Genomic DNA, 57,671 nt, shown 5'->3' on the forward strand with positions numbered 1-57,671 from the left:
ATCCCTCATGCACGAGGCCGCCTTTCGCGAGCTCGCGTATCACGGCCGGCACGCCGCCCGCGCGGTGGAAGCTCTCGCCGAGATATTCGCCCGCAGGCATGCAGTTGACGATCAGTGGCACCTGTTCGCCGACGCGCTGCCAGTCCTCGAGACTCAATTCGACACCCATGTGCCGCGCAATCGCGATCAGATGCGGCGGGCAGTTGGTCGACGCACCGAGCGCCGACGCGACGACGATCGCGTTTTCGAACGCCTGCTTCGTCATGATCTTCGACGGCCGCACGTCTTCGCGCACGAGATCGACGACGCGCTTGCCGGTTGCGTACGCCATCTGGCCGCGCTCGCGATAGGCTGCCGGAATGCTCGCGCAGCCGGGCAGCGACATGCCGAGCGCCTCGGCGAGGCTGTTCATCGACAGCGCGGTGCCCATCGTGTTGCAGTGACCGATCGACGGCGACGACGCGGTGGTCAGCTCCATGAAACCTTCGTAGTCGATCTCGCCTGTTGCGAGCAGATTGCGCGCATGCCAGATCACGGTGCCCGACCCCACGCGCTTGCCCTCGTGCCAACCGTCGAGCATGGGTCCACCCGACAGCACGATCGCCGGCATGTCGACGGTCGCGGCCGCCATCAGGCACGCGGGCGTGGTCTTGTCGCAGCCGGTTGTCAGCACGACGCCGTCGAGCGGAAAGCCGTGCAGAATTTCGACGAGACCGAGATACGCGAGATTGCGGTCGAGCGCGGCGGTCGGCCGGCGGCTCTGCTCGGCGAGCGGATGCACGGGAAACTCCATCGGAATGCCGCCCGCGTCGCGAATGCCGGCCTTCGTGCGCGCCGCGAGTTCGATGTGATGGCGGTTGCACGGTGCGAGATCACTGCCGGTCTGCGCGATGCCGATGATCGGCCTGCCCGATTGCAGTTCTTCGCGCGTGAGACCGTAGTTCATGAAACGCTCGACGTACAGCGCCGTCATATCCGCATGCGAGGGATCGTCGAACCATTCCAGGCTGCGCAGCCGGCGCGGGGGGGATGCTGACATGATGCTTGTCTCTCTGTCATGGTGGGGGTTGCTTCGACCGGTAACGCCGGACATCGCGCGGCTTTGGCGCTGCGCCGCAAACCAGTCGTTCAGATACAGAACATGATACCCGGCGGGCGACGTACGGGTGGCGTACAGGTGACATACAGGCGGCGTTGTCCGCAGCCGTGAGCGCGCCGGTCTGATGAATGTCGCGGCTCGAGCCGGAAGCGGCGCGGTGGACGATTCGCTGTGAACGATTCGCTGTAAACGATTCGCGCGCCCCATCAGCCGTGATCCATGCCTGCGCCGCAAAGAATATGGCCCGCAGCAGCGCGTGCGGGCCATATAAGGAAACTCATGTAGGGAAACTGCGATCGGAAAGCTGACGGCAGCTCGCCGCCAGCTCGCGTCAAAACATCAACGCCTCAAGGCTCGTCGGAGCCGACCTCCTCGAGCGCGTTCAGATCATGCTCGAAATCGTCGGGCTGTCCGGCTGCGGTTTCATGGGTGCGCTTCGGCGATTTGACGACCGGCGGCGGCATCTTGCCGATGCCTTCGTCGATACGTTGCAGCAGATAGGGGAAGAATGGATTCGACGCGATGCGGAACATCGAATCGAGCGTCAGAATCAACGTGCCGCGTTCGCCACGTGGGGCAAGCGTTCCCAGGTTCTCGTTGAAATTTTCCGAGTCGTCCGGCGCGATGCCGTACAGCGCATCAGTAATCGGGAACGGAATCGCGACGTGCGACAACGAGAAAATATCCTGCGGATAATCGATATCCAGCGGCTTCACGCGTGTTTGCACTTCGCCTGCGTAGACGCTGCGCTCCACCATATGCGCCGAGTCCGGCGACGCGTTGGCGATGACCGTGGTGCGATAGTTCTGCGGACCGATGCGCAGCAGCCGCGCAAGCGCCGTATAAGACGCGACGCGCAGGAAGGTCCTGAAGCGCACGCTGCGGTTCACATCGAACAGCACGACTTCGCTGCCGTTCTCGGAAAGCTTGTCGTATAGCGACGACATCACTGCGGGCGTACTGACCGTGAAATCGGTCACCGACTGGAACGTCAGGATCGGCGGCAACTGATCGAGCCGGTTCTCACGCTCGAGCCTCGCAATCTGTTCCTGGATGACACTCGTCAGCAGATACGACTGCCGCGCGCCGTTCACCGGGAACGAGTTGTATTTGAAAGGATTGAACTCCGGCACGATGCCAAGCCAGGCGGCCCGCGCGAACGCCGGCAACACCGCGGGCAAGCCGGCGAGGCCCGCAAAGCGGGCGTAACGCGTCACGCCGATCATCGGCGAAATCAGAATGACGCGCGTCGGGCGCGTCAGAGCGGGATTCTCGATCGCGTCCAGCGCATATTGCAACGCGAGTGCGCCGCCGTTCGAGAAGCCAACCAGTTCGAGCGGCTTGTCCGGACCGATACGCCGACGCGCTTCGCGCACCGCGAGCCGCGTGGCCGCCGCCCACTCCTGCCAGTGAACATCGGTCAGCCCCGCCGGCACCGTGCCGTGTCCCGGCAACCGCAGGCCGATCGCCACGAAACCGCGATCGCGATAGTTGCGCGCGATATGCCGCAGACTGTATGGCGCATCCGTCATGCCATGCAGCAGCACGACCGCGCCGACGGGCGGCCCCGACGGTTCAAGTACGTATGAGCGGTTCCAGTTCTCGGCGAAGTGCCCCGGATAGATCGGCGAGCCTTCGTAATACCGGTTCGACGGAACGCGCTCGGACGGCTTCAGTTTTTCGACGACATTGACGCGCACGTCTTCGAAAATCCGCGCCTCCGCCTTCATGTAGGCGTTCCAGTCGCCGGTGTCCATTTCCTCGACGGTCATTTCGCGCGGCACATAGGTGTGCCAGACCGACAGGCCCGGACCGCGCTGCGAGTACCACGCGCGCAGCCCGAATGCGAGCACCGCCAGCAGGACCACCACCCATGCACTTATCTTTATTACCTTCAGCGACGTGCGTAACATTCGTGTTCTCTTGATGAAGGTTGCACTGGGCGCAGGCTGCTGCCCGCGCCCGGTGCGCTCAAACCGTCATGTCGACGGCGCTCTGGTCTGGACATCCTAAGGGCTTTTAATCATCCGTTCAAATTCAATAGCTGATGCGCAGCGCATCAGCGGCTGAAACACCAGTGGATGATTTGCATGACAACCTGAGAACCGTGATGTCGTGAGCGGGATGAAGCAGGCAGATGCGCTCCATTATTCGACATTCGACGCGAGGATAAGCGGCATGGGATTTTTCGCACGTCGGCAAGAGAATCGCGACGATGGCAGTTCACAATTCACGACAAAGCGCTTGCAGCACACGCCCTTCGTCACGACGTGCCTGATGCGGCGACAGGCTTCCAACAGACCTTCTGAAACTCGAACCGCCGGGCGGCCCGATCGGGCCGCCCGGTTGACCAGCCAAACCAGGCGTCCGGGATGAAACACATGTCGCACCCCGGCCTCTCATGCTTACAGGCTATGACTAACGGCCGCGGATATTGCCGGCCACACCGCCCGCCGCACCGCCGATGAGCGCGCCGGTCCAGGCGTCGCCGCCCGAGATCGCCGCGATGCCCGCGCCGGCGCCCGCGCCGATCGCGGCGCCGCTCATCGTTCCTTGTGCCTGCGGACTCATGTCCGTGCAGCCGATCATGGCAACCAGCGTTCCAATGCTTACGATCCATCCAAGTCGTTTCATGATCGTCCTCCTTATTGGTTTTTCTTCAGGCCGGGCACGACCATCTGAAACCAGAGGGTCTCGATCACCGGGTGCTGGATCATCGTGGGATTGGAGGCGTAATAACTGTCGAGTCCCTGGCGCACGCTGTCGAGCGTCTGGCCCTGCATGCCCTTACCGAAGCGTTGTGCGAGGTCATTGTTATTCGCCGCACTGCCGGCATAGGCGCGCTCGACTTCGATCAGATTGGCAATGCCGACGAGATACGCTTTCTTCGCTTCGTCCGAGGACTGCATCCATTGCTGACCCGTGACAATCGGAATGTTTTCCGCGCGTGCGACATTGCTCATCACCGCCAGCGACAGGAAAGTCAGAGATAACAGCGTTCGCCATTGTGGTTTGATTGCCATTACATACTCCATGGAAGTTATGTTCTCCAGCGGCATGCCACCGACTGCAGCTGGTGGCGTCGATCGAGTTATATGGAAGAATGGTCTGTGTGTCTCGTCGAATCTCCTTTCATGTTCGTCGGGCCGGCATGGTTCGTCGGGCCGGTTCTATCGGCCAATAGGCATCGCGATGACGGAGGACGCTATATACGCGTCTGGTACGTTATAGAGTCTACAGCGTTTTTCGCAATTTCCAAGCTCATTCCCCTGTAATCCGCGCAGAGATGGCGTTGAATCAACGGACGGTATGTGCGCACATATGCGTATACATGTCGCTTTTTTGTGAAATGTAAAAGTGAATTTTTCGCACGATGTTTCGTCTTGCTCACCGGCTAATTGATAGCGATTGACATTTAAACTATTCAGAGTTGCTTCGCTTCTTTTTCTGGTAGCAGTGCAAATCAATCATGAAACAGATGTGACCTCATATCTGAAAGTTGCAGTGTGACCAACAATAGGCGGATCGTCGCTCGACATGTACATCTGACATGCGGACGCGACAATCGAACGCGCATTGCATCTCGCGTCATATTCTGTCGATCGGACTTTGATCGCTTACGCTTGATTGCGGCATGGGGCTTGCACGTGGTCACGGCCTGGTCACGCCCGGATGGCTGCGAAGCAGCGGAGGGGTGGGCTCGACGTTCTTGACCGTTAGTTGCGTTAATTGCCTTGTTCGCCTGATGCCGCCCGAGCGAAGATGCCCTCAGCATTAACAGTCTTTAGCTTGTATTTTAAAAAAACAGGGTATAGACTGTATCTGAAATTTACAGACTATAACCTGTTTTCGTGCGGGAGCCGAACCGGAGACCGATCGTGGACTACCCCATCAGGACGCTGAGCCAATTGAGGCCGATTCTGCAAGGCTTCAGGAAGGCTGCCGGACTCACCCAGGCCGCGATGGCCGGCCAGTTGGGCGTGACGCAGCAGACTTACGCGCAACTCGAGGCAAATCCGGCCGCCGTCAGCGTCGAACGTCTCTTCAAGGTCTTGCGGATATTGCAGGTCGATCTGACGCTCACGCAAACCGGACCGGCGCAAAGCGAGGCCGCAGAGGAAGTCGCCTCGCCGCCGTCAGCGGAGCGCACGCTCACCCGTCGCGTCACCAGAAAAACGGCGAGCCCGGTGACCGGCAGCACAAAACGCACAACGCAGACGTTGCGCAAACAGGAAGCGTCGCCCCCAAAACCTGCGCGCGCGTCCAATCCAGCGAAGAAGCAATCCGCCAGAACGACGACGCGCCGTGAGGCACGCGGCAATCTCGCGTCTGCACCGGCACGCGCCGCCGCGAAACCCGCGAGCACCGGCAAAAAACGCGAGGACTGGTAAGCATGGCGCGCAGCACACAAAGCCGCCTGAACCTGTGGATGAACGGTTTGCAGGTCGGCTCTTGGGAAACGACCCGCAACGGCGAGCGCCTGACGTATCTGGACACATGGATCGACGACCCGCAGGGGCGCCCGCTCTCGCTGTCGCTGCCTTTTACGCCAGGCAATCAGCCGTATCGCGGCCAGATTGTCGCGGACTATTTCGACAATCTGCTGCCCGACAGCGAACCGATCCGGCGCCGCATCGCCACGCGCTACCGGACCGGCAGCACCGCGCCCTTCTCGCTGCTTGCCGCGCTCGGGCGCGACTGCGTCGGTGCATTGCAAATGCTGCCACCCGACGAGGCGCCCACCGACCTCACCCGCATCACCGGACGCGCGCTCAGCGAAAGCGAAATTGCCGCCTTGCTACGCGGCACGACGTCGGCCGCACCGCTCGGCCAGCACGATCCGCTCGAAGACCTGCGCCTGTCGATTGCCGGTGCGCAAGAAAAAACCGCACTGCTTCGTCATCGCAACCGCTGGCTGCTGCCCGAAGGCAGCACACCGACCACACATATTTTCAAGCTGCCGCTGGGGCTCGTCGGCAACATGCGCGCCGATATGCGCACGTCCGTCGAAAACGAATGGCTCTGCTCGCAAATCGTCGCCGCTTACGGGTTGCCCGTCGCTCGCTGCGAAATCGCGCGCTTCGACGATCAGAAAGTGTTGATCGTCGAGCGGTTCGACCGCAGACCCTCAAGCGACGCGACGTGGATCGTGCGGCTGCCCCAGGAGGACATGTGCCAGGCAACCGGCACGTCGGCGCTTCACAAATACGAGTCCGACGGCGGCCCCGGCATCGAGGCCATCATGGAAGTGCTCGCCGGATCGTCTCGCGCGGCGACGGACCGGCGCAACTTTTTCATGACGCAGATGATCTTCTGGCTGCTCGCCGCAACCGACGGTCATGCGAAAAACTTCAGCATCGCGCATCTGCCGGGCAACCGTTACGAATCGACGCCGCTTTACGACGTGCTGTCCGCGCACCCGATCATCGGCCCTGGCGCCGGTCGTTTGCCAGCGCAAAAAGTGAAACTGGCAATGGCCGTTCGCGGCAAGAACGTCCACTACCTGCTCAATCAGATCCAGCGGCGGCATTGGATCGCCGAAGGGCAGCGCGTGGGGTTATCCGCCGCGAGCGTCGAAGCGATGATCGACGAGCTGACTGCACGGACAGAGACGGTGATAGATGAAGTGTCGGCGCAACTGCCCGGCGACTTTCCGATGGACGTGGCCGACGCGGTATTCGACGGCATGCGCCGGTTGAACAAAAAGCTGGCGCAGTAGGCTAACCGCCGACCCTTCAAACGTGCCGCGCCACCGCTGCGTCCGTCTTTGCCGACGCGCGCCCCTGAACGCTCAGCAGATGCTCGCGCATGCACTGCGCCGCGGCTTCTGCATCGCGTGCTTTCAACGCGTTGACGATCGCCTGATGCTGCTGCGCGAAATACTGCCGCGTCTCCTGCGCAGCCGTTTTTTCGCGAACCTCCGGTTTCACACGCATACCGTTGATGACTTCCATCAACGCAATCAACGCGGGATTACGCGTGGCCTGGCCGATCAGCAAATGGAACCGATGATCCCATTGCTGCCATTCGTCGTCGTTTTTAGCGGCGGCATTTTTGCGCGCGCACTTTTCCAGCTCCTGCAGGTCGTCGCCGCTCGCTTTCGTCGCCGCGAGCGCGGCAAGCGCCGGTTCGAACAGCAGACGCATTTCGGCGATGTCCGCCGGACTGGTTCCGACGCGCAGTCCCCGCAACGTGGACGCAAACTTCAGCGGTCGCGCGCCGAGATAGGTGCCACGACCGACGCCGCGCCACACGCGACCCGACGCCTCCAGGGAAGCGAGTGCCGAGCGCAACTCGCGGCGGCTCACGCCCAGTTCTTCCGCGAGCGTCCTTTCGGGCGGCAACGCGTCGCCGTCTTTCAGTTGACCGTGGGCGATGTAGTCCAGCAATGCATCCAGTACCGGCCTTTCCATTTTTCTCCACCGAACCAATTTCTATTGGTTCCAACAATAACAGAATCGCCGCGCCGGGTACACCGTCACCCACAGCACGTTCAATTCCTTGTACTATCTCGAAAATTTCGGGTTAACACCGGGTGCAACCCGACTGCGTTAGTCTTACGCTTTCATCTTCCAGATTAGAACCATTCTATATTGGTTCAGCTATTCGCCCCACCGTTGCAAAGGAGTCGCGCATGTCGTTTACAACCCGTCCGGAACTGATCGGCACATTCGGCATGGTGGCTTCGACGCACTGGCTCGCGAGCGCGTCTGCAATGGCCGTCCTCGAAAAAGGCGGCAATGCGTTCGACGCCGCAGCAGCAGCCGGTTTCGTCCTGCAGATCGTCGAGCCGCATCTGAACGGTCCGGGCGGTGAACTGCCGGTCGTGTTCTACAGCGCGCGCGAAGAGCGGGTGCGCGTGCTGTGCGGACAGGGCGTGACACCCGCGCGCATGACCATCGAGCGGATGCGCGACATGGGCCTCGAAGTCGTGCCCGGCACGGGCTTGCTGCCCGCGGTCGTGCCGGGTGCGTTCGGCGCATGGATGGTGATGCTGCGCGATTACGGCCAGTTGCCGCTCGAGGACGTGTTGAGCTACGCGATCGGCTACGCGGAAAACGGCTATCCGGTGCTACCGCGCATGGCGTCGTCGATCCTCGCGATCAAGGACTTCTTCCGCACCGAATGGACGACCTCGGCCGAGCAATGGCTGCGCGATGGCGAAGCGCCGACGCCCAATCAACTGTTCGCCAATCCCGCGATTGCGGAGACCTACAAGCGCATCCTGCGCGAGGCGAATACGCGCAGTGACCGCGCCGAACAATGCGAACTCGCGCGCAACGCGTTTTATCGCGGCTTCGTCGCCGATGCGATCGACCAGTATTTCCGTTCGACAGCCGTGCTCGATACGTCGGGCCTGCGCAATCACGGTCTGCTCGATGCAGGCGATCTGGCGCGCTGGGAGCCGACCTACGAAGACCCGGTGTCATACGATTACGCGGGCCTGCGCGTTCACAAGACCGGGCCGTGGGGCCAGGGGCCGATGTTCCTGCAGCAGCTCGCGCTGCTCAAAGGTTTCGATCTCTCGGCCATGGACCCGCTCGGGCCGGAATTCGTCCACACGGTCATCGAATGCTCGAAGCTCGCGTTTGCCGATCGCGACGTGTTCTACGGCGACCCCGCGTTTTCGGCTGTGCCGATGGACGTACTGCTAAGCGACGCCTACAACGACGAACGCCGCCGGCTCATCGATCCGCGCCGCGCATCGTTCGAATTCCGCCCTGGACAACTCGGTGACAGCGAGCAGCGCGCCGCGCGCATCATCGCCAATGCCGGGCGCGAACAGGCGGGCGGCTTCGGTCAGGGCGAACCGACGTTCGCGCCGTTGCCCGAATTGCGCGGCGACACCGTGCATCTCGACATCGTCGACCGCTGGGGCAACATGGTCTCGGCCACGCCGTCCGGCGGCTGGCTACAGGCGTCGCCGGCAGTGCCCGGTCTCGGCTTCAACGTCACGACGCGCGCACAGATGTTCTGGATGGAAGAAGGCCTGCCCTCCTCGCTCGGCCCGGGCCGCCGTCCGCGCACGACGCTCTCGCCGACGCTGGTCACACGCGACGGCAAGCCGTACGCGGCCTTCGGCACGCCGGGCGGCGATCAGCAGGATCAGTGGTCGTTGCAACTGTTCCTCAGGCACGTGCATGCGGGCATGAACTTCCAGGCCGCCGCGGATGCGCCCTCGTTCCAGACCGCGCATTTCCCCGGTTCGTTCTATCCGCGCGCGATGCAGCTCGGCAAGATGTCCGCCGAGTCGCGCTTCCCGGAGAGCACGCTCGCCGAATTGCGCGCGCGCGGCCACGATCTGAGCGTCGCGGAGCCGTGGGCTCTGGGGCGCGTCTGCGCGGTCGGCGTCAGAAACGGTTTGATGCGTGGCGCGGCCACGCCGCGTCAGATGCAGGCCTATGCCATCGGGCGATAACCGGCCCGACGGGCAGAACGCGCAGAATCGCCGCGCCATTTTCTTCAGGAGAAGTTGCCGTGTCCGCCGTCGCCGCCCGTCTTGAACGACTGCCGCTATCGAGCTTTCATCGCAGACTGCTGCTGATCGGCGGGCTGGGATATATGTTCGACGGCCTCGATTCGTCGTCGCTCGCGTTCCTGCTGCCGGTCGTGAGCAAGCTCTGGCAGCTGACGAGCGCCGAGACCGGCCTCGTCGCGAGCAGCACCTATATCGGCTACTTCTTCGGCGCGTTCCTCTCGGGCGTGCTCGCCGACGTGATCGGCCGCCGCCGCATCATGATGACAGCGCTCGCCATCTACTGCGCCGCGTCGCTCGCAAGCGCCACCGCGCAGGACTGGCACACGTTCTTTGCACTGCGCGTCGTCGCAGGTTTTGGCTCGGGCGCGGAGACCGTCGTCATTGCACCGTTCCTCGCCGAATTCGTGCCGCGGCGCTATCGCGGCATCTTCTGCGGCGCGCTGGTCGGCTTCATGTCGTTCGGCTATCTGACTTCTTCGATCCTCGGCTTCGCGGTGGTGCGCAATTTCGTCGACGGCTGGCGCTATCTCGCGGTGATTACATCGCTGCCCGTCGTCATGCTGCTCTGGTGGCGCAGAACGCTGCCCGAATCGCCGCGCTGGCTGGAAAGCCAGGGCCGCACGGCCGAAGCGAACGGCATTGTCAGCACGATCGAAGCGTGGTTCGTCAGCAAAGGCATTGCGCTTGCGCCCATCGCCACGCTCAGCGCGATTCCCGCATCGGCGTCGGTGTCGGCGCCTGCACCAGCGGGCGGCAGCGCGGTGCGCAACGTGCTGGCGCTGTGGTCGCCGCGACTCGCACGCACGACGGCGGTCAGCTGGCTCATGTGGTTCTCGGTGGCCTTCGCGTATTACTCGTTCTTCTCGTGGATTCCGAGCCTGCTCGTCAAGGAAGGACTCACGATGACGAAAAGCTTCGGCTATTCCATTGCGATCTACGGCGCGCAGATTCCCGGTTATTTCTCCGCGGCATGGCTCAATGAAAAGATCGGCCGCAAAGGCGTGGTCGCCTCTTACATGCTGCTCGGCGGTATAGCGGCGATCACGCTCGCGTTTTCCCACACAGGCATCCAGATCATGGCCGCCGGTATCGCGCTGTCGTTCTTCATGAACGGCGCCTTCGCCGGCGTGTATGCGTACACCCCCGAAGTGTTTCCGACCGCGGTTCGCACGACTGGCACCGGATCATCGTCGTCGTTCGGCCGCATTGGCTCGGTGAGTGCGCCGATTCTGGTCGGCCTCGTTTATCCGCTGTTCGGCTTCCTCGGCGTGTTCGCGATGACCACGACGGTGCTGCTGATCGGCGCCTGCGTCGTGTTCTTCCTCGGCATCGAGACGCGCAACCGCTCGCTCGAGGACATCGAGGCGAGCGAACTCGAACCGGCCCACGATGCACCGGGCCAGCTCAAGTCGACCCCGCATGCCTAGCCGAACGCGTTGCGTTTTTTTCAAACTCTTCCAAGCAAACGATGCAAGGCAACCTGACCGAACCAGCGATGCACGACACGCATGCGCTGAATATCGCCGACCTTGAACGTCTCGCGATGGCGATGCGGCTGGACAATCAACCGCATGAGATTTTCCGCGCCGTTCATGCAGTGGCGGCAAGCACGATAGGCTTCAGGCTGCTGACGATCATGTCCTACGATGCGCAACGCCACGAAGTGGAGCGCGTCTACACGAACATGCCGGACGTTTATCCGCTGGGTGGCCGCAAGAAGAAACATGGCACCGCATGGGCGAAACAGATACTGCAGGATCTCGAGCCGTTTCGCGCGGAAACCTCGCAAGGCATCCGCAATGCCTTCGACGATCACGCGGTGATGACCGGCATGGGCCTCGGGTCGATACTGAACATTCCCATCGCCTACGATGGCGTGTGCATCGGCACGATGAACCTGACCCACACGGAAGGCTGGTACACGAGCCGCCATGAAAGCATGGGCCTCACGATCGGCGCGTTCCTCGCTCCCGCGCTCATCAAGCAGAATATGAAATCCTCTGCCGGCGTCGTTCATTCATGACACAACCCGATCTACAACAATATCAAGCCGTGACGCAAACCGGCGTATCCCAGAGCCGCTGGTTGCTCGTCTTCGCGCTCGGCTATCTCGCGCTGATCGCCGATGGCGCGGACGTCATGATGTACGGCCTCACGCTCTCACGCATCAAGGACGAGTTCGGGTTGACCAATGTCGAAGCGGGAGCGCTCGGCAGTCTGACCTTGCTCGGCATGGCAATCGGCGGCATTCTCGGCGGCTGGGCCAGCGACCGCCTCGGCCGCGTGCGCGTGGTGGCCTGGGCGCTCGCGCTATTCTCGCTCGGCGCGGGGATGCTCGGCTTCACGCACAGCTTCGTCGAATTCGCGGTCGTGCGCTTCATCAGTTCGTTGGGGATCGGCTGCATGGTGCTCGTCACCACGCTGGTGGCCGAATACGTGCCCACCGAGCGGCGCTCGCTGATTCTCGGCATGCTGCAGACCGGAATTTCGTCGGGCTATATCGTCGTCATCGCGCTCAGCAACTGGATCCTGCCGCAATACGGCTGGCGTACGCTGTACTACGTGTCGGCCGTGCCCGTGCTGCTCGCGTTCGCGATCAAGTTCGCCGTGCCCGAACCGGCGGCGTGGCTCGCGAGCCGCGCCACCGCCCGCGAGAACAAGGGGCGGCATGTCAACAATCGCTACGCGCAGATTTTCGGCGACAGGCAGGCGCGCACGATGTTCATCCTGTGGACCCTTGCGTCGGTCTTCCTGCTCTCCGGGTTTTACGGGCTCAACAACTGGCTGCCGACTTACCTCGAAAAGGAGCTGCACATCAAGTTCAGCTCGCTGACCGGCTACATGATCGGCACCTATGTGGTCGCGTTCATCGGCAAGATCTTCGCAGGCTGGCTCGGCGATCGCTGGAGCCGGCGCGGCGTGTATGTGCTCGGTTGTATCGGCGCGGCGCTCTTTCTGCCCGCCATCATCTTCTGGCATACGCGCGAGAACATTGCCATGCTGATGCTGTTCTTCGGCTTTCTGTATGGTGTGCCGCTCGGCACGAGCGGCACTTTCATGGCGGAGAGCTTCGCGACGTCCGTGCGCGGCACCGCGGTGGGCGGCTCCTATAATCTCGGCCGCTTCTGCTCGGGCGCCGCGCCGATCGTCATTGGCTATATCGCGACGCAGTTCTCCATTGGCCTTGGCTTTCTGGTAGTCGGCGCGGTGTTCTTCCTGAGCGGCGTGACAGCGCTGTTCATTCCGGACCGCCTGTATGACACGCAACACTAAACGCTTTGCGTTGTCGCACAGCGCACCATCTGCGCGCACAACCTCACTGGGTGCCGCTGACGATCGTCGAAATGGCCCAGTTGTTCGTCGACACCAGCACGTAGTCGCCGTTGATACCTAGCCATCTATGTCCGCGCGGCGGCGCCTTGAGGCCGTGCCCACGCCAGTCGTCCAGCATGAAGTTGTGGTTCCGGTATTCGTTGGGAACACGCTGGCCGTTATGCCAGTCGCGGTGCGGAATGGACGGCATCACCTGCTGACGGCCCGGACCGGCCATCGGGCCACCACCCGCGTCCGGTGGCGGTCCCGCCGCAATGGCAATGAGAGAAACGCCGGAAAACGAAAAAGCGACAAGCTGCGCAACAATGCGTTTGTTCATGGTCGAACCTCCGTGCGGTGAAAGAAAACTCAGGTCATTCACGTGAAGTGATCGTCCAACGGTCCACAGATCAATTGACTCGGAGTTCATCGCAGCCGGTTGCCGATATGCCGAATGAAATTTCCTTAAATCGCTCCGAATTAAATTCGGTAATTAAGGATTTACTCGAAGTCGCTAAAAGTATAGCAAACGAATTTGCAACTTCAAGCCGCTCCGGCAGATCGGTAATGCATGCGTCGCATGCGAGAATTATTAAAAGTCTTTCAATTCAAAAAATTCACCATAGCGGCTGAAACGCTAACGCTGAGGAAACGGAATCACCCGGCCGGATTTCAGTCATCCGGATCTGACGGCACAGGCGCCGCAGCGGGCGCAGCAGCGCTGGCCGCGAGGCGCGGCGTCTGGATACCCGCGTACGCAATCTCGATGGTCAGCAGCGGGTTCACGAAGCACAACACCGCAAACGGCGCGTAATTCAGCATGGACACGCCGAGCGTCGCCGTCATATAAACGCCACAACTATTCCATCGATTCTTCATGCAAGCCTATGCTGAAACACCTGTAATGCCACGGATTTTATGACACGGTAAGACTGGTCAAAGATGCCTGGCGCGCCCTAGAATGAACGCGGGTCGCGATCAATATGTTAGAAACAGGCCGCCTTGGTACGTCGAATGAGGTGTCGCACAAATGTCCACGACTTCTGCCGCCGAAACCGTCGAGATACGTCTCGATCGCGCCGTACAGCTATTCGACAATCACGATCCTTATCCATTCAGGCAACGCGGCCTGAACCAGGCGGCGGAAGCCTATATCGTCGGCAAGGCGGAAAGTGTGTCTGCTCGTCGCCCCTTGCAAATCGTCTTGCATCTGCCTGCGCAGGAGGTTGGGTCGGAGGCGGCGACCTCGCTCGGCGAGGCGATAAGCAGCCATTTCAACGAACGTGCCGACACTGCTCAGCAGTCGTTGCGCAGGCTGTTTCGCGATGGGCGGCGTTCGCTCGCAATCGGGCTTGTCGTGCTTGGCGTGTGCCTGCTCGGGAGCTCGCTAGTTCAAAGTTATCCTGGCTATCGGTTTCCGAAGCTCATCGCGGAAGGGTTGATGATCTTCGGATGGGTCGCCAACTGGCGGCCGATGGAGATATTCCTCTATGAATGGTGGCCTATTGTCCGGCAACGTAATATTTATCGACGCCTGGCCGATGCTCCTGTTGTCATCCAGGCAGACTCTTCGTCTCCCTAACTAACACGGTCGATGTACTTGTCGTGCCAGCGAAACCCTTGCGCGCAAAACAAAAGAGAGTTAAACAACAACTGCGACAACCACTGCAACAACAACTGCGTCCCACTTTGCGGCGTAGAGAATCCAGGCACGTCAAAGCCGAGATAACGGAGGTTTCTCTGATGTTCCGACGTATCCTCGCCATGAGCCGTTACATCATGCTCATTCCCATCATCGGGACGTTTTTGTGCTTCCTGGTCCTAACAATATATGAAGTGATAACGCTGGTCTACGGCGCCACCAATACAATCGGGAACAATGTTGTTTCAACAAAATCGGCCAAAATATTGGCGGTCGGAATAATTGAAGCTGTTGATGTGTTTCTGATCGCTATCGCTGTCTACATCACCAGCATCGGCCTCTACACCCTATTCATCGACGACAAGCTCCCGTTGCCGAAATGGTTGAAGGTCGACGACCTCGAGGACCTGAAAGGAAATCTGGTTAGCGTCGTTATTGCCGTTCTCGCCGTGCTGTTCCTGCGCGAAGCAGTAGCTTGGGACGGCAGCCGTAACATCACGGCCTTTGGTGGCACGTTAGCTGTCATGATTGCTGCCCTTACATTCTTTCTCATGAAGATCAACGCGCGGAAGCAGTGAACTCCTTAAAGGCGGTGGTGCCAAGACGCAGACGTCGGGAAGAATCGCAATAGCGGCTGAAACGCTAACGCTGAATAGATCGCGTCGTCCGGCAGGATTTCAGTCATCCGGATGTGGCGGCACAGGCTCCGCAGTGGGCGCGGCGGCGGTGGGCGCAGCGGCAGCGGCCGGGAGGCGCGGCATCCGGATACCCGCGTACGCAATCGCAATGGTCAACAGCGGGCTCACGATGCAGAACACGGCAAACGGCGCGTAGCTCAGCGTGGACACGCCGAGCGTCGCCGCCATATAAGCGCCGCAGCTATTCCACGGAATCAGCGCGCCGGTCGGCGTGCCCGCATCGCCGACGGCACGCGACAACACCACCGGCTCGAAGCCGCGTTGTGCGAAAGCGGTTCTGAACATGCGCGCGGGGAGTACGACCGCAATGTACTGATCGGCGGTCACGATATTGGTGGCGACAATCGCCGCCACCAGCGAGGCAACCAGTGCGCCAGCGCTCTTCGCCTTGGCGATGACCGGCGCAATCAGGCGCTCGAGCACGCCGCACTTTTCGACCACACCGCCGAATGCCAGCGCGGTAATGATGAGCCAGATCGTGCTGAGCATGCTCTCCATGCCGCCGCGCGTCACGAGAATGTCGAGCGTGGCATTACCCGTCGATGCCCTGTAGCCGCTCGCGAGCGCAAGCCACACGCCTTTGACGAGTGCAAGCCACTCGGGCACATCCGGCCTCGCGGCAGCAAACGCGATCACGCGTTCGGGCGCCACGCACACAGCGAGTACACCGCCCGACAGCGCACCGAGAAAGATCGCGGTGAACGGCGGTATTTTGAAAACCGCCAGCACGATGACGACGATGAGCGGCACAAACAGCCACAACGAGATATGGAACGCGCTTCGCATCGCGTCGATCTCGGCGCTCGCGTCGAAATCGCCTGGCCGCCCAACGAGATAGAACACGCCGAGCGCAATGATCATCGACACCGTCGACGTAAGAAAAACCTCACGCAGATGCCGATACAACTCGACGCCGGCCGCCGCCGCGGCAAGATTGGCGGAGTCGGATAGCGGCGAGGACTTGTCGCCCAGATACGCGCCCGAGATGATCGCGCCGGCCGCAATCGCAGGGCTGAGCCCCATGCCTTGCGCGATGCCCATGAGCCCGATGCCGATCGTACCCACGACGGTCCATGAACTCCCGATGCTCATGGAAACGAAGCCGCAGATCGCGGCCGCGGTCACGTAGAAATAGTTCGGACTAAGAAGCTTCAGGCCGTAATAGACCATCCCCACGAGCGTCCCGCTCAACGCCCAGGTACCGATCAGCGCCCCGACCGCGAACAGGATAAAGATCGCGCCGATGCCGGTACTGACACTGGCAACCGCGGCTTCGCCCAGCGACGCCAGCGTGTGTCCCCGGCGCCAGCCGATGAACACCGCGATCATGGTGGCCACGACGAGGCCCACCTGGTTCGGGCCGCCCGCGCCTGCGTCGCCGAACAGATAGTAGGACAGCCCCACCAGTACAACCAGGCTGGCGATCGGAATGATCGCCTCGGTTAGCGTGACCGGCTGAGGTGATTCGGGCCTCTTCATTTGAGCTTGTCCCCATATCGGCAGCCATTGCAACTTCGTTGTGGTCGCTCGGCAAAGCTCAGACTTGCCATGAACGCGCCGCCACTCGCCGCGACTTCAGCGAGCGGCCGACGCCCTCCCGGTTATCCGCTGAATAGCTTAATAGTCAACCGGATCGCGAATGATCGGGCAGGTCATGCAGTGACCGCCGCCACGTCCGCGGCCAAGTTCGGCGCCGACGATCGTAATCACCTCGATGCCCTGTTTGCGCAGCAGCGTGTTCGTGTACGTGTTGCGGTCGTACGCATAAACCACGCCCGGCGCCGCGCACACGAGGTTCGCACCGCTATCCCACTGCGTGCGCTCACGCTGATAGTCGCTGCCGCCCGCTTCGACTACACGCAGCTTCTTCAGACCCAGCGCCTCGGCCACGACGTCGACGAACGGTTTGTTTTCCGCGTGCAGTTCGACACCGCTCGGATGGCTGCTCGGCCGATACGAGTACGTGCGGGTCTTTGCCATGAAGTCCGGTGCAACCAGCACGCAGTCGCGATCCGCGAATGTGAACACGGTGTCGAGGTGCATGGCCGCGCGAATCTTCGGCATGGCCGCCACGATCACGCGCTCGGCCGCGCCCTTCTGGAACAGCGTGGCCGCCAGCTGGCTGATTGCCTGACGTGACGTGCGCTCGCTCATGCCGATAAGCACCACGCCCTTGCCGATCGGCATCACGTCGCCGCCTTCAAGCGTCGCGAGGCCGTGGTCCTGAGTCGGGTCGCCCCACCACACGTTGACCTTGCCCGCGAAATCCGGATGGAACTTGTAGATCGACGTGGTAAGGATCGTCTCCTCGTGCCGCGCCGGCCAGTACAGCGGATTGAGCGTCACGCCGCCGTAGATCCAGCAGGTCGTATCGCGCGTGTACAACGTGTTCGGCAGCGGCGGCAACAGATATTCGGTGCCGCCCGCGGCTTCCTTCGCCACCTCCAGCGCCTTGCCGCCGTGCGCTTCGGGGAAGTCGTGCGTCGACAGGCCGCCAATCAGCGTTTCAGCGAGCTTGCGATTGTCGAGCCCTTCCAGATAGCTCCTCAATTCGTCGATAAAGCCGAGCCCGACCTGATTCGGCACCACCTGGTTGTCGAGAATCCATTTCTTGCCTTCGGGCACTGCCACCGTTTCGGCGAGCAGGTTGTGCATCTCCACGACCTCGACGCCACGGTCGCGCATCTTGGTCACGAAATCGAAGTGATCGCGCTTTGCGTTCTCGACCCATAGCACGTCGTCGAACAGCAGTTCATCGCAATTGCTCGGCGTGAGCCGCGAATGCGCAAGCCCTGGCGCGCACACCATCACTTTGCGCAACTGCCCTACTTCGGAGTAAACACCCAAACCGCCCGCTTTCGCGTCTGTCTTCGCCATGATGATCTCCTGAATTCCAGTGTTGACCCGCTACGTTCAATAGGACGCCATCAGAGTTCGATCATTCCGGTCGCAAGACCATAGATGCCGATGACCGCGCCAATGACCGTAACGATAAAGATGATCCAGTCGGACGTGATGAAGACCGACTTGCTCTGCTCGCGCCGTGCCCAGATATAGAGCGCCGTTCCAGGCGCATACAGCACGGCGGAAAGCAGAATGAATTTCAGGCCGCCCGCCCAGATCATGAAGATCGTGTAGATCACGGCGATGCTCGCCATGATCAGATCGCGCCGGCGCTCTTCGGGGCGCACGTCGTAACTCTCGCCACGATTGGAAATGATGAATCCATATGCGGCCACGAACAGATACGGAATCAACGACATCGCGCTGGTGAGATTGAGCATCAGCGCGAAAGCGTCCCGCGAGAAGTACGTGCTAATGACGAGAAGCTGCACCACGATGTTGGTCAGCCACAGCGCATTGGCCGGCACCTTGTTGGCATTTTCCTTCGCAAAGACCGAGGGCATGTCTTTCGTCTTTGCCGCCGTGAACAACACTTCCGCGCAGATCAGCGACCAGGCGAGATAAGCGCCCAGCACCGAAACAAGCAGACCCACGCTGACGAAGATCGCACCCCAGTGACCGACCACCGACTCGAGCACCGCCGCCATGGAAGGCTGGCGCATGCCCGCGACATCCGCGCGCTGCAGCACCGCATACGGCAGCATCGAGACGAGCACCATCAGCGCGGTCACGACGATGAAGCCGAGGATCGTGGCGTGACCGACATCGGAGCGCTTTTTGGCATAGCGGGAATAAACGCTCGCCCCCTCGATCCCTATGAACACGAACACGGTGACGAGCATCGTTGCACGCACCTGCTCGAAGATATTGCCTTCGAGCCCGCCGCCGTACATGTTCGCGCGGAACAGGTCCATCCTGAAGCCAAAGATCAGGATCACGATGAACACGATGATCGGAATGACCTTGGCCACCGTGACGATACTGTTGATGAAGGCCGCCTGCTGCACACCCTTCAGGATCATGAAGTGGAACAGCCAGATGCCGATCGACGCAACGACGATCGCCACCACCGTATTGCCTTCACCGAACACCGGAAAGAACGCGCCGAGCGTCGACTTGATCAACACCCAGTAAGAGACGTTGCCGATACAGCTGCCGATCCAGTAACCGAATGCGGAGAGAAAGCCAGGGTAGTCGCCAAAGCCGGCTTTGGCATAGGCAAACACACCGGCGTCCAGTTCAGGTTTTCGTTCCGCCAGCGACTGGAACACGCGCGCCAGCATGTACATGCCGGTGCCGGCGATCAGCCAGGCGATGACGGCGCCCAGAGGTCCGGTGGCGTTAGCGAAAGTCCGCGGCAGGGAGAAGATCCCGGCTCCGACCATGCCGCCCACCACCATCGCGGTGAGCTGCATCTTTGACATTTTCTGTTCAGTGGACGCCATTCGGATTCCTTTTTAGTTACCCTTTTAACTAGCGCTGTATCAGAGTCGAACGAAATGTATCTCTCATCAATTGTGAACTAGTTGACTGTATTACTCAGCGACCGCCACATAGGAGGAAAGAATGGTCTGTCCGTTGGCTTTTGTCAATTGATCGGAAGCTAATAAATCCTCTTCACGCAAAATTGTGTGTCGCTCATTGAGGCATACCCTGGGTATTGATGAGTGCTTTGATGCCGCTTGCGTGAATGCCGTCACCATTGCAGATAAAAATCGTAATAGCACAATAAGTCAATCATCGGAAAGGCAAATCATCGCAGCGGAATTGTTCACTCAGAACAAAAAATCAGCTTAGACCTGACACCACACATCGTCCTGAAGCGCTGGGATAGTTGTGCGTCAGTGAGCAAAACGCACAGGACTTCTGAATATGCATGCGGGCAATGAACAATGCCGCTGGCCGCATGAACATGGGCACGAGCATCGCCTCCCACCCTCGCCTCGATTTGGCATTTGCATTGCTTTTGTGAAAATACAGCGATGCCGTATGCATACATACGCGTACAAACGCATTGGCCGACATTGCAATAACCGATTTACGCCTCAAGCAATTTTCTCAACGTCAGTCTCGCTTCGAGACCACCGCCGACGCGGTTGTGCAATGTGAGCGTCGCGTCCATCGCGAGCGCGAGTTGCCGGGCAATGGCGAGACCCAACCCCGTGCCGCCCGTTTGACGATTACGCGATCCCTCCAGTCGGTAGAACGGCTCGAATACGGCCTCCAGCGACTCGGCCGGGATGCCCGGCCCGCGATCGAGCACCGAGACGATTGCCTCCCCATTGTGCAAAGCAGTAACGTCGATCTGCGCGGCCCCGCCGAACTTCAGCGCGTTATCGACCAGATTGCCGACGATGCGACGCAATGCTTGCGGACGTAACGTAAGCGACTGGCCGAAGCGGCCCTGCAAAGACACATCCTGACCCGCATCGACATAATCACAAACGAGACTGTCGAACAGCGCGTCGGGATCGATGCGGCACGGCATTTCGCTCGTGCCGTGCATGGTGCGCGCATAGGTCACGCCCTCCTTGACCAGCGCTTCCATCTCCTGCAGATCCTGGCGCAGCTTGCCTGCCTCCGCTTCGTTTTCCATCACGTCGACGCGCAGGCGCATGCGCGTGATCGGCGTCTGCAAGTCGTGCGAAATCGCCGCGAGAATCTGCATGCGCTCGGTCATATAGGTAGCGATCCGGTCCTGCATCGCGTTGAACGCGCGCGCGGCCCGCGCCACTTCGGAGGGGCCGCCTTCGGGCAGGCGCTCCGCCTTCAGATCGGGCCCGAGCGTATCGGCCGCGAGCGCCAGTTGATGCAGCGGACGCGTTGCAAGCCGCACCGCCAGCCAGCAGCATGCGGCAAGCACGACCAGTTGCAGCGTCAACACGAGCGGCAGCCAGCGCGACAGCGGCGCACCCGGCATCGGCCGAAAGTCGATGGTCAACGGCGCCCCGTCGCTCAGCCGCAGATGAACCTGCAGACGCTCGCGCTCGCCTGGAATCGCATTCACCGTCAGCGGATAACGCGTGCCGATTCCATCGCCGATCGATTGCGCGACACGCGCCGACAGGCTCGCGTCGACCGGCGCGCCGGGCACCCCCGGCCCAAGCACGAATTCATAGCTGCGTCGCGCGAGACGCGGCAACCACTGCGCGCGCTCGTCGGGCGGCAGATGATCGAGCAGCGCGACCGAGCTGGCGACCTCGCGCTCGATGTAGCCCATCATCACATTGGTCATGGTCTGATCGCGCTCGGTCATCGTGAGCCAGACAGAGAGTGTCTGCGCGAGCGCGAGCCCGACGAACAGAATCACCGCCAGCCGCGCGAACAGCGTGCGCGGCCAGTGCGGCCAGCGCAGCCATGCCGGCCCGCTCATTGCGGATCTCCGATGGCGGTCACCACGGCGGAAAACACGTAGCCTTCGCTGCGCAGCGTCTTGATGTAACGCGGCTCGCGCGCACCATCCCGCAACCGTTGACGCAAACGGCTCACCATCAGATCGATCGAGCGGTCGAACGGGTCGGCCTGACGGCCCTGGGTCAGGTTGAGCAACTGGTCGCGCGTGAGCACCCGCTGCGGATGATCGAGAAACACGCGCAGCAGACGATACTCGGCACCGCTCAACGCAACCATCGTGCCTTCCGCGTCGAGCAGATGGCGCGCGGTCGTGTCGAGCCGCCAGTCGCCGAAGCACAGCATCGGCGCCGATTCCGTCACCTGCATGCCGGGCGGCAGCATGCGCGCGCGGCGCAGCACCGAGCGAATCCGCGCGAGTAGTTCGCGCGCCGCGAACGGCTTGGGCAGATAGTCGTCGGCTCCCATTTCGAGGCCGACGATCCGGTCGGCTTCCTCGTTGCGAGCCGTCAGCATCAGGATCGGCACCGCGCTGAACTTCCCGGCGCGCAGTTCGCGGCACAGCACGAGACCATCTTCGCCGGGCAGCATCAGGTCGAGCACGATCAGATCGGGCGCGCCGGTCTCGAGCGCGGCGCGCATCTGCCGCCCGTTGGCCGCGAGCGACACGCGCATACCGTTTTTCTCGAGGTAGCCGGCGAGCAGTTCGCGGATGCCGCGGTCGTCGTCGACGATCAACACATGGTCAGGAGTTTCCATCGAGATGGTTATCTCTTGCGGCGTTTGAGCTGCATGCCGCTCGCCTGGATCAGTGAACACTGGGCGGATGCGCAAGTTCGACCGCGAGACAGCCGGCGACGAACATCGCGATGGCAAGCAGGCGTCTCATACGTCCTCCAGTATGGAAAGGCTCGCGCCGTCGGCCACGTTGGCTTCGAGCGCATAGGGGTCGACGCCATCCAGGCAACCGATGTTGACGCGCCACTGCTTCGGGTCTTTACGCGTCTGATGAAACGGATAGATACCGCAATGCTTGCAGAAGTAGTGCCTGGCGACCTTCGTGTTGAACTGGTAGAGCGTAAGCGAATCTTCACCGCTCAGAATTTTCAGCGCGCCAGCGGGAAAGAACGGCGTCATCAGTGCGCCCCTGCGGCGGCACAGGCTGCAATTACAACGGCCAGCGGGAACGATCGGGGTACGGACTTCGAATCTGACGGCCCCGCAATGACAGGATCCTTGCAGCAGATCGGCGCTCATGGTGCTCTCCGTGATTTGACGATGCCTGCTTTATAGCCTGACTCGACAGTCGAATTATGTCGTAATGTATCTGCTCACTCAGCCGATACATTACATTGCAATAAACCGTGCTGATTGCCACGGGATTAAGCGTTTGACTGGTTCGACCGGCGAACGCATATGAATGACGAATGCCATTTCATTGCTGGATCGATCTCGTGAGGATACCCGGCCGATCAATGAATATGTAAGCGACGCGCGGCGTCGCCCCGCTTCCCTACACGCTGTTTTTGACCGGCTCATGACCGCCGGCGTTATGTTCCATCGCATTGATCTGCATTGCCAGGCACAATCGTTGCATCCCAGCAAGTGAACAATTATCACAACAGGTCTATTGAGCGCGATGCCGGAGAGTCAAAGTGAATACGCTTGACTTTTAAGCACCACCCACTTCCAATACGAATGGTGCAGTGCGGCGTTTCACATTCGAAACACACGGCATGTCGTTGAGAAGTTCAAAACGTATTGAGCCAGCAGTTCATTCGTCCGCCGGGCCTTCGGCGTCAGCTCGTGAAATAGAGCACTCCTGAACAGGAACTTGTCTTGGCCACAACGAAAGATCGATCAGTCCGTCGCGCACCCGCCAGTATCGACCTCGCATTGCAAGGCGGCGGCTCGCATGGTGCTTTTACATGGGGCGTCCTCGACCGTTTGCTGGAAGAGTCCTGGTTGCAGATTGAAGGTATCTCGGGCACGTCGGCCGGCGCAATGAATGCGGCCGTGCTCGTGAGCGGCTATCAGATTGATGGACCAGCCGGCGCGCGAGCCGCGCTCGAAGCGTTCTGGCGGCGCGTGTCCGATGCCGCGGTCTTCAGTCCGTTTCGCCGCAGCCCGTTCGATGTGATGATGGGCCGCTGGACGCTCGACTATTCGCCGCTCTTCATCGCCATGGATCTCGCGGCACGCATGTTCTCACCGTACGACATGAATCCGCGCGGCGTCCATCCGCTGCAAAAGATCCTGCAGGAATCGATCGACTTCGCTCACCTGCGCGATGCGCCGATCAAGCTCTTCATCACCGCGACGCGCGTGCGCACTGGTCAGGCGCGCGTGTTCCGCAACGCCGACCTGTCGCCGGACGTGCTGCTCGCCTCCGGCTGTCTGCCGACGCTATTCCAGGCGGTGCAGATCGACGGCGAAGATTACTGGGACGGCGGCTATGCGGGTAATCCGACGATCACGCCGCTGGTTCGCGAATGCACGTCGAGCGACACGCTGCTGATTCAGGTGAATCCCGTCGAGCGGGATGAAACGCCCCGCTCCGCGCGCGACATCATCAGCCGCCTCAACGAAATCGCCTTCAATGCGCCGCTGATGAAGGAGTTGCGCATGATCGCGCTGCTGCGCCGCGCGGCGGACGCCGGCAGCGACGAAGGGCGTCATTGGGCGGAGATGCGCATTCACCGGATCGCGAGCGACGTGATGACAGACCTCGGCTACTCGTCGAAGCTCAACGCCGAGTGGGAGTTCCTGACGATGCTGCGCGACGAAGGGCGGCGTGCCGCGGAAGCATTCCTCAACGAGCACGGCGACTCGATCGGCGTGCGCTCCTCACTTGATCTCGACGCGTTGCTCGACGGAGTCTGACCATGGACGTCACTATCCTGTCACCGCTCGCAGTCGGTCTCGGGCTGTTTGGCATGCTTGCCAGTCTCTCGCTACTGATCGGTTTCGCGTATCGCGGCTGGACCGTCCTGCTGCTCGCGCCATTTGCCGCGATGCTGGCCGCCGCCATTTCCGGCGAGCCGATTCTGGCCCACTGGACCCAAACCTTCATGAACAGCGCCGCGCGCTTTCTCGCGCAGTTCTTTCCGCTGTTCCTGCTCGGCGCCATGTTTGGCAAGCTCATGGAAGACAGCGGCTCGGTGAAAGCCATTGCCAGCTACATGACGGAAAAGCTCGGCGCGCATCGGGCAATTCTCGCCGTGGTCATCGGTGGCGCGCTCGTCACTTATGGCGGCGTAAGTCTGTTCGTCGCGTTTTTCGTGATCGCGCCGATGGCGACCGCCCTCTTCCAGGCCGCCAATATTCCGCGGCGCCTGATGCCGGCCGCGATCGCGCTCGGCACGTCGACCTTCACGATGTCCGCGCTGCCCGGCACACCCGCGATACAGAACGCGATCCCGATGCCCTTCTTCGGTACGACGCCTTTCGCCGCTCCGGGGCTCGGCGTCATCGCGAGCATCGTGATGGTGGCGTTCGGGCTCTGGTGGCTGTCCCTGCAACAGTCGCGCGCCAAGGCGGCAAACGAAGGTTTCGACGGCGTCAACGCGGCTGCGCAAGCAGCGAAGCCCGCCGACACGACGCTCGTGCGCGAACGCGCGACCGTGTCGCAGAGCTTCGATCCCGTGGAAATCGAGCACGGGCACATCAGCAACGATCTACCTTCGTTCGGCGTAGCGATGACGCCGCTCGTGCTCGTCGTGCTCGTGAACTTCGTCATGAGCGTGATCGTGCTGCCGCGCATCGACGCTGACTATCTCGCGGAGGCCCGCTGGGGCGAGACCTCGCTCTCGGCCGTGGGTGGCGTGTGGGGCGTGTGCGTGGCGCTGGCGGTTGCGATCGTCGCGCTGGTTCTGCTCAATCGCCGTCGCTTGCCGGCCTTGCGCGAGACGATCGACGCGGGTGCGAATGCATCGGTGCTGCCGGTGCTGAGCGTCGGCAGCCTGGTCGGCTACGGCGCGGTGATCGCCGCACTGCCCGCCTTCGAACTGGTACGCGAATGGGTGCTCGGCATCGGTGGCGGCCCGCTCGTCTCGCTTGCGGTCGCAACGAATCTGCTGGCGGCGCTGACGGGCTCGGCATCGGGCGGCTTGACCATTGCACTCGATGCGCTCGGCAGCACCTATCTGCAACTGGCATCACAGTACGGCATCGATCCGGCGTTGCTGCATCGGGTGGCCGTGATTTCGTCGGGCACGCTCGATAGCCTGCCGCACAACGGCGCAGTGGTGACGCTGCTCGCGGTGTGCGGTTCGACGCATCGCGAAAGCTATCGCGACATTGTGATCGTCGGGATTCTGGGTGCGCTGCTGGCGCTGGTGGTGGTGATCGTGCTGGGATCGCTTGTCGGGTCGTTCTAGGTTGGAGCGGTGCGGCGCTTGCGCGTGTTGCACGTGTGTTGCGCGTATTTGTTGCGCGCGTTCGTCGCATGCGTTTATTGCGCGCATTGTTGGCGCCGCATCGCTTCAGCTGAATTCCGCACCGATATCAAGCCGCAGCACGGCCCGAATTCATCCTGCCGAAAACGAATTGTCCGAGATACCAGACCAGCTCGGTGTTCGCGAAGATCGCGTCCTCCGTCACCGTCGACGGTTCCAGCCTCATACGACGCAGCATCAGCTTGCCTTCGCGCGACATCGTCCATGCATGCATCAATTCCTTGCGCGTCTTCGCGTCGGCCGCGCTGAAGTAGTCGCGGCCCTTGCGTGAATCCTCGTTCATGCGCGCGCGCACTTCTTCTTCGCGCGTGGCGATGCTGCGCGCCACCGATTTTCTTGCCTCGGTCTTGGCTTCCTCTTCCTGCGTCTCGTCGGCAAGCAGTTTCGCCTGCACGTCGACCATCGTCCGTTCGGCGTCGGACATCTTCCAGTTGTCGCGCAATGCGCGCATCAGATAGCCCGCTGGGCTCTTCTTGACCTGACCACGCTTGATCCTGAAGCGCGTGTATTCGACGGCCTGCTGGATGCGCTCGTCGGTCCATACGTCGCGACTCTCCGAAATCTCGCTGAACTGCTTGGTCGACAGTCCGAATTCGTCGGTAAGAATCTTATACAGATGGCTCGCGTCCGCGAGGCTTGCGAGCACGGCATCGGCCGTGTCCTTGCGTTTGAGCAGGAAGCGGATGCGGTCAATTTTCTTCGAGGTCGTCGACGCGGTCCGCGTCTCGTACGACAGTTCGATGTCCGACACATCGTTGATCTCGCGGACCGCCGGTTCGAGCCAGTCGCGCTTGAAATACTTGAAGATGGCCGCGTTCGCGCCCATTTTGCCGGGCCAGTTGCGCATTTCCTCGAGCTGTATCCAGTCCGTGCGCCCCGCTGGCACATGCGGCAGGACCTTGTCGTAGATCGCGCGCGCGAGACTGCGTGTGAACGCAGTTGAAATGCGCAGGCTGAGCCAATGCGATTTCTGCGGATCGCGAATGTGGGGGACGAGCCGCGGATGGACGTCGAAGCGCATCCGCCCGCGATGAAAGCCCACCATACCGATGAGCTGAACCTGCACCCATAGATCGTCTTCGTTCGGGTCGCGATCCATCGGTGTATTCGTCACGCGGACTTTCGCGTTCTGCGCTTCGTCGGCAATGGTGCGCAAGTGCTTGAGATTGCGGCTGTCGTAACGCATCAGCCACTTGAAGTAGTTCAGCTCGATGTCGTACTGATCGCGCTGCTCGGGCTCCTGCGCGACGATGAAATACGCGGCGTCGAGAAAGCGCCGCGCCGGCAGCCCCATGTTGACGATTTCGGTGAAGAAGTCGTTGCGCTGATAGCCGATCTCGCGATTGGCTTCGTTGATGCGCAACCCCTGGTCGAACATGTCCTCGAACAGTGCAAGTGCCATCTGGCGTGACGTTGCCTTCGACTTGCCCTCTTCCGGATTGTCCGCCGCCATGTTCTTCATCCACTTTTTTCGCTCGTGGGACTGTAGCACGCGGTGGTGAGCTGTCAACACACAGAACCTCACCATCAAAGCGCGGCCCCGGAGCCTCTGGAAGTTCGCACGCCAACCGCGCACACAGGACCTCACCAAAGACACAACCAACCTCACCGTTAACCAGGCCAGCTGTAGAACATGGCCTTGTGCCACAGTGCTTTCGGCGGGCCCTGGTCACTTCGCACAACCTACCTCACCTCTGAGAGGGCGAGTCGCGGTCATGCACATCAAACCTTACCTTGGTGGGGAATTAGCCTCACCTTCCTGCACAACGAGCCGCACCTTCGTGCACACCTAACCTCACCTTTGGCACAACTCATCTCACCTTTCCGGACTTAAGTCACTGAATTAACTGAATATCGAGGTTTGCTGTATGTTTGTTGGCTTGTTCTCGTTTTAAAAAAACTAACCAACTGGCTTGCACAAGACTCGATTGGAAATGACGCGATGCAGCATGGTGAGGTTGATTGTGCAAATCGGCGGAACACGGACAGTGGTGAGGTTGGTTGTGTTTCGACGTGATATTTGCATGGGCTCGCCTGGCTAGCGAATCCGCTTTTCTGTTCGAACGAGAGAGTTATAGGTGAGGTTCATTGTGCGTTGCTGTTTTTGGAGCATTCCCGTGCACTCATACCGTCTGTAGAAGCGACCAGGTTGAGATAAAGGTGAGGTTCGTTGTGCGAGGACAAGAAAAACTAGGACAGCAAGAAATGAGAAAATGCACAAATGACCTCACCGAATGCCTGTTTTTTAAGCAAATAGAGAGTTCGTTAAGCGATCTATGTGCGGAGGGTGAGGTCATTTGTGCCCAGTCAGATCAACGCTGACTGCGTTCCTTCGCTGGAAGGGCCGGTTCGTTGCGCAAAGCGGGCCAAAAAAATACGGAAATGTGCAAAAAATCCACATAAAAACAGTAATTTAAAAAGCTATTTTCAAGTATTTCCTGTATTCTGAGGTTTCTGGAATTTTACGGAAAAACCTCAGAATGGTCAGAACGAGCCAACTTCCTGCCGTAGACCGAACCGTTCACTTTGAGCAGATCAGCCAGTTTGCGGAAAGGGTCACGATTTTCACCGACGAGCTGCGTGACACGATTCTGGCGCCGCGTCCTCGAAAAACGGCTCCTGTTTTCAAAACGGGAGAGATTGCCGAAATGTGCAATATCTCTCACTCCCAGGTTCAGTACCTCGCGACCAAAGGTGATAGTGAACTGCCTTCGGGTACGGCAGCCGGCACCGGCCGCACCCGTACCTTCACGTTGGAGGAGGCGCGTATTTGGGTGCAGAAAATTTCTGACATCTATCAGACTCCGCTCGTGACCCGTCTGAAAGAGCCTGACGGAAAAATCATCATCACCGCCCAACTCAAAGGCGGCTCCGCAAAGACGACAACCACGATGTGCCTCGCCCAAGGTCTCTCGTTGCGCGGGCGCAAAGTGCTGGTCGTCGACCTCGATCCGCAGGCGTCGCTTTCGGAGCTATGCGGCCTGTACGCGGAAAAGGATGTGACGACGGAAGATACGGTGTTGCCGTACGTTTATGACCAGGAGATCGAAGGCGGGCTGGAAGGCCGGGTGCAGTCGACATACTGGGACGGCATCGATGTGATTCCCGCGCACACGGAATTGATTGGTGCCGAATTTCATCTACCCGCAATGCAAAAGGTGAGGCCGGGTTTCCGCTTCTGGACCGTGCTTCGGCAGGGCCTCGAGCCACTGAGGAAGAAATACGACTACATCCTGATGGACACTTCGCCGTCGTTGTCGTACCTCAATCTGAATGCGCTAATGGCTGCGGATGCAATGGTGATGCCGATGGTGCCGGAGAACCTGGACTTCATCAGCTCACTGTCGTTCTGGCGACTGTTTTCGGACGTCTCCAAGAGCTTTATCAAGTACGAGAAGGACAAGAAATACGACTTCGTCTCGCTGGTACTTTCGAGAGTCGACTACGGGCGAAATTCGTCTGCGCCCATTGTGCGTGCATGGGCGCAGAGCGCTTACGAAAACTGGCTGCATTCGATCGAGGTGCCAGCCAGTTCGGTCATGAGTACCGGGGCGTTGGCATTTTCGACGGTCTTTGATATCAGCAGCACCCACAGCGCGGCAAAGTCGCTGCAGCGCGTACGGCAACCCTTGGTCGACTATTGCCGATGGGTGGACGAAATCTATTCGGAAAAATGGAGGAACGCGCAATGAGCAATATGCGAGAACAATTGCTGGCCAAGACGTCTGGCATTCGCAAAACATCGTCCATCAATGAGGACGAAGTGAAGCGCAGCAATCGCACGCAGACGGCGCCCGGTCTTGCGGGTGCGCTGGCCGTTGCACAGCTTCGGGTGCAGGAGTTGGAGGCGACCGGCGTGGCTTCGCAGTTGCCGATAGCAGGGATTCTGCCAAACCCCTGGCAACCTCGCCGGGTATTCAACGAGACCAAGCTGGCGGAACTTGCCGAATCGATCCGCGAAGTGGGGCTCATGCAGCCCATCGTGGTTCGTCGTGTCGCGGACGATTATCAGATTGTGGCTGGGGAGCGTCGCTGGCGAGCTCACAAGATGCTGGGCGTCGATACGATCAAGGCAGTCGTTGCGGACTGCTCCGATTCGGATATGGCCGTGTTGGCGATGGTCGAAAACATCAGCCGCGACGATTTGACCGATTACGAGATTGGCGTGGCGATTCGCCGATCGGAGACGGAATTTCCGAGTCGAAAGCGATTGGCGGAGGCGATGGGCTTGTCCCGCGCGGGCCTTTACCAGTTTCTCGCGTTCGATAATCTTCCGGACTTTATCAAGACGGATCTGGATATCCAACCTCGACTGCTGGGTGGAACTGCGGCGCAGGCGATAGCAGCGGCTATCAAGAAACATGGCGAGGACGGCATTAAGGCCGCTCGCGAAATCTGGCCGCTTCTCGTGAAAGGCGAAATGGATCAGGGCAAGGTTGCTTCGGCGATCGCTGCACTGGCTACCCAGCGGACGACATCTGCTGGGACTAGTGGACGCAGCATCGAGAAATTTTTCGCTGGGCGAGAACACGCGGGAAGTATCACCAAGGACATTAGTAACTTCACCATCAAGATCAAGACAGGGGTGATCACCGAGGCGCAGGAGATTCAGATACGGCAGCTTATCGGGCAGATGTTTCAGGCACAGCCGAAGGCGAACTGATTGAAAGTTGGTTTGTGGTAGATGAGCCCGCCTGGTGCGGGCTTTTTTGTTGGTAGTGGGGGCGTGCTCGGTCGAGATGGGAATGTCTAGAGTCTAGACACTGCTGGAGATAGCGGGCGGTGCCCTTGCCAAGATTCAATGTAACAGCATGGATGGCGGAAATGGCCATCGCCAAACTCTGTCCCTCTAGTTTGCGGTGATGTCTTGCTTTGAACTGGAAACGCCAAAACAGACTGGAAAGCGGCCACGGACCAGTTTGCCATCCTGTCTGGTGAGCGTCTTAATCTCTCGCGCGAGTAGCTCCACTTACCGCCTCGCACACAAAATTGCGGACAATCCCAAAAGAAGCTATCCCCCTATTCGTCCCGCAACGCTCTCCTGCGGTAGGCATCGCCATACATGACGGGTGTACTGCTGATCTAAAGGGCGAACAACGTGTTCGTCAATTGAAGGCACATCACTACTCCCGATGTAACTTGCGTTTCAGCGGCTTCGCTATGATCCACCGGAACGTAGGTCGATCTCTCGTATAAGGTGTTTTCTTCGGGATCGTTTCACGGGCTCGCCCGCTGTCTTCGCATCGAAATTGACCGCCGTAGACGCATCCTTGGCCACGCGAAACTTGTGGCGAGTGCGATATAAGTGCTCGAACTCAGTCGTACGGGCCCGTTTCTGGTTTGCTCCGTCATCTGCGGTGACGGGGAGGTCTCTTGTAGCGCCTATATGAGCAGCAGCCGTTTGCGTACCCAACTGCCGCAAAAAGCCACGTCCAGTCACCGACGAGCGATCCCACCCGTCCTGTATCTTCGAGATTTAATGCAAGAGTAAAAGCGTTCCGCGGCTTTCCGGCGACAGTGCTAGTCCTCGCCGCTCGAAGATAGAGGGACTATCTTCATCGATCAGGACAGAGTCAACGAGCCTCACCACCCTCCTTATCCCGAGGCCGGATGGGAAGAACGACGTGCCGCCGCAGGCTTGTTCGATTCGATCAGTGACGACGCTCAGCTCAACGCTCTGCGAGCGCTCGGTGTTCTCTCATACGGCCTTCTCAAGCCGTCTTTGTCGTCGAGAGATTGCCCCGGCTAGTGCCCCGCCTTGTATCTATTCGGGCTATGGCCGATTGATCAATGAAGGCGGTAGCGTGTCTGGAATCGAAGTCAATGAACGGATACTGGCTTGCTGCCTAATGAATTTCCTCCCTCCGAGGAAAATACAAATTCAAACGTGCTCGAAGAGGCGTCAAACCACTAGCGGCCGGTGATAGCGCGAATTCGCGAACGAGATTCCATACATAGAAGGACGAGGCCGTTAGCGCTCACCACGAGCCGATAACCTTCCGCGGTGGCTAACCAGCCTGCTGACAGGCTTCTGCGGTTTCGATGGGAACGAGATCTGGTCCGTCATTTATCGGACGTCCATCGCAGATGGGCTCTTGCGATCAGCTATATCGGACCGCTGACCAGTGGAGATTGGGTCGCTCGCTCAGGAGCGCCGCAGAGTTAATCCGCCGGAACTCGAAGGTTTAAGAGAACCCTGCTCCTGCCGAGCAATTTCCTGCCCCGCTTTTACCTTCAACACTACTCACGCTCACCTTCCCTGATCTCTATCAGCGAACACCCTCTTAAGCCGCAAACGATGACTCCCGCAACAAGGACGATGGTGTTTCCATGCATCTCTCTGAGGCCGGTCACTCATGCAGAGCGATCGGGATTGCATCATCGTCACCGCTTTCTAGCTCGCATCTAACGCCGGCGCTGACCTTGTCAGGACATCAACCAAAGAAAGCAACCTGAAGATCGGCAGGGGAGTGTGGGCAGAATCAAGAGCACTCAAGCACGCCACGCGTTGCTATTGAATGCGAGTCCAATATTAGGGGTCAATACATTTGGATGTAATCAACGAGTTAAGTTGCGCAAAATAACATCGGTTTCGACAATATGCGCACAAGTCCACGATTCTCCGACCGATTTCGCGTGTTCGTCTGCCGTGAAACATTACGAAACGTCGAGGCAATGAAGCAACTCACTGTTTCATAAGTTCTTTTCCCAACCGAGTCGCCTATGTTTCACGAGAAAAGGGTGCTTCCGGCGCCCAATGCGTCCAGCCTCCATCTAGCGTGACATGAGACGAAAATAATTACCCAGGCAACGGCGAGACGTAACGTTTAATACGTAATATGTAGTGGGTAAACTTGCGATGTAAATAACAAAGCCGCGCCACTTTTGCGACATCCATTCCCGAGCTAACGAGACGTCCGCAATCAGTCTCGGGAGCCAGAACGGGTGTATAAAAAATTAGCCGTTGCGACAGCCACGGATATCGCAACGGCAGACAACGAACGAACAATTTCCGGTTGCTCACGCAGCGTCACAGCTAACACCGCCTCGCGAGCACATCGAGCAAAACAGCAAGACGTAAATAGACGTCGGGTGACCGGCAACGGCTCAGTTCATCCTGCGATCGTTTCATCCCCAACCGGTCCCAAGCTACCTGTGGCGAGCCAAACCATCCACGATCATTTACTCGCGGCCGCCTCCCCGCAAATCTCCCCGCTCTGATCGATCTGCTCGATATCCTCATGCAATATGCGCCGGATCTCGAGGATTGCCTGGGGTGTCTCCTGAACGCTATGACCGGCAACAATCACCTTCTCGGAAAGCGCCCCTGCAAGATGTGCGCTGCGATAGGGGACCACGCCATCGTTGGAATCTTCAAGCGGCCCGTTTTCGCGGCGTCTTGCGATGATCGAATGAAAGCACACCTGCGGACTGATCGGCAGCTGCGAAGTCGCACGAATGAGCGGATCGGTGTCGCGCAACTGTTCAATGCTGTTGGGTACATGGAAGGTCTGGCCCTGTGAGTCGATATTCGTTGCCGTTTGCAGCACGTCGTCGATCTCATTCATAAGGGCGAGCGGCAGGCGCACGAGGTTGGCAACCCAGCGCGAAAGGCGATTGCGCGCGAATGGTGTACCCCGGTGCGGTGCGGCAATGAAGATCGCGCGCTCGACTTGCGGCATCGGCGTGAAGCGCAGCAGGAGATTAAGCCGCTCATCCTTGCGATTGATGTCGGTACCCTCGGACACGAAGGTATCGTTGACGAAGTTCCATAGGTCGTCATCCGAACTCGACACGAGCAGTCTTGCCAGAACGCCTCCCATGCTGTGCCCGATCAGCACCATGCCATGGGATGCCGGCGACGTGCCGTCGGGATCGAAGTGGGTGAGGGTCTCCTGCACGGCCCGCCGGATCCGTGCAAGGTTGACCAGAATCGGCACATTGGTCGGGTAATAGACTTGCCACACCTGGAAGTGCTGACGAAGTAGTTCGTCGCCTTGAATATCGTTGGCGACATTGACCCATGCCTCAGGGCTGCTCGCGAGGCCGTGCAGCATCAGCACGATCCGTCGGCCTGGGTCGAACGGTTGCATCAAATAGATGCGCGGCCTATCAAAGCCGCGCGCCCGTCCGAACAGTGTGCGCAAGGACTGCCCGGCAAAACCGGAGCGGGCGAGCCAGATGCCATAACCCGCACTGAAATTGGCTGCGAGCGGCACAGTCTGGCCGTGTCGCTCGATACTCTCTTCGCGATACGGATCGTAGACGGATAGCACCACGTCATGCGAGCTGAGCACTTGCTCGAGTGAGCCCTGGCTGAACCACATCAGCGCCGTGACGTTCGGCGACGGCATTTCTCTGAAGGGCTGCGACGCTCGTGCCGACTGGGGTGCGGCGCGCGGCGACGTGCGCGCGTTGGCGCTGGCCTTCGTATTGGCGTTCGGACTCGTGTCGGCATCGGTGTCGTCGTCGTTATTCGATTCAGGCTGCGGCACGTTCATGACCGCGACGAGTTCCGCGCCGAGTCCGTCGCGGCGGTAGATGCTGCGTATTCCCGCGAACGAAAGCCGCGAAGCGGGGATCACTTCGCGCGGTTCGCGCACGCCCTCCGGCAGTCGGACCCGGCTCAGGTCGAGATGGATGTTCCAGCCTGCAATGATTTGCGTGCCCGGACTGCCGTCGCCGGAACTCGTATCGAGCGCGCCGCGCAGGAACAGCGCACGGGCAAGCTCCTGGACCGCGTAGTTGTAGTAGTCACGGACCTGTGTCTGTCGATCTTCGAATGCTCGTTCGCCGGCGGTGCGTTGACCCAGGAACAGAAACGCGTAGGCGAATCGTACCGCCCTGAGCCACAAATCAAATTGCGCGTCGCTCCATTCGGTGGCATTGGCCGGCGTGTTGGCAATGGCCATCTGTAAAGACAGTTCGGCCAGACTGGCGAGTCGCCGGTCGACGTTGATTCCGCCAACGGTCGAGATCGAATTGATGCAGTCCTGCGGCGCTCTTTGGCAAGTGTTTTCGTCAAGTGCGGCTATGTGCAGCGTGTCTCGTGTCGCGGCGCTCAGGCGGCCGGTGGACAGAATATCGCCACGTCGCATGGCGATGTACTGCTCGGGACCGAGCGAGCTCACCTGCACCATCGCGCAACCGGAGAGAAGGCCGGTGGCGAGCAGCGCGAGTAGCAGGCAACGCGACATCCATGATGAGAACGCGCGCGTCATAGTAAGTCGGGCTCATTGGAGTCGTTCGGCCACATCGAGGCGCTCGTCCGAACAGGTTTGAAAAACGGAAAGACGACGCGCGGCATTGGATGTTTCGCGCGGCCTGGCGCAGGCGCATGCTGGAATGACCAACGACACCGCATCGTCTTCAATAGATCGACCTCGATGGGCCCGATGATGCAGAGGCTTTCGTGGTGACTGGAACGTGGCTCGTTTTTTTGCGGTGCCGTGCAGTCGGTAACGCAGTCAGTCATCGTGCTGTGGAGCGTTGCCATGGCTGAATTGCCGGAAAGACTTGCCAACTTCCCGGCTCGCTGATGACCGGCCAGGTAGACCGGCAACAATAACAGATGCTCCGGTGGCCGCGCGCGACGTTGCGACTGCAGACGATTGTCTCTCACCAGACTCGGTTCATGGTCCGCTGTTTTACGCGGCGGATCAATGCGATCCAAAGGATATTATTTGTTCGCAGAATACTGTACGCCCAGCCAATTTCTTGTGCAAGAAGCGCTACCCGGAAGGGCGAGCATTGACTCAGACAATGAAGGAACGCAAGTTGCAATGGTACTCGCTAACCATTGGCGAAACACGGCCTTGTCAAAACATATATGGCGCTTCCATCAATCGGGCGTTTCGTGAATAGCACAGCGGAATAAGTATGCCTATCTTTCCATCAATGCAAGTCAAAAGAATCGCGGAATAGATCTGCAAATACACGATGGACACCGAAGCAATTGACGGCCGAAGTGGTAATCGACCATCATGCACGTGACCGACTCTGAAAGGGGACAATGACGCGCGTATGACATGATGCGCCCGCTACCTGAACGAAGTCGTAGCCAGCCATACAGCATCGCCATAGCGCGCCCGCTTGAGAAAGTAAAACACTCTGGCAGAGCGCTCTCAGCGTCAAAGGTCTTCTCGATTTGACGCAGTGGTGGCGATGAAACTCTTGACAATAAGTTGCCTGGGAACTTAAATGTTTTTTGCAGCGAGGCCAGTCTGCACGGTCCGGGTTCCATGCTGGCAAGCGATACGCGCAAGCCTTCGTTGTTCAGTCGAGCAAGAATCGTTAGATGTGCCGTGTGGAGATGAGCCGCCATTTTTTCAGTCTCCCAACAGCATTACCTCGCAGTTAGCAGTGCATTCTGCAGTTAAACAGGATGCCTGATAAGCGGAGTCAGAACGTCTTTGCATGCAGTGTTGTTCCGGTCACTGTCTTTTAACCCAAACGGGTAATCCTCCGGGTTGCCTTGATCGCTATGTCGACAATTGTTGTGGGTGTACAAACGGACGGGACTCAATTGGAATGCGAAAAAGCAACATGAAAAAAGAGGCACGAGCCGCGCAAGTCCCGATGGGCAGAACATAATAGTTGCCAATACACTGCTTTTGAACGACAGTGCCGGGGTGACAGGAGCGATGATGCAATCTTCCGAGTCGGACCCGGTCATGAATGTGCAGCGGATACGCGACTATCGCTCCGCTGTTTCGGACCCCTATGAATTTATGCGCAACGTGTAAAGCTCCGTTTGCTGGACGTAAGGCGCATTGCCGTCGCGTCTACGAGCGTCTACGACATGGGCTGCGCCAGTAGTCAGCCGAGAACGCCATGAATGCTAACCGCTCCGATGCACCGCCGGCTCCACGATTAGCCGGAGTCGCATTGACCTGTTGTGTGCTTGTTGCGCTTTCACTGTCGGCCTGTCAACGACAGGCTGAAACGGCGAGCGGCGATACGAGGCCAGCCGTGCAGCTTGCCAAGATCGAGCCGGCCGATGCGTCCACCATTCGTATTTTCACGGGGCGGGTCGAACAGACCAGCATCTCGCCGCTCGCGTTCGAGGTGTCGGGCCGCGTCGTCCAGATCGCGGTGCTCGAAGGCGCGACAGTGAAACGCGGGCAACTGATCGCGCGTATCGACGAAGAGCCCTACAAGCTGCAACTGCAACGCGCGAGCGCGCAGTATCAGCAGCTGAGCGAAAACCTGCAGCGCCAGGCGGTGCTGCGCAAAGATGGCATCCTGTCCCAGGCTGCCTATGAGCAGTTGTCGGCTGCAACCGACGCCGCTCGAGCAGCACGCGACCTGGCGAGCCGCGATCTGCGCAACACGCGGCTCGTTGCACCTTTCGACGGCCGGATCGCACGCCGCAACATCGAGATCCAGCAGGTCGTGCAGGCGGGGGCGCCAGCGTTCAATTTTGAAAACGTCGGCCGTGTCGATATCGGCGTGGATCTTCCGCAGAGCATCGCCGAGCGGCTCTTCGTCGACAAGACGCTGAGGGCCGAAGCGTGGTTGCCCGAGCGGCCGGAGAACCGCTTTCCTCTCGTCTTTCGCGAACGCACGACGCAGACCACGCCGACCTCCGCGGGCTACCGGCTCGTCTTCTCGCTCGAAGGACCGCAAAGCGCGATGCTGTTCCCCGGCATGGCGATGCGTGTACAGATCTCCGACACGGCGCGCCAGGTCGTGCAGAGCGAGAACACCTACTTCGCGATTCCGATGGCCGCGGTGTCGATCGGCGCGAACGGTCAGCGTAGCCTCTGGCGCTACGATGCCGCGTCCGGCCGCGTGCATGCGGTGCCAGTGAGCGTGCGCGAAATCCGCAATGACGATGCCGTCGTCGCGGGTGCGGTAGCGGAGGGCGACCGCGTGGTGGCAGGCGGCTCGCAGTTCATGAAAGAGGGAATGGCAGTTCGCCCAATGGATGCACCTCAATGAATCTCGCGCGCCCCCTTATCGAGAAGCCGCTGATCGCGTGGGTCATTACACTCATCTCGCTGGTGGGTGGCATCTTCGCGTATTACGGCATCGGCCGGCTGGAAGATCCCAAGTTTACGATCAAGACCGCGGTCGTCGTGACGCTTTATCCGGGTTCGAGCGCGCACGAGGTCGAACAGGAGGTGACGGACCGGCTGGAAAGCGCGATCCAGCAGATGCCGCAGGTCGAAAAGTTGACCTCGCGCTCGATGCCGGGCTATTCGGAAGTCCGCGTGCAGATTCGCGACCAGTACACCTCGGCGCAGTTGCCGCAGGTCTGGGACGAGTTGCGCAAGTCGGTTTCCGACGCGCAGGTGCGGTTGCCTCCCGGCGCCGGACCCACGGTGGTGCTAGACCGTTTCGGCGACGTCTACGGGATGTTCTACGCGCTCACCGGCGAAGGCTACACGCAGGCGCAACTGTATGAGTACGCGCGCGAACTGCGCAGACAGTTGCTGACGCTCGACGACGTGTCCGACATCGTGATTGCGGGCGAGCAGCAGGAGCAGATTTCGGTCGACGTCGACCAGTCGCAACTGATCGCCAATAATCTTTCCACCGACGATCTCGCACAGACGCTATTCCTGCAGAACGAGGTTCGCCCCGCGGGCCGCGAGCGGGTGGGCGATCTATCGCTGCGGATCGCGCCGACCGGATCACTCGATTCACTGCAGGCCATCCGTTCGCTGCCGGTCGGCAATACGCCGGGACCGCTTCTGCTCGGCGACATCGCGCGGGTGAGCCACGGCTACGCGACGATCCCGAATCAGATCATCCGCTACAACGGCCAGCCCGCCGTGACCATCGGCATCAGCGCGCGGCCCAGGGTCAATGTCGTGAAGGTAGGCACGGACATCGCGGCGAGGCTTGCCGAGCTGGAGCGTGACCGTCCGATCGGCATGAAACTCCACCCGCTCTACGATCAGCCGCGGGTGGTCGACGAGAGCGTGCGGGGCTTCATTTTCGACGTGCTGCTGTCCGTTGCGATCGTCGGCGTGGCGCTGGGTATCGGGCTTGGCTGGCGCGCGGGCGTGATCCTTGGCGTCGAGCTGTTCCTGTCCATCCTCGGCACGCTTCTGGTCATGTACGCGGCGGGCATCGAGCTGCAGCGCATCTCGCTCGGTGCGCTGATCATCGTGATGGGGATGCTGACGGACAACAGCATCGTGGTGGTCGAAGGCATGCTCGTGAAGGTGCAGCGGGGCATGTCGCATCTGCAGGCGGCGACCGAAATTCTCAAACAGAGCCAGTGGATTCTGCTTGCTTCGACTGTCGTCGGGATTCTGGCGTTTTCGGGTATCGGTCTGTCACCGGATGCAGTGGGCGAGTTCTGCGCATCACTGTTCGCCGTGGCTGCGATTTCGCTGCTATTTAGCTGGGTGATCGCGATTAGTCTGACGCCGCTTTTCGGGAGCTATCTTTTCAAGCCTTCGGATGTGGTGGACGAAGATCCGTTCAAAGGGAAGCTTTATCAACGCTACGGCGCTCTGCTCGAGTGGGTCACGGGACGGCGCGTGATCGTCATCGTCGCGCTCGTCGCGCTGACCGTGTTCGCGGGATGGGCTTTCCGCTTCGTCGAACAGAGCTTCTTCCCTGCATCGACCACGCCGATCTTCTATGTCGACATGCGCATGCCGCGCGGCGCCGATATTCGTGCCGTGTCCGAAAAGGGCAAGGAGGTGGAAAAGGTCCTGCTCAAACACGCCGATGTCGTCAACGTCGCGACGTATATCGGCCAGGGCGCCACGCGGTTTTTCCTTGTGTACGATCCAGAGACACGTGATCCGTCGTATGCGCAATTCATTGTCACCGTGAAGGATCAAGGCCTGATCGACGACATGATTCCGGACATCGAAGCGGATCTGAAGAAACGTTTCCCCGAGCAGCATTGGACGGTCACACGTCCGAATTTCGGGCCCGGCGGGGGCGCCGCGATCCAGGCGCGTTTCTCCGGTCCCGATCCCGCTGTACTGCGCCATTTGTCGCAGGAGGCGCAGAACGTGCTGAAAGCGGACGGCCGGATCATTGCCATTCGCGACGATTGGGAAAACCCGATCAGCATCGTGCGGCCACAGTTCGACGAATCGCGCGCGCGTTCGCTGGGTGTCACGCGCCGGCAGGTGACCGACACGATGGCGTATGCAACCGAGGGCCTGAGGGCGGGCATTTATCGCGAAGGCGATCAACTGCTGCCCATCGTGCTGCGTTCGCCCGATTACACGCGTGGTGTCGCGGGTCTGCAGGACCTGCAGGTGTTTAGCGCGGGGCTGCGGCGTTACGTGCCGCTTGGCGATGTGGTCGACGGTTTCACGATCGGCACCGAGGAAGGGCAGATCGCACGGGAGGACCGGATCCGCACGATCACGGTATCGGCCAATCCGATCTACGGGCAGAACAGTGTCGATGCATTCAACCGCATACGCGCAGGCATCGAAAACATCAAACTTCCTTCCGGCTACCGGTTCGAATGGGGCGGCGAACACGAATCGTCGACACGCGCACAGGAAAGCCTGTTCCGTCAGTTGCCGCTCGGCTTCATCGGCATGGCGCTGCTGGTGCTGATGATGTTCGGACGCCTGAAGCCCGCACTCGTCGTGCTGCTCGTGGTGCCGATGTCGATTTGCGGCGTGACGCTCGGCCTTCTGCTGTTCCGCGGTGCATTCGGCTTCATGGCGCTGCTCGGTCTGCTGAGCCTGATCGGCATGTTGATCAAGAACGGCGTGGTGCTGGTCGAGGAAATGGACGCACAGGTCGCCGCGGGTGTACCGCGAATGCAGGCGGTTGCGCATGGCGCGATGAGCCGCTTGCGGCCGGTGATGCTTTCCGCTGGTACGACGGCGCTCGGCATGGTGCCCTTGTTGTGGGATCCATTCTTCAAGGACATGGCGATCACCATCATGTCCGGTCTTGCCTTTGCCACCGTGCTCACGATGGTCGCAGTGCCGGCACTGTATGCGTTGCTGTTCTCGATCAAGCAGGCGGAATGGGAGCCGGGCCAACACCCGGATGCAAAATGATCCGCGCGCGTCCTTACGTTCTCGCCATCGCGGCCCTGCTGCTCGAAGCCGGCTGCACGGGTTCATTGCAGCTCGATAAGCCCGCCGCGTTCCCCGAGCAGTACTCAGAGGCGCAACAGACCGTGAGTACTCCGATGTCCGCGCAAGATCTCGCCACGTGGTGGACGCAGTACAACGATCCCACGCTGAACAGGCTCGTGGAGTTGGCGCTCGCGCATAACTTCGACATCGCCACGGCGTACGCGCGCGTCGACCAGGCGCAGGCGGGGATCCGGGCGGCTCGCTCGCAACTGCTGCCGTCGGTGGGCGCCAGCTTGAGCGGGGCGAAGTATCACGGCGGCGAGACATCGCTCGAGTTTCAGGAGCTGCTCGGGGTCAATGATCTCGATGCGCAGTTCTGGCGCGCTGGGCTGCAGGCGCAATGGGAGATCGACCTGTTCGGCCGGGGGCGGGCGCGGCTCTCTGCAGCACACGAGCAGGCACGCGCGGCCGCGGGCGATGCCGAGGCGGTGCGCCTGAGCGTGGTGTCGGGTGTCGCGGATCTGTACGTGACGTATCGAGGGCTGTTGCGTCAGCGCACGATTCTTCTGCAGAGCCAGGCGATCGCCGACGACTTCGTCAACATTGCCGAAAAGAGCTTTACCGCAGGGCTCGTGCTCAGCACCGACATCGAAGCGGCGCGCGCCGGCCGCGCGCAGGTCGATGCGCGTCTGCAAGAGGTGGAGAACGGCATCGTGCAGGCGCGGCTCAATCTGCAAAATCTGTGCGGCGTGCAGCCCGCGCAATTCGCCGGGATTCTCGACGAAAGCGACACGTTGATGACGGCGCTTCCCAATATCGAGCCGGGCCAGCCTGTCGATCTGCTGATGCGGCGCCCGGATCTGATCGCGGCGCAAGCGCGCGTCAATGCGGCGGTGAAGCAGTCGGATGCCGCGCGGCTCAATTACTGGCCGACCCTTTCTCTGAGCGGCCTGCTCGCGCGCAATGGGTGGGAGATCGCCGGTCAAGCCCTTGGGCCGAGCACGTTCTGGCTATTCGGCGCAGCATTGTCGATGCCGCTGATCGATTTTGGTGCGCGGCGCTCGCAGGTGGAATCGTCGGATGCTCAGGCGCAGCAGGCGATGTCCAACTATGAAAAGACCGCGCTCGGTGCGTTCTACGACGTCGATCGCGCGTTGGCGAGATTGAACCGGCAGGACGAGCTGTTCAAGGCGCGCAATGAGGAAGTCACGCGGCGCACCACGCAGTTGAGCCAGGTGCAGCGCCGGTACGAGGTTGGCGATACCGGACGCGTCGATATCGATCAGGTTCGGGTCGCGTTGCTCGAAAGCCAGTCGTCGCAGGTCAGGGAAGAGGTCGGCAAGCTGCAGGCCCAGTTTGCGCTGTTCAGGGCGATGGGCGGCGGCTGGTTGGCGAATCCGCCGCCGGTGGCGAGCACACAGCAACCGGCGGCGGGGACGACGCCTGCCACCGCGAGCGCGCCTGCTTCGGCACCGGTTTCACAATAGCCGGTGCACGATAGCAGGCCTGGACACGCCAAATGAAAAAGCCGTTACCGTGATATCACGGTAACGGCTTTTTATCCGGCTGCTTGGGTTACCACGTGCGTAGCACGGAAAGCAGCGAGTCAGATTGCCGAATTGCGCCGGTGACGAATCACCGGCGAACCAGATTCTGAATAGTGCCCTGTTACTGCGGAGCCGACGCCGACATCGTGGCCGTGGCGCGCTGACGCGATTCCTGGACGGACTTGTTGCGCTCGGCGCGCGCCTGACGTTGCTGCGCTCTCATTTTCGCTCTGGCCTCGGAATTTGCCGCGCGTTGCTTCTGGTTAGCCTGGCGCACTTCCATCCGTTTCTGAACGATCGGATCGCTATGCGTTGCACTCGCCGCGGCGGCCGCCGGAGCGGCGGCATCCGGCTGGGCCGGTTGTTGCGCAAATGCTGATCCAGAAGCGAAAACACTCAATACGACCAATGCAGAGGCGATTCCAAGAGTAGTACGTGCCATCATTTTGACTCCACCAGTTAATACGACTAATTACTTTACATAATTACCTGAAATGTGTTTTTTGTGATCGTGCCCCTGCTTGTCGATCAATCTTCTGTACCACCTGACACACCGTCCAATGCTTTCGCAAAACTTTCGAATTGCTTCGTCATGGCCGATGATCTGATTAGCAGCAAGGCGAACCAACGAAATGTAGCAGGGCTAACCCTTTGCATTTCTGCACGATGTCAGTGCCGCGGCGTCGCTGACTTGCGAATGACATCATCATTGCGAAGTCATCTTTTTCGCCAACAGCAAAGCGCGTGTACATTGCACGCAGGAGTCACTTTAACACTCTATTCGATTCATGCAACGAGTGTCACATCAGAGCGTAGGTAATTAACCCGCTATTGAGCATAGAACGTGTGAATTACTTGTCAAATCCTGGCGCGGCGCGTGCAGTGAAATGGACCGCGCGTGGGGCACGCATAGGCAATGCATGAAAGGTTTATTGATGCCACATCGCTGAAGATAATTTATTATGGCCCCGACGACCCATAACGGTGCGTAGGTCCACCCAACGAGGTATGCATACCGCGGTCCCCGTGCATCGAATTTTCAACGACTACGACTACGACGAGGACATTTCCAACTACAACGCAGGCTGCTGGATCGAGAAAATGGTTTTGTATTGCATGCGGAATGGATGACATGAATGCGGTGCACACATTCTGTCTTCTGAATAAACAGGAAATGCGCGCGACCGGCCGGAATTTTAGCGAGCGATGGCGGACTCAGGTACTCGCAGGCCCGGTAGCATCAGTCGGGAGGACTAATCGGAGTGGTGCATGGAGAAGCGCACCCTGTGCACGATGACTCCGCGTGAGTCCCTTTCTGGAAGAAATCAGCTTCTCTGAATGGTGGACCATGACAACTCAGGTCGAGACGAAACTGTCGTTGCCCGCATTGACCGCGATGGTCGTCGGGTCAATGGTGGGTGCAGGAATTTTCTCGTTGCCGCGCAATTTCGCGCGTGCAACCGGGCCGTTCGGCGCGATCATCGCGTGGTGCGTGGCGGGCATCGGCATGTATGCGTTGGCGCGCGTTTTTCAGGCGCTGGCCGAGCGGCGTCCCGAACTCGACGCCGGTGTGTTCGCGTACGCGAGAGCGGGTTTCGGCGACTACGCGGGTTTTCTCTCCGCGTTCGGCTACTGGATGGCGGGATGCTTCGGCAACGTGTCTTACTGGGTGTTGATCAAGTCGACGCTCGGTGCATTCGTTCCAGCGTTCGGCAACGGCAATACGGCCATTGCGATCATCGTCTCGTCGGTGGGCATATGGCTGTTTCATCTCGTGATGTTGCGAGGCGTGCAGCAGGCCACGATGATCAACACCGTCGTCACGGTCGCCAAGGTGATTCCGATCGTGATGTTCATCGGCATTCTGATTGTGCTCTTTCGCGCCGACATGTTCCACGCGAACTTTTGGGAAGGGAGTGGCGAACTGGGCGCGGGCCTCTTCTCGCAGGTGCGTGCCACGATGCTCGTGACCGTATTCGTGTTCGTCGGCATCGAGGGCGCAAGTGTGTATTCGCGCTATGCGAAGAAGCGCTCGGACGTCGGCACGGCAACGGTCTCGGGCTTCGTGGCCGTGCTGTGCCTGCTGGTTCTCGTGACGCTGCTGCCCTATGCGACCCTGCCGCGCGCGGACATCGCCTTGATGCGCCAGCCTTCGATGGCCGCCGTGCTCGGTGCGCTGCTCGGTCCATTTGGCGTGGTGTTCGTCAGCGTGGGGCTGATCATTTCGATTCTCGGCGCTTATCTTGCATGGTCGCTCATCTGCGCCGAAGTGCTGTTTGCCGCCGCGCGCATGGAGACGATGCCGCGCATATTCTCGCGGCAAAACGAGCGCAAGCTGCCGGTCGCCGCGATCTGGCTGACCAGCACCGTCGTGCAGATGTTCGTCATCAGCACGTACTGGTCGAATGATGCGTTTGCGCTGATGCTCAATCTCACGAGTTCGATGGCACTGATTCCGTATTTTCTCGTGGCCGCATACGGCATCAAGGCCGCGCGTCACGATCGCGAAAGCAGTGAGCAAAGCGGCAACAGCGCCTTGAGCGGCACGTTGCGCAGGGAGTATTTCATCGCGGCATTCGCGACGTTGTACACGGCCTTCCTGCTGTTTGCGGGCGGCGTCAAATTCCTGATGCTGTCCGCGCTGCTTTATGCACCCGGCTCGGTGCTATACGTGCTGGCCAAACGCGAGCGCGGCCAGCGCGTGTTCTCGAGCGTCGAGTGGGTCATCTTTGCGGTCGCGGTTTGCGGCGCGATTGCCGCGCTGGTTGGTCTCGCGACCGGCACCATCATCGTCTGAGGTCGTCTGAGGTCGTCTGAGCGGCCGGCGCGCCGTACTCGCACGCGCGCGCTGCGCGCATCACGCGACGAGCGCGGCGCTGCGGATACAACGGATGAAATAGCTCGCGGGCCGCGTGAGAATCGCGCTTTCGCGTTGCATCAGATGCAGTCGCGCGGCACGCGATGTTTCAATGAAGTCGAGCCTCTTCAGATGGCCGATTGCATTGGCGAGTTCGAGCGTGTGCGAGGCCCAGCCCATGACCACGTCGATACTGATCGCGAGGCTGTAAAGCAGCGATTGCGACGTGCAGCGCGTGATTCGTCGCGGAACGGGCAGATCTTGCTGCGTGAACAGCTCCGTCACGAATTGCGGATACTCGTCGGTCGTATCGGAGTGCAGCCATTCGGCGTCGCACAGATCGGCGAGCGACTTCGCTTTTGCCAACTCGCCGTTCGCGCGCACTGCGAATGCAAGCGGAGACGTCATCAGTTCGGAGCATTCGATCGACGGATCGGTGCTCGCCTCCACACCGGCCGCCAATGCGAAATCGAGCGAACCCTGGCGCAACTGGTCCTGCAGTTTCGTCAAGTTGAATTCGAGAAATTCCACCGTGATGTGCGGCATATCCCGACGAAATTGCGCATATGCATCCGGCAACAACGTGAGCGCCGCAAGCGGCGTTACGCCGACCGTGACGCGGCCTTCCTGCGCGCCTCGTTCCATTGCCATCTGCTGCTCGGCGCGCCCCAGTTCACCGACGATCAAGCGCGCATGCCGCAGCAGCGATTCACCCGCCTGCGTGAGCGCCACGCCATTCACGCTGCGGCCGAACAGCGTGAGGCCGATATCGCTTTCCAGTTCCCGAATGGCCTTGGTGACGGCAGGCTGACTGACGAACAGCGCTCGCGATGCGCCGACGATCGTGCCATGATCCGCGACGGCCACGAGTGCGCGGAGTTGGTGAAGCTTGATCGGCATTATTACCTTAGGGTAAATACTATAACTAACGGTTATTGGGATAAAACTTTATCATGTTTTTATCCGCCGCCGTTCCCATAGACTGGCTCCCAATTCGCGCAAACACCCTGTAATGCGCGTGTTTTACGGGCCTGTAAGAGGAGACGGCGTTGTCCCATAACATCAATATCGATCCCGCGATTCGCGAGCAGGCGGCCGAGTTCGTCGAGTTGCGCCGTCGCATCCATTCTCATCCAGAGTTGGGATTCGAAGAGGTCGAAACGAGCCGGCTCGTTGCGGAAAGACTGAAAGCGTGGGGCTATGAAGTGACCGAGGGTATCGGCGGCACGGGTGTCGTCGGTCGTCTGAAACTCGGCGATGGCACGCGCGCGATCGGCATCCGCGCGGACATGGACGCCCTGCCGATCATCGAGGACACCGGCCTGCCGTACGCGAGCAAGGTGCACGGCAAGATGCACGCATGCGGTCACGACGGACACACGGCGATTCTGCTCGCCGCCGCGCATTACTTTGCGCAAACGCGCCGTTTCAACGGCACGCTGAACCTGATTTTCCAGCCGGCCGAAGAAGGGCAGGGCGGCGCCGCGCGCATGATGAAGGAAGGTCTGTTCGAGCGCTTTCCCTGCGATGCGGTGTACGCGCTGCATAACGCACCGGGCGTGCCGGTCGGGATGTTCATCGTGCAGAAAGGCGCGATGGCCGCATCGGGCGATGTGGTCACGATCACGCTGACCGGCAAGGGCATTCACGCGGCGATGCCGCATCTCGGGCGCGATCCGATCATCGCGGCCGCAAGCATCGTGATGGCGTTGCAGACCATCGTCGCACGCAACGTGTCGCCGGGGGACTCAGCGGTCGTCACGGTCGGCGCGATCCAGGCGGGCAACACGCATAACGTGGTGCCGGGCACGGCCACGATTCTGCTGACGGTGCGCACGCTCAATACGGAAGTCCAGCAACTGATCGAAACGCGTCTGCGCGAGATCGTCGAGAGCCAGGCAGCCAGTTTCGGCATTACCGCGGAAATCGATTACCAGCCGGTCACGCGCGTGCTCATGAACACCGCGGAGGAGACGGAGCGCGCTCGCGAGGCCGCGGCCGCCGTGGTCGGCGCCGCCAACATCCTGCCGCTGCCGCCGGGCATGATGGGCGGCGAGGACTTCTCGTGGATGCTCGAGCAGGTGCCAGGCTGTTACGTCGCGCTCGGCAACGGGCACGAGGGCCACGGCAGTTGCATGATCCACAACCCCGGTTACGACTTCAACGATCAGGCGCTGCCGATCGGCGTCGCCTATTGGGCCACGCTCGTCGAGCAATACCTCACAGCCTGACATTCGCCAATCCGCTTTTTTCGCCGACCGGCGTGCCGCCGGGGTGGCGGCAAGACTACGTCCATATCGGGGATTTACATGAAATATAAAAAAACCGTTTGTGCCGCGGCCGTGGCGCTGTTTTCTCACGCGGCATGGGCTGACTCGTATCTTCAGCAATTGCTGTCCCAGTGGCCGTCGATGCAAAGCGCGATCCAGCAGAATGGCATTTCGCTCTATGGCGCCGTCGACATGGGCCTCAATTTCCAGAGCGTGAGCGGCAATTCGCGCTGGCAGACACAGAGCGGCGGTGTCCACACGTCGCAATTCGGCTTGTTCGGCCGCGAAGATCTCGGCGGCGGCCTGAAGGCGGAATTCAACCTCGAAAACGGCTTCATGGCGAATAACGGCACGTTCGGCACCAGCAATACGCTGTTCGATCGCGCCGCATGGGTCGGCCTCAATTCGGCGACGTGGGGCGTGGTGCGCCTCGGTCTGCAGCCGACCGCGACTCTGCCGCAATTCATCGACCCGTTCGGCGAAGTGATGACGAATTCGGTCGTCACGTGGCTCGCCGGCGGTGCGGTGCAGACGCCGAAGGGCGTCGGCTATAACGCCGACCTCGGCCCGGGTTCGAGCCAGGTGCTCGTGCGCGAGAACAATGCGGCGACGTGGACCACGCCGCGCATCATGGGTTTCGGCGCGACGTTCCTCTATGCATTCAACGGTCAGGCAGGCGTGTCGCCGAACGCGTCGAACCAGGGCGTGGTCGCGTCGTGGACGAACGGCAAGCTGTATGTATCGGGCGCGTATAACCGCGTGTGGAGCTCGGAGGTCGAGACCGCGTCCGGCGTGCAGACTGTGCGCAACGACATCTACGGCGTGTCGGCGATCTATGACGTCGGCAGCTACATGCTGTCGGCTGCGTTCCAGCAGGTCGCACCGAAACTCGAAGGCAACGGCATTGCGCGCTCTTACGTGATCGGCGCGACGGTACCGTGGGGACGTAATGCGGTGCGCGCGTCGGTGGTCTATCGCGACACGTCCGGCGTGCGTGATGCCGAGGGCGAACCGGCCAAGGACTCGGCGCTCGGCGTGATGCTCGGCTACGATTACTCGCTCTCGAAGCGCACGTCGCTCTATGCGCGCGCGGGCTTTATCCGCAACTACGGTATTTCCACCGTGATCCTGAACAACAACCCGTTGCCGGTCCAGACGGGTACGACGACGCCGGAACTGGGCACCACGCCGCTGACGGCCTCGGTGGGTATCTATCACCTGTTCTGAGTTGTGGCACGGCGGGCAGTCTCGTCAGTCTCGCCGCGCGCATGACCGATTAACCGCCGGAGTCATCGTCGATGTCATCCGGCAATAGACGACAGGAGATCAAAGTGAACGCAAAAAAAATACTCAAGCTGGCCGGCGCAACCGCGGTCGTGTTCGGCTGCCTCAATGCGCACGCGCAACCGCAGCAGGCTTCGAACGCGGCGGCGCAGGCCGTAGCGGGCTCGTCGCCAACGCCGGCCGAGGCGAAGGCGGCCAACCGGCAACTCGCGCGAAACGTGCGTCGCGCGTTCCGGGGCGCGAAAAACCAGGGGCTGCGCGCGAGCAACGTCACCGTGCGCGCAAATAACGGCGTGGTGACGTTGACAGGGAGCGTGCCTGTCGCGGATCAGATCGATCTCGCGACGAACGTCGCGAAGGGGGTGCCCGGCGTGACGTCCGTGAACAACCGCGTCGCAGTACGTAAGGATTTTAGCCAGCGGGGCGGGAATTAGTACAACGCCCCGTAAAACAGATTGAGTCGTGAGCGGCCCCGGTTCATGTGGGGATGAGCCAGGGCCGTTCGACACGCTGCGCCAGATCGTCGACAATCAACTGATCCATTGAAGCATGGAGGACGGTTGCGATGAGCGAAATCAATCTTTCGGAAATCTACCGCGGCTATATCGCCTGCCTGAACAAACAGGACTGGTCGAAGCTGGGCGTATTTGTCGGCGACGACGTGAAGTACAACGGCCAACGCATCGGTTTGTCAGGCTATCGTGAGATGCTCGAGAGAGACTTCCGAGAAATCCCGGACCTGCGCTTCGAAATTCAGATCCTCGTTTGCGAACCGCCGCATATTGCGAGCCGATTGCATTTTGACTGCACGCCGGCCGGTGTATTTCTTGGGCTTCCGGTGCAAGGAAAACGGGTCGCGTTCGACGAGAACGTGTTCTATGAGTTTCGTGGCGACAAGATTCAGCAGGTCTGGTCGGTCATCGACAAGGCAGCGATCGAGAGACAGTTATCACAGCGGCAGCGCTGAGTCTTCGCGGGCACGCTCAGTTCTGCGCGCCTGCTGCACGGGAGTCCTGCTCGCGCCACTCTTTACGCCGCCTCGTCATTACCCCAATCGCCCCCCGGGCGACCCGCCACCATGCAAACGGACGGGGGTCCGCAAGCATGCTCAGCGCACGAGCGTAGTCCAGTGTCAGGCCCGGTGTCCAAGCCATCGTGACGGCGCGTTTGCGAATCTGGGCCGCCACCCACAGCTCCGGCGTGACAAGTATCCGAAAAAAACTGGACCAGCCAGCCCCGCCTCCTCTCAGGCGGCTCGTTGCTCCCTCAATGGCTGCCTCGAGGGCGTTTGATACAGTACTCGAGCAGTTGCGGTATGTCAGGTTGTAGGTCGTATTAGCCCGATAGCGCTCCCAGAACGCGCTCAGCTTCGCCGGATCATAGTTGCGAATACGCACGCGCACCGTGGAGGGACACCACGCTTTCGACTCGGTAGCATAATCAGGCTGGAATACCCCCGGCACGTTGTTCTCTTCGGTCGCGCGCAGGATACGGCCGAACTCATCCGGTGACCGATCGATTTCCACGCCGGGGTACAGGCTGATATAGATGCCCTCGGGCGATTCCAGCGCCGCGTGACCCGTCGAGATGACACCGTTGACGTCGACGGCCGCAATGTAACGGTCAATCACGGGGTGGTTCTGTGCAGGCGCCCTGGATGAACCCGTGGGCGTCCATACATGCACGGTCAGGGCGTGCTCGTTATCCTCCGGCGGTCCGTCCCACCCTGCTACGTCGAACGTCTGCCTGGAACCGGTCTCGGCATTATCAGGTTGTGGTGAAGATTTCCCGGCCCGATTGAACGCCGGATTACGCGTGAGACGCCTGACGCGCGACGCAAGCGTGACCAGATTGAGACCGCCAAAAAGAAGAAAGAGGCCGAGGCCATATGGTAGCGTGCCGACATAATGAGTCGGGTAGGGTTGGTAGAAGAAAATCGCGATCAGTATCTCGACGAGTCCCCACCCGAAAGCCACCCTCCAGCGACGGTAGCGGACAATCCACGCGGAAAAGCACTGCAGCAGCCCGTCGACCAGAAACAGGGTGCCGAAAATCATCGACAGAACGAAATTGCCGTGATGATGGCCGGCGAAAATGAGGGCTGCCGCGCCGACAACGGCGAACCCCTTGACGTAACGCAGGACCCGCTGCCCACCGACGCCCGTCTGGGCGACGGCGAGCGTTGCCAGTCCTTCCAGTAGAAACAGCCACGCGAAGAAGTTGATCGGAAAATAGAATGCATTGTCGAGTGCATCGACAAACACGACGACGCCGGCGATCAGCCAGATGATACCGATCACGAAGATGGCGCGCGCACGCCTGCGGAGATAGTCAACGCCGAGAAGCAATAATACGAGCCGGACCATTCTTATGCCCTCATGCTGTGCATTCGTTCCGGAATGCAGAAAGATCACTTATGCTTTTATCGCGCGATAGCCAACACCGTGTCGCGACCATCTCCAATGATTTTGTCGCAATAAGGAACGCAAGCCAGACAGATGGCGGTATGGTACGGACTACTCACGCTGCCGACGAGTAAAACTGCTGTGCGGGAGTTTGCGCGATGCCACCTTCTTTCATCTGCCCTTTGACGATCATGTGCATGAACTCGATGCCGCTCAGAATGATGCGTGCACAATGGAAATTCTTGAAGCCCAGCATCGAGACCGTTCGTTCCCGGAACCTCAGCATAGCAGGTCCGTTATTGCGACAAAGCCTAAGACAGTCCCTTCCCGCCGCTCAGGCGGCATAGCGGATTGCCGTTATGAGGTGGGCCATCCGAGCTTCTGCGCTCGATGAAGCGACGCTCGCACGACAACGCGATGGAAAGGAGCGATCAGGGCAATGTAGGCGCGCCCCAGAAGACGATTGTAGAAGACGAGCGTCGTGACAATCAATCGTTTGGGTTGGCCTCGAGATGCCGGCTGGACGAGGACCGACACGCGGAAATCAAGATGCGTGTCATCCTCCCCGAGAACGATTTCGTCATCATATCGCTCGAATACGCGAAAAAGGCTTATCCGGTCGTCCCCTTTGGCCTGGAGGTCAACTGCTCTCTTAAGACCAAACGGCCACACTAGAATGTCCCGGAATCTCAGCAGCACTGCAATCCACGCGGGCTGCTGTGAAAAGACGTGCCGCGCGAGAGATTCTGCGTCGTCGAAGGCAATTTCGGGCAGGTCCACCGAAAACGCGTCGGCAAAATCAGCTCGGCCGTAGGACGAACTCAGCCGTGAGACCGGCGGCAAGTCGGCCTGCTCGATTTTCGCGTATCTATGCATGTCCAATCACCGGTGCGGCTCTCGAGATTCGAGACATTAGATCTGTGAGATGCCGCCGTCAACTACCGGCGCGCGCTCGTCGAAAACCGAGCTTAACCTGCCGGCGGCTCCGATTTGCACCGGAGCCGCCCGCCCTATGCGCCTTTCGCATCACGCGTGCCAAAAATTCAATTTGATGCGCCGGCTGAAGGTGGACTGGGTGACGCAACGCTCCTGCGCCGAGCGCGAAAAGCTGAGCGTGTTGGCGAGACTCACGAAATCTTCCAGCCATTTCAGTTCCATGCTGTGCGCTTCGTATCAAGGCTCGGTCGAAAGACCTTTGGGGCAGGCCTGGCTGAGTGCCTGGAAAACCATCTCCCCGATGCCGGGTAGCACGGTTTCGTTGGCGGAAACGGCTTCGCCTTCGGTGAACACCGCGAGCGTATAGCGCAGGCCCTCGGGCGTCGTCACGTGCAGCGCGTCGTGGCGGCGGTAGCTCGCGAGCGGATCGCGCGTCCAGCCGGTCCAGCCAGCTTTCGACCACACCGTGACGTTTTCCGGCAGCCGCTCGGCGAGATAGCCGCGCACCTGCGCGCCCGGCGTGGCGGCGAACGCGGCGTCGCGCGGACGCAGCAGGCGCTCGGCCATGCGCGCGGCGGCTGCGGGATTCACCATCGCGCCGTCCAGGATGCGCGCAAGCATCGAGGCGGCGGCGTTCGGCGTGAGGCGGTTATGATGGTTCTCACCGCGCCATTTCACGAACTCGGCTTCGCGGCCATAGCGGTCGTCGTCCATGAGTTTTTGCGCGACGTTGATGCCCGTAAACTCTGGCAGTCCTAACGACATGAGCCAAACGTTGATGCCGTCGCGGTCGGCGGCCCACTGCGCCATGACATCGGGCGCCAGCTCGATGTCGCCCGTGGTGCGCGTGTAATGGTCGATCAGATAGTTGGTCGCGGTGTTGCTCGACCAGCGGATCATGTCGCGTATGGCTCGCTCGATCTCCGGCGAATCGCGCAACGTGCCTTCGGCAAGCGCTGCTTCGATAGCCGCCATGATGAAGACCTTCACGACGCTGCAGGGGTAGAACGGCACGTCGCCGCGCCAGGCGTAGCCGCGCCACGCGAGCGGTGCAACGCGGCCGGCGGCGTCGTGAGGGTGCACGAGCAGCGTGAGCGCGAAGCGGTCCGCCGCGAGTCCGGCGCCGGAAAAGCGCTGTACGGCGTCGCGCACGAGGGTTTCACCGAGCGCGTCGAGAGTGGGGGTGCGATCGAAGTGCATAGGGCGGTTCAGGAAGGACGATGCAGATGGACCGGCGCGAGCGCTGCGCCGGTGGAGGAAAGCGGCTGGATGCAGCGGACTTCGTGAAGCCCACCGTGCTCACTGTGTTCGGCGCCCGCTTCGAGCGTGGGGCGCGCGGCCTTGCAGGCGTCGACAGCCTGCGGGCAGCGCGAAGAGAAGCTGCACCCCGTGGGCGGATGGAGCGGGTCGGGCAACTCGCCCGTCACGCCGGGCGCGCGCTTGCGCTGTTTCGGGTCGGGCAGCGGAATCGCTTCGAGCAGGCCGTGCGTGTATGGATGGCGCGGCGCTTCGAAGAGCGCGTCGGCGCGCGCGGATTCGAGCACTTCGCCCAGATACATCACCGTCACGCGGTCGCTGATATGGCGCACGACGTTCAGGTCGTGCGCCACGAACAGGATCGCGATCCCGAGCTTCGCGCGCAGGTCTTCGAGCAGATTGATGATCTGTGCCTGCACGGAGGCGTCGAGCGCGGAAACGGGTTCGTCGGCGATCAACAGGCGCGGCTCGACCGCGAGCGCACGCGCAATGCTCACGCGCTGGCGTTGCCCACCGCTGATCGCGTGCGGCATGCGTTCTTTCAGTTGCGGCGCGAGGCCCACCATGAGCAGCAGTTCGTCCACGCGTTCACGGCGCTCGGCGGCGTTCGCGGCGAGGCCGTGCACGAGCAGCACTTCGTCGAGCATCTGGCCGAGCGTCATGCGCGGATTGAGCGACGCGTACGGGTCTTGAAACACCATCTGGATATTGCGCGCGCGGGCCTTGCGGTCGCCGCCTGCCGCGAGCGCGCGGCCTTCCCAGCGCAGCTCGCCGGAATCGGGCGTTTGCAGCCCCGCGATCGTGCGGCCCAGCGTGCTCTTGCCGCAACCCGATTCGCCCACCACGCCGAGAATTTCACCGGGCTTCACGGCGAGCGAGACGTTGCGCAACGCGTGCAGCTTCAGCGGCTTGCGCGCGCTCAGGAGGTCGCGCGCGGTGCGCGGCTGGCGAAACGTCACGCTAATGTCGCGGCACTCGAGCAACGGCGCGAGCGTGGCCGCGTTGGACGATGGAAAACTCGTGGTCATGCGATTTCCTCGATGCGGATGCAGGCACTCGTATGTCCCTGCGCCACGTCCACGAAGGGCGGTTGCGCAGCCGCGCAGGCGGGCACCGCGTGCGTGCAGCGCGGGTGGAACCGGCAGCCGGGCGGCGGCGCGCCGAGATCGGGCGGCGCACCCGCAATGGGTTCGAGGCGCCCGGCGCGCCGGGCGTGCGCGGGCAGCGCATTGAGCAGCGCGCGCGTGTACGGGTGCGAAGGACGCTCGAAGAGTTCGACGGTCTCGGCGCGCTCGACGATACGGCCCGCGTACATCACGGCTACTTGATCGCAGGTTTGCGCGACCACGCCCAGATCGTGCGTGACGAGCAGCACGGCCATGCCGGTTTCGTCGCGCAACTGCACGACGAGCTTGAGGATCTGGTCCTGGATCGTCACGTCGAGCGCCGTGGTGGGCTCGTCGGCGATCAAGAGTTTGGGGCGGCAGGCCAGCGCGATGGCGATCACCACGCGCTGGCGCATACCGCCGCTTAGCGCGTGCGGGTAGTCGTGAATGCGCCGCTCGGGCGCGGTCACGCCCACCGACTTCAGCAGGTCGATGGCCTGTGCGCGTGCCTGGCGCGCGGTGAGCTTCCAGTGGCGGCGCAGGCCCTCCTCGATCTGCACGCCCACGCGCATGGTGGGGTTGAGCGCCGTCATCGGGTCCTGGAAGATCATCGCGATCTCGCGACCTCGCACGTCGTCGAGCGTGCGCTCCGGAGCGCCCACCAGTTCGCGCCCGCCAAAGCGCAGCGACCCTTCCGTGCGCAACGGCCGCGCGCCGCCGAAGAGCTGCACGAGCGAGCGACACGTCACACTCTTGCCGCTGCCCGATTCGCCTACCAGGCCGAATATCTCGCCGGGCCGCACGCTGAAGCTCACGCCGTCCACGGCGGCGACCGTGCGTTGCGCGTCGCCGAAGCTCACGCGCAGGTCGCGCACCTCCAGCAGCGGTGTTTCGGTCATCGTTGTCTGGGGCGTCATCGCTTGGGTCTCAGCAGGTCGTCGAGCCCGTCGCCGATCAGCGTGAACGTCATGCCGATATAGACGATCGCAAGCCCGGGGAACACGGAAATCCACCAGCCGTCCTGAATGAAGGTGCGGCCTTCTGAAATCATGATGCCAAGCTCGGGCGTGGGCGGCTGGATGCCGAGCCCGAGAAAACCGAGCGACGTGACGGCGAGAATCGTCAGGACGACATCGGACATCATGAACACGATGGCGGGCGTAATCACGTTGGGCAGCACGTGGCGCAGCATGATGCGCGCGTGGCTGTAGCCGAGCACGCGCACGGCCTGCGTGTACTCGAGCTGGCGCACGAGCAGCACCTCGCCGCGCACGATGCGCGCGAACGAAATCCACACCACAAGCGAGAACGCCAGGTACATGTTGCCCGTGCCGGGCCCGAGCGCGCCCACGATGCTGATGACGAGCACGTAGAACGGAAACGCCCAGAGAATATCGACGAGCCGCATGATCACGCGATCGACATAGCCGCCGAAGTAGCCCGATACGAGGCCGATCGCCGTGCCGATCACGAAGGGCAGCGCCACGCAGATCGCCACGACCACGAGATCGGTGCGCAGCGCCGCCAGCACGCGCCCGAGGACGTCGCGGCCAAGCTCGTCGGTGCCGAGCAGACTGCCCGCGCCGGGCGCCTGCAACGACTGGCTGAGATCGACGGCGAGCGGGTCGTGCGCGACGAGCGAGGGGCCGAACAGCGCCGCCAGCACGAGCACGGCCAGCATGGCGAGGCCCACTTGCAGGCTGTGGCCACGCGTGGCGCGGCGCGCGAAACGAAAAGTAGCGGCGAGCATTATGAGAGGCTCACGCGCGGATCGATCAGCGAGTACGCGACGTCCGCCAGCAGGTTGATGATGACCACGAGCACCGCGAACACGACGGTCAGGCCCTGCACCATCGGATAGTCGCGCGTGCCGATCGAGGATACGAGCAGCGAGCCCAGGCCCGGAATGCCGAACACGGTCTCGATCACGACGGTGCCGCCGATCACCCAGCTCGTGTGCACGGCGAGCACCGAGATCGTCGACATGAGCGAATTGCGGAACACGTGCTTCCACAGCACGGTGGCGTTGCGCAAGCCCTTGGCGCGCGCCGTGTCGACGAAATCCGCGCCGAGCACGGCGATCACCGAGCTGCGCAGCGACTTGATGGTGAGCGCGGCAGTGCCGAGCGCGATCACGATGGAGGGCAACGCGAGGTGCCAGAGGTGGCTCAGCCACCCTTCGCCATAGCCCGATACGGGAAAGAGCGGCCACTGGATCGAGAGCAGCAGCACGAGCAGGATACCGAGCCAGAACGGCGGCATGGAGAGCGCGACCACGAACACGAGCTTCACGCCATGATCGAAGGCACTGCCACGCTTGAGCGCCGTGAGCATTGCCAGCGGCACGGTGAGCGCGAGCGCCATCAGCGTGCTCACGCCCACGAGCGCGAGCGTGGGCCCGAGCCGCGCGAGGATGAGCGGTGCGACGGCGCTGCGATAGGCGATCGACTGGCCGAAGCTGCCGCGCAGGATATCCGCGAGAAACTGCAGATACTGCTGCCACAGCGGCCGGTCGAGGCCCAGTTGCGCGGTGAGGTTGGCGATGTCGGTCGCGGTGCCGCGGCTGCCCAGCATGAGCGTGGCGGGGTCGCCGGGCAGCGCGCGCAGCAGCAGGAACGCGATCACCGTGATGCCGAGCAGCACCGGCACCAGCTGGATCACGCGCGACACGCAGAATGCGACGAGTTTCATGAGGTTTTCCGCTGGAGTAACGACCGTGGCCGGACGCGTCTCATCAGTGCATCACCACGTTCTTGAGCGAATAGTTCGAGGTCGGCAGCACCTCGAATCCCGTCACGTTGCGGCGGTATGCGTAGGGCTCGGTGGGCGTGTAGAGGAAGACGAACGGCGCGCCGTCGTGCACGCGCTGCTCGATCTCCTTGAACATCTTGCCGCGCGCCTCGCCGTCGGGCGTCACGCGCTCCTGCGCATAGAGCTCGTTCACGCGCTCGTCCTTCCATTGCGTATGAAACGCGTTCGCGCGCTCGGGATTGACCGCCGTGAAGCCCGTGAGCTGATCGGGGTCGATGGTGTCGCTCGTCGCGTAG

General features: G+C 60.9%; 44 protein-coding genes and 2 pseudogenes (2 of these 46 only partly in view). 20 read left to right on the top strand and 26 right to left on the bottom strand.

All coding sequences use genetic code 11. The features are described from left to right. The 4 genes from B9Z01_RS20205 to B9Z01_RS20220 form a co-directional block, all read right to left on the bottom strand. Positions 1–1,039, bottom strand: the 5' portion of a protein-coding gene (locus B9Z01_RS20205; RefSeq protein WP_085486248.1) for an IlvD/Edd family dehydratase. The gene continues 746 nt to the left of window position 1, outside the view; 1,039 of the gene's 1,785 nt are visible here — the first part of the coding sequence; its start codon is at positions 1,037–1,039; its stop codon lies beyond the left edge, outside the window. A gap of 407 nt (positions 1,040–1,446) precedes the next feature. Further along, a complete protein-coding gene (locus tag B9Z01_RS20210) occupies positions 1,447–3,012 on the bottom strand; it encodes an alpha/beta hydrolase (RefSeq protein WP_085486250.1) in 1,566 nt (521 codons plus the stop codon). Positions 3,013–3,517: 505 nt separating this feature from the next. Beyond that, positions 3,518–3,733: a YMGG-like glycine zipper-containing protein gene (locus B9Z01_RS20215; protein ID WP_085486252.1), complete on the bottom strand. Its 216-nt coding sequence runs from the start codon at positions 3,731–3,733 to the stop codon at positions 3,518–3,520. A gap of 11 nt (positions 3,734–3,744) precedes the next feature. Next, a complete protein-coding gene (locus B9Z01_RS20220; protein WP_085486254.1) occupies positions 3,745–4,122 on the bottom strand; it encodes a hypothetical protein in 378 nt (125 codons plus the stop codon). An 855-nt stretch (positions 4,123–4,977) separates the two neighbouring features. On the opposite strand from B9Z01_RS20220, the gene B9Z01_RS20225 reads away from it, so the two are divergent. Continuing rightward, positions 4,978–5,490, top strand: a complete 513-nt coding sequence (locus B9Z01_RS20225) for a helix-turn-helix transcriptional regulator (protein ID WP_085486256.1) — start codon at positions 4,978–4,980, stop codon at positions 5,488–5,490. 2 nt (positions 5,491–5,492) lie between these two features. Beyond that, complete coding sequence (locus B9Z01_RS20230) at positions 5,493–6,818, top strand: type II toxin-antitoxin system HipA family toxin (protein WP_085486258.1); 1,326 nt, start codon at positions 5,493–5,495, stop codon at positions 6,816–6,818. A gap of 16 nt (positions 6,819–6,834) precedes the next feature. Here B9Z01_RS20230 and B9Z01_RS20235 read toward each other — a convergent pair whose 3' ends face one another. Beyond that, complete coding sequence (locus tag B9Z01_RS20235) at positions 6,835–7,512, bottom strand: FadR/GntR family transcriptional regulator (protein WP_085486260.1); 678 nt, start codon at positions 7,510–7,512, stop codon at positions 6,835–6,837. A 221-nt stretch (positions 7,513–7,733) separates the two neighbouring features. Between B9Z01_RS20235 and B9Z01_RS20240 the strand changes: the two genes are divergently transcribed. From B9Z01_RS20240 to B9Z01_RS20255, 4 genes are all read left to right on the top strand, one after another. Next, on the top strand, positions 7,734–9,518 hold the full coding sequence (locus tag B9Z01_RS20240; protein WP_085486262.1) for a gamma-glutamyltransferase family protein: 1,785 nt from the start codon (positions 7,734–7,736) through the stop codon (positions 9,516–9,518). Positions 9,519–9,577: 59 nt separating this feature from the next. Continuing rightward, complete coding sequence (locus B9Z01_RS20245; protein ID WP_085486264.1) at positions 9,578–11,005, top strand: MFS transporter; 1,428 nt, start codon at positions 9,578–9,580, stop codon at positions 11,003–11,005. A 68-nt stretch (positions 11,006–11,073) separates the two neighbouring features. Next, positions 11,074–11,601, top strand: a complete 528-nt coding sequence (locus B9Z01_RS20250; protein ID WP_244196089.1) for a GAF domain-containing protein — start codon at positions 11,074–11,076, stop codon at positions 11,599–11,601. Further along, positions 11,598–12,851: an MFS transporter gene (locus B9Z01_RS20255; RefSeq protein WP_085486268.1), complete on the top strand. Its 1,254-nt coding sequence runs from the start codon at positions 11,598–11,600 to the stop codon at positions 12,849–12,851. The genes B9Z01_RS20250 and B9Z01_RS20255 overlap by 4 nt, the downstream gene beginning before the upstream one ends. 43 nt (positions 12,852–12,894) lie before the next feature. Here the strand turns inward: B9Z01_RS20255 and B9Z01_RS20260 are convergent, their stop codons facing one another. After that, complete coding sequence (locus B9Z01_RS20260) at positions 12,895–13,230, bottom strand: RcnB family protein (RefSeq protein ID WP_085486270.1); 336 nt, start codon at positions 13,228–13,230, stop codon at positions 12,895–12,897. Positions 13,231–13,562: 332 nt separating this feature from the next. After that, entirely contained in the window at positions 13,563–13,769 is a 207-nt protein-coding gene (locus B9Z01_RS35000) for a Na+/H+ antiporter NhaC family protein (RefSeq protein ID WP_208626105.1), read from the bottom strand. A gap of 151 nt (positions 13,770–13,920) precedes the next feature. Between B9Z01_RS35000 and B9Z01_RS20265 the strand changes: the two genes are divergently transcribed. Then, a complete protein-coding gene (locus tag B9Z01_RS20265) occupies positions 13,921–14,472 on the top strand; it encodes a hypothetical protein (RefSeq protein WP_085486272.1) in 552 nt (183 codons plus the stop codon). 161 nt (positions 14,473–14,633) lie between these two features. Then, positions 14,634–15,110 carry a YqhA family protein gene (locus B9Z01_RS20270; protein ID WP_085486274.1) on the top strand — a complete coding sequence of 159 codons (477 nt, stop codon included), beginning with the start codon at positions 14,634–14,636 and terminating at the stop codon, positions 15,108–15,110. Positions 15,111–15,209: 99 nt separating this feature from the next. Here B9Z01_RS20270 and nhaC read toward each other — a convergent pair whose 3' ends face one another. The 6 genes from nhaC to B9Z01_RS20300 form a co-directional block, all read right to left on the bottom strand. Then, complete coding sequence (gene nhaC, locus B9Z01_RS20275) at positions 15,210–16,709, bottom strand: Na+/H+ antiporter NhaC (RefSeq protein WP_085486275.1); 1,500 nt, start codon at positions 16,707–16,709, stop codon at positions 15,210–15,212. Between the two features lie 138 nt (positions 16,710–16,847). Then, on the bottom strand, positions 16,848–18,107 hold the full coding sequence (gene arcA, locus B9Z01_RS20280) for an arginine deiminase (protein ID WP_085486277.1): 1,260 nt from the start codon (positions 18,105–18,107) through the stop codon (positions 16,848–16,850). A gap of 50 nt (positions 18,108–18,157) precedes the next feature. Then, complete coding sequence (locus B9Z01_RS20285) at positions 18,158–19,579, bottom strand: basic amino acid/polyamine antiporter (RefSeq protein ID WP_085486279.1); 1,422 nt, start codon at positions 19,577–19,579, stop codon at positions 18,158–18,160. Positions 19,580–20,172: 593 nt separating this feature from the next. Further along, positions 20,173–21,507 (bottom strand): sensor histidine kinase, encoded by a 1,335-nt coding sequence (locus B9Z01_RS20290; RefSeq protein WP_085486281.1) that lies wholly within the window; start codon positions 21,505–21,507, stop codon positions 20,173–20,175. Continuing rightward, the gene (locus tag B9Z01_RS20295; RefSeq protein ID WP_085486283.1) at positions 21,504–22,244 is read right to left on the bottom strand and encodes a response regulator; all 741 of its coding nucleotides are present in this window, start codon (positions 22,242–22,244) and stop codon (positions 21,504–21,506) included. Before B9Z01_RS20295 ends, B9Z01_RS20290 begins: the two co-directional genes overlap by 4 nt. A gap of 126 nt (positions 22,245–22,370) precedes the next feature. Further along, positions 22,371–22,742 carry a GFA family protein gene (locus tag B9Z01_RS20300; protein WP_085486285.1) on the bottom strand — a complete coding sequence of 124 codons (372 nt, stop codon included), beginning with the start codon at positions 22,740–22,742 and terminating at the stop codon, positions 22,371–22,373. Positions 22,743–23,381: 639 nt separating this feature from the next. Here B9Z01_RS20300 and B9Z01_RS20305 point away from each other — a divergent pair. Both B9Z01_RS20305 and B9Z01_RS20310 read left to right on the top strand, forming a co-directional pair. After that, a complete protein-coding gene (locus B9Z01_RS20305; protein WP_085486287.1) occupies positions 23,382–24,368 on the top strand; it encodes a patatin-like phospholipase family protein in 987 nt (328 codons plus the stop codon). A gap of 2 nt (positions 24,369–24,370) precedes the next feature. Beyond that, positions 24,371–25,864 (top strand): GntP family permease, encoded by a 1,494-nt coding sequence (locus B9Z01_RS20310; RefSeq protein ID WP_085486289.1) that lies wholly within the window; start codon positions 24,371–24,373, stop codon positions 25,862–25,864. Positions 25,865–25,991: 127 nt separating this feature from the next. On the opposite strand, the gene B9Z01_RS20315 is transcribed toward B9Z01_RS20310, so the two are convergent. Continuing rightward, the gene (locus tag B9Z01_RS20315) at positions 25,992–27,395 is read right to left on the bottom strand and encodes a replication initiation protein (protein ID WP_167387537.1); all 1,404 of its coding nucleotides are present in this window, start codon (positions 27,393–27,395) and stop codon (positions 25,992–25,994) included. Between the two features lie 1,027 nt (positions 27,396–28,422). Between B9Z01_RS20315 and B9Z01_RS20320 the strand changes: the two genes are divergently transcribed. After that, a complete protein-coding gene (locus tag B9Z01_RS20320; RefSeq protein ID WP_167387532.1) occupies positions 28,423–29,634 on the top strand; it encodes a ParA family protein in 1,212 nt (403 codons plus the stop codon). Next, positions 29,631–30,605, top strand: a complete 975-nt coding sequence (locus B9Z01_RS20325) for a ParB/RepB/Spo0J family partition protein (protein WP_085486293.1) — start codon at positions 29,631–29,633, stop codon at positions 30,603–30,605. Before B9Z01_RS20320 ends, B9Z01_RS20325 begins: the two co-directional genes overlap by 4 nt. 2,515 nt (positions 30,606–33,120) lie before the next feature. Here the strand turns inward: B9Z01_RS20325 and B9Z01_RS20330 are convergent. Continuing rightward, positions 33,121–35,163: an esterase/lipase family protein gene (locus B9Z01_RS20330; protein WP_085486295.1), complete on the bottom strand. Its 2,043-nt coding sequence runs from the start codon at positions 35,161–35,163 to the stop codon at positions 33,121–33,123. Between the two features lie 1,750 nt (positions 35,164–36,913). Between B9Z01_RS20330 and B9Z01_RS20335 the strand changes: the two genes are divergently transcribed. From B9Z01_RS20335 to B9Z01_RS20355, 4 genes are all read left to right on the top strand, one after another. Further along, positions 36,914–37,885: an efflux RND transporter periplasmic adaptor subunit gene (locus tag B9Z01_RS20335; RefSeq protein WP_085486297.1), complete on the top strand. Its 972-nt coding sequence runs from the start codon at positions 36,914–36,916 to the stop codon at positions 37,883–37,885. After that, a complete protein-coding gene (locus tag B9Z01_RS20340) occupies positions 37,882–40,941 on the top strand; it encodes an efflux RND transporter permease subunit (protein ID WP_085486299.1) in 3,060 nt (1,019 codons plus the stop codon). The genes B9Z01_RS20335 and B9Z01_RS20340 overlap by 4 nt, the downstream gene beginning before the upstream one ends. Beyond that, on the top strand, positions 40,938–42,449 hold the full coding sequence (locus tag B9Z01_RS20345; protein WP_085486301.1) for an efflux transporter outer membrane subunit: 1,512 nt from the start codon (positions 40,938–40,940) through the stop codon (positions 42,447–42,449). The genes B9Z01_RS20340 and B9Z01_RS20345 overlap by 4 nt, the downstream gene beginning before the upstream one ends. 1,408 nt (positions 42,450–43,857) lie before the next feature. After that, positions 43,858–45,306, top strand: coding sequence for a basic amino acid/polyamine antiporter (locus tag B9Z01_RS20355; protein ID WP_085486303.1), 1,449 nt, complete (start codon positions 43,858–43,860; stop codon positions 45,304–45,306). Between the two features lie 60 nt (positions 45,307–45,366). On the opposite strand, the gene B9Z01_RS20360 is transcribed toward B9Z01_RS20355, so the two are convergent. Next, complete coding sequence (locus tag B9Z01_RS20360; RefSeq protein WP_085486305.1) at positions 45,367–46,266, bottom strand: LysR substrate-binding domain-containing protein; 900 nt, start codon at positions 46,264–46,266, stop codon at positions 45,367–45,369. A 149-nt stretch (positions 46,267–46,415) separates the two neighbouring features. On the opposite strand from B9Z01_RS20360, the gene B9Z01_RS20365 reads away from it, so the two are divergent. From B9Z01_RS20365 to B9Z01_RS20380, 4 genes are all read left to right on the top strand, one after another. After that, positions 46,416–47,597 carry a M20 aminoacylase family protein gene (locus B9Z01_RS20365; RefSeq protein ID WP_085486307.1) on the top strand — a complete coding sequence of 394 codons (1,182 nt, stop codon included), beginning with the start codon at positions 46,416–46,418 and terminating at the stop codon, positions 47,595–47,597. Positions 47,598–47,675: 78 nt separating this feature from the next. Beyond that, positions 47,676–48,863, top strand: a complete 1,188-nt coding sequence (locus tag B9Z01_RS20370) for a porin (protein WP_085486309.1) — start codon at positions 47,676–47,678, stop codon at positions 48,861–48,863. A 104-nt stretch (positions 48,864–48,967) separates the two neighbouring features. Continuing rightward, complete coding sequence (locus tag B9Z01_RS20375; protein ID WP_244196090.1) at positions 48,968–49,354, top strand: BON domain-containing protein; 387 nt, start codon at positions 48,968–48,970, stop codon at positions 49,352–49,354. Positions 49,355–49,485: 131 nt separating this feature from the next. Next, positions 49,486–49,887, top strand: a complete 402-nt coding sequence (locus B9Z01_RS20380) for an ester cyclase (RefSeq protein WP_085486313.1) — start codon at positions 49,486–49,488, stop codon at positions 49,885–49,887. A gap of 16 nt (positions 49,888–49,903) precedes the next feature. Here the strand turns inward: B9Z01_RS20380 and B9Z01_RS20385 are convergent, their stop codons facing one another. The 10 genes and pseudogenes from B9Z01_RS20385 to B9Z01_RS20425 all read right to left on the bottom strand — a co-directional run. After that, positions 49,904–51,286, bottom strand: a complete 1,383-nt coding sequence (locus B9Z01_RS20385) for an HdeD family acid-resistance protein (protein WP_085486315.1) — start codon at positions 51,284–51,286, stop codon at positions 49,904–49,906. A 154-nt stretch (positions 51,287–51,440) separates the two neighbouring features. Further along, positions 51,441–51,599 (bottom strand): annotated as a pseudogene (locus tag B9Z01_RS20390) (IS6 family transposase); the annotation flags it as partial. An 83-nt stretch (positions 51,600–51,682) separates the two neighbouring features. After that, on the bottom strand, positions 51,683–52,201 hold the full coding sequence (locus B9Z01_RS20395; RefSeq protein ID WP_085486317.1) for a DUF2867 domain-containing protein: 519 nt from the start codon (positions 52,199–52,201) through the stop codon (positions 51,683–51,685). A 159-nt stretch (positions 52,202–52,360) separates the two neighbouring features. Further along, positions 52,361–52,483: pseudogene (locus B9Z01_RS36330) on the bottom strand (LysR family transcriptional regulator); the annotation flags it as partial. A gap of 15 nt (positions 52,484–52,498) precedes the next feature. Next, positions 52,499–53,461 carry a serine hydrolase gene (locus B9Z01_RS20400; protein WP_085486319.1) on the bottom strand — a complete coding sequence of 321 codons (963 nt, stop codon included), beginning with the start codon at positions 53,459–53,461 and terminating at the stop codon, positions 52,499–52,501. A gap of 8 nt (positions 53,462–53,469) precedes the next feature. After that, the gene (locus B9Z01_RS20405; protein ID WP_085486321.1) at positions 53,470–54,546 is read right to left on the bottom strand and encodes an ABC transporter ATP-binding protein; all 1,077 of its coding nucleotides are present in this window, start codon (positions 54,544–54,546) and stop codon (positions 53,470–53,472) included. Then, a complete protein-coding gene (locus B9Z01_RS20410; RefSeq protein ID WP_244196092.1) occupies positions 54,543–55,541 on the bottom strand; it encodes an ABC transporter ATP-binding protein in 999 nt (332 codons plus the stop codon). The genes B9Z01_RS20405 and B9Z01_RS20410 overlap by 4 nt, the downstream gene beginning before the upstream one ends. Further along, a complete protein-coding gene (locus B9Z01_RS20415) occupies positions 55,538–56,374 on the bottom strand; it encodes an ABC transporter permease (protein ID WP_085486323.1) in 837 nt (278 codons plus the stop codon). The genes B9Z01_RS20410 and B9Z01_RS20415 overlap by 4 nt, the downstream gene beginning before the upstream one ends. After that, entirely contained in the window at positions 56,374–57,315 is a 942-nt protein-coding gene (locus B9Z01_RS20420) for an ABC transporter permease (protein ID WP_085486325.1), read from the bottom strand. The genes B9Z01_RS20415 and B9Z01_RS20420 overlap by 1 nt, the downstream gene beginning before the upstream one ends. 43 nt (positions 57,316–57,358) lie before the next feature. After that, positions 57,359–57,671: the final stretch of an ABC transporter substrate-binding protein gene (locus B9Z01_RS20425; RefSeq protein WP_244196093.1), read on the bottom strand. It continues 1,214 nt past the right edge of the window; only the last 313 of its 1,527 coding nucleotides appear in the window; its start codon lies off the right edge, out of view; the stop codon is at positions 57,359–57,361.

Origin of the sequence: Paraburkholderia susongensis (assembly GCF_900177725.1) — a bacterium.
In the GTDB taxonomy this organism is placed as follows: Bacteria; Pseudomonadota; Gammaproteobacteria; order Burkholderiales; family Burkholderiaceae; genus Paraburkholderia; species Paraburkholderia susongensis.

What these genes read in the sequence shown, in the direction of transcription:
- B9Z01_RS20270 (WP_085486274.1), top strand. Translation starts at nt 14,634, where the DNA reads ATGTTCCGACGTATCCTCGCCATGAGCCGTTACATCATGCTCATTCCC.
- nhaC (WP_085486275.1), bottom strand. Translation starts at nt 16,709, where the DNA reads ATGAAGAGGCCCGAATCACCTCAGCCGGTCACGCTAACCGAGGCGATC.
- B9Z01_RS20360 (WP_085486305.1), bottom strand. Translation starts at nt 46,266, where the DNA reads ATGCCGATCAAGCTTCACCAACTCCGCGCACTCGTGGCCGTCGCGGAT.
- arcA (WP_085486277.1), bottom strand. Translation starts at nt 18,107, where the DNA reads ATGGCGAAGACAGACGCGAAAGCGGGCGGTTTGGGTGTTTACTCCGAA.
- B9Z01_RS20240 (WP_085486262.1), top strand. Translation starts at nt 7,734, where the DNA reads ATGTCGTTTACAACCCGTCCGGAACTGATCGGCACATTCGGCATGGTG.
- B9Z01_RS20405 (WP_085486321.1), bottom strand. Translation starts at nt 54,546, where the DNA reads ATGACCACGAGTTTTCCATCGTCCAACGCGGCCACGCTCGCGCCGTTG.
- B9Z01_RS20385 (WP_085486315.1), bottom strand. Translation starts at nt 51,286, where the DNA reads ATGGTCCGGCTCGTATTATTGCTTCTCGGCGTTGACTATCTCCGCAGG.
- B9Z01_RS20215 (WP_085486252.1), bottom strand. Translation starts at nt 3,733, where the DNA reads ATGAAACGACTTGGATGGATCGTAAGCATTGGAACGCTGGTTGCCATG.
- B9Z01_RS35000 (WP_208626105.1), bottom strand. Translation starts at nt 13,769, where the DNA reads ATGAAGAATCGATGGAATAGTTGTGGCGTTTATATGACGGCGACGCTC.
- B9Z01_RS20310 (WP_085486289.1), top strand. Translation starts at nt 24,371, where the DNA reads ATGGACGTCACTATCCTGTCACCGCTCGCAGTCGGTCTCGGGCTGTTT.
- B9Z01_RS20220 (WP_085486254.1), bottom strand. Translation starts at nt 4,122, where the DNA reads ATGGCAATCAAACCACAATGGCGAACGCTGTTATCTCTGACTTTCCTG.
- B9Z01_RS20355 (WP_085486303.1), top strand. Translation starts at nt 43,858, where the DNA reads ATGACAACTCAGGTCGAGACGAAACTGTCGTTGCCCGCATTGACCGCG.
- B9Z01_RS20345 (WP_085486301.1), top strand. Translation starts at nt 40,938, where the DNA reads ATGATCCGCGCGCGTCCTTACGTTCTCGCCATCGCGGCCCTGCTGCTC.
- B9Z01_RS20260 (WP_085486270.1), bottom strand. Translation starts at nt 13,230, where the DNA reads ATGAACAAACGCATTGTTGCGCAGCTTGTCGCTTTTTCGTTTTCCGGC.
- B9Z01_RS20255 (WP_085486268.1), top strand. Translation starts at nt 11,598, where the DNA reads ATGACACAACCCGATCTACAACAATATCAAGCCGTGACGCAAACCGGC.
- B9Z01_RS20330 (WP_085486295.1), bottom strand. Translation starts at nt 35,163, where the DNA reads ATGACGCGCGCGTTCTCATCATGGATGTCGCGTTGCCTGCTACTCGCG.
- B9Z01_RS20320 (WP_167387532.1), top strand. Translation starts at nt 28,423, where the DNA reads ATGGTCAGAACGAGCCAACTTCCTGCCGTAGACCGAACCGTTCACTTT.
- B9Z01_RS20415 (WP_085486323.1), bottom strand. Translation starts at nt 56,374, where the DNA reads ATGCTCGCCGCTACTTTTCGTTTCGCGCGCCGCGCCACGCGTGGCCAC.
- B9Z01_RS20395 (WP_085486317.1), bottom strand. Translation starts at nt 52,201, where the DNA reads ATGCATAGATACGCGAAAATCGAGCAGGCCGACTTGCCGCCGGTCTCA.
- B9Z01_RS20265 (WP_085486272.1), top strand. Translation starts at nt 13,921, where the DNA reads ATGTCCACGACTTCTGCCGCCGAAACCGTCGAGATACGTCTCGATCGC.
- B9Z01_RS20420 (WP_085486325.1), bottom strand. Translation starts at nt 57,315, where the DNA reads ATGAAACTCGTCGCATTCTGCGTGTCGCGCGTGATCCAGCTGGTGCCG.
- B9Z01_RS20325 (WP_085486293.1), top strand. Translation starts at nt 29,631, where the DNA reads ATGAGCAATATGCGAGAACAATTGCTGGCCAAGACGTCTGGCATTCGC.
- B9Z01_RS20250 (WP_244196089.1), top strand. Translation starts at nt 11,074, where the DNA reads ATGCACGACACGCATGCGCTGAATATCGCCGACCTTGAACGTCTCGCG.
- B9Z01_RS20230 (WP_085486258.1), top strand. Translation starts at nt 5,493, where the DNA reads ATGGCGCGCAGCACACAAAGCCGCCTGAACCTGTGGATGAACGGTTTG.
- B9Z01_RS20370 (WP_085486309.1), top strand. Translation starts at nt 47,676, where the DNA reads ATGAAATATAAAAAAACCGTTTGTGCCGCGGCCGTGGCGCTGTTTTCT.
- B9Z01_RS20290 (WP_085486281.1), bottom strand. Translation starts at nt 21,507, where the DNA reads ATGAGCGGGCCGGCATGGCTGCGCTGGCCGCACTGGCCGCGCACGCTG.
- B9Z01_RS20285 (WP_085486279.1), bottom strand. Translation starts at nt 19,579, where the DNA reads ATGGCGTCCACTGAACAGAAAATGTCAAAGATGCAGCTCACCGCGATG.
- B9Z01_RS20295 (WP_085486283.1), bottom strand. Translation starts at nt 22,244, where the DNA reads ATGGAAACTCCTGACCATGTGTTGATCGTCGACGACGACCGCGGCATC.
- B9Z01_RS20400 (WP_085486319.1), bottom strand. Translation starts at nt 53,461, where the DNA reads ATGCACTTCGATCGCACCCCCACTCTCGACGCGCTCGGTGAAACCCTC.
- B9Z01_RS20210 (WP_085486250.1), bottom strand. Translation starts at nt 3,012, where the DNA reads ATGTTACGCACGTCGCTGAAGGTAATAAAGATAAGTGCATGGGTGGTG.
- B9Z01_RS20380 (WP_085486313.1), top strand. Translation starts at nt 49,486, where the DNA reads ATGAGCGAAATCAATCTTTCGGAAATCTACCGCGGCTATATCGCCTGC.
- B9Z01_RS20315 (WP_167387537.1), bottom strand. Translation starts at nt 27,395, where the DNA reads ATGGCGGCGGACAATCCGGAAGAGGGCAAGTCGAAGGCAACGTCACGC.
- B9Z01_RS20300 (WP_085486285.1), bottom strand. Translation starts at nt 22,742, where the DNA reads ATGAGCGCCGATCTGCTGCAAGGATCCTGTCATTGCGGGGCCGTCAGA.
- B9Z01_RS20235 (WP_085486260.1), bottom strand. Translation starts at nt 7,512, where the DNA reads ATGGAAAGGCCGGTACTGGATGCATTGCTGGACTACATCGCCCACGGT.
- B9Z01_RS20410 (WP_244196092.1), bottom strand. Translation starts at nt 55,541, where the DNA reads ATGACGCCCCAGACAACGATGACCGAAACACCGCTGCTGGAGGTGCGC.
- B9Z01_RS20340 (WP_085486299.1), top strand. Translation starts at nt 37,882, where the DNA reads ATGAATCTCGCGCGCCCCCTTATCGAGAAGCCGCTGATCGCGTGGGTC.